This is a genomic window from Robinsoniella sp. KNHs210 (assembly GCF_000686105.1).
Taxonomy (GTDB): domain Bacteria; phylum Bacillota; class Clostridia; order Lachnospirales; family Lachnospiraceae; genus Robinsoniella; species Robinsoniella peoriensis.
The window spans coordinates 3,978,771-4,036,441 of sequence record NZ_JMLZ01000002.1 but is presented as its reverse complement, the minus strand read 5'-3'; the positions used below and the strand labels follow the sequence as shown (position 1 = coordinate 4,036,441).

The following is a 57,671-nucleotide window of genomic DNA, read 5'->3' as shown; positions in this document are numbered from 1 at the left end:
ACACTGTTCCGGCAAAAGTGATTCGCAGATATAGTCAAAATCAAGCAGTCCTTCTAACAGCCACTTGGTTAGATTTTGAAAATTTTCATCCATCTGGCTGCGTATCAGCTGCGTAGATTCATTGCTTCCCCAATGCAGCCAATAGCTTTCAATGGGATGAATCACTCCGATATGGCATACTGCTTTCCCACGGGTCATAGCCGTATTAACCCTGGCAAAATGATTTTCTACATAGGAATACTGATCGTACCAGGGTGCCTGGTAATTAAAAGTAGCCGGATAATCACGCTTAGCTTCTCCCTTCATGGACACCCAGGAAAGGTGGGGCACACGTACCGTCACTCCCAGAGCTGCCTGCCAGTCTCCCTGCAGTTTATGTCCCCTGAAATCAAAATCCCAGTTTGTTACACCATACAGTTCACTTGCAACGCCCGGACATCCAAATTGCCTGGCTGCTGACTGTGCCTGCTTCACTGTGGTAAACTCCCTGGAATCATCCAGTATATCCACTCCAGGCAGTTGAAAAGAACGGTAGGAGCGCATAGCTTCCCCCAGCGCAGCCGTCTGGCTTTTCAGGGTAGGTTCTTCCATCATATGTCCGGTCAGCATCAGGCCATGTTCCCTGCACCATTTCCCACATTGATCGGCAAACGCAGATGCAAACCGCTCCGCAATATGATCGTGATAATGGTAACGTATGACCGACACCTGTTCTCCCGGAAGCTCCCACAGCAGTTCTGGCAGGCAGTCCAGAATTTCCTCTCCCGGATAGGCTGTCTTATATGAATCCGGAAAATCTCCGGTCCAGGGCAGTATCACATCTTTATCGGTATGATTAAATTCTAAGGTGACTTTATGAGGAAACTGCGGTTCATCCGTAAATATAGCGGGGATGGTGCTGCCAAACTCTGCCCCCACAGCGTCATAATACCGCTCATATGTAATTCTGATAAACTCTGCAACAGCCTTGGGATTTAAAGTATCGATATAAGTCTGGTGGTTAAACCAGGGGGATTCAGCCGCGATTTCTTCATAGGCATATAGCTTTATGCCTTCTGCCTGTTCTTCCGCTCCCATCCGTCTGTACTGAAGTAACATTCCCTCCGCATTCAGTGCGATATCATAGCAGGCAATCAGACTTCCATTTCCCGTACGGCCAGAAGCTGCGCTTGAGACCGCCTCATTTACATTTTCCATCTCTCCATAGGGGTGTCTGGTCAGTAAGAGGTGCCTGGAACGGTATGACTCATTACGGGTCACATATCCTCCTGCTGCTCCGGATGGCCAGCGGTCCTCATCATACAGCCAGGTCAGCATCCCGCGTGACTGCATACGCTCCGCACATGATTTTACAAGATCGATAAACTCATCACTCAGATAAGTGGTTTCCATTCCCGTACGTACATGTATATGGGCGCCTCCAAATCCCATTTTTTCAAGCTGTTCTATCTGCCAAAGCAGTTCTTTTTTCTCCAGCCGGCAGTTCCATGCCCAAAAAGGCGTGCCCCGGTACTCACTGGTGGGATTTTCAAATAATGCTGCTGAAAAAGGCTGTTCATTTTTTTGATACAACATATTCTTACCTGCTATCCTTTCCTTCTATCCATATTTCCGGTAAACCCTGGTTTATCAGTACATAAGCACCACTTCACTTTGTTTCCTTCATGCGGACCTTGTATCTTCCATCCTGTAAGCCCGTTATAAGACTATCACCAATTCTTTGGTGCCAGCTATCCCTGTATACCATTTTGCACTGTCCTTTTGGATTCTCTGCTGTGTCTCATAGTCAACATGGACCAGTCCATACCTGGGTTCATATCCAGCACTCCACTCCCAGTTGTCCAGTAAGGACCAGACATAATATCCTCTGATATCGGCCCCCTCTTCCATGGCCTTAGAAATCCAATACAGAAATCCTTTCAGGTATTTTATACGCTGTTCATCATGTATCTGATTATCCGGCTGTATCTGTTCATTGCAGCCATAAGTACCATTTTCCGTGATAAAAATGGGAACTTCCACCTGATATTCTCTCTGCAGCATTTTTACCGCTTCATAGACAGCCCTGGGGTAATACTCCGTTCCATTATCCAGGTAATTGCCGCCGCCGTTTTTTTTCTTATCCGGCACAAGAAGAGGATCGGCACAGTCCAGCACCCGGTTATAACAATTCAGACCAAAAAAGTCCATAGGCTGAGCTATCTTTTCCATATCCCCGTCTTTTATCTCAGGCATACAGTTATTTTTTTCCATATATTCCATAAGTTCTTTTCGATAACATCCTTTAAATACAGGGCTTAAATAAGAATGAAATGTTTTCTCATTTTCCAGCTGCGCTTTCATACAGTCCTGTTCATGATCCGGACGCAGCGGATAATGCTGCCAGACATCTACCACAATTCCCACTTTGCTCTCTTTCAAATGTTCCTGGCGAAAACGTTTTACTCCTTCCCCGTGTGCCAGGAGTAAGTTATGATTTGCCTGTCTGCCTGATTTCTCTACTCGATATCCCGGGGCAAATCCACCTAATGCATACCCCACATAGACAGCAATCGGCTCATTGAATGTTGCCCACTGCGGCACCGAATTCCCGAATTCCCGAAAAAGCAAAGAAGCATATTCCCCATACCAATCCACAATATCCCGGTTTAGCCAGCCACCGTCCCGCTCCAGTTCGTATGGAAGATCCCAATGATATACGGTTGCACTGGGAATAATATTCCGCTTCCACATCGCATCAATAAAACGTTTATAATAATCCAGCCCCTTCTGGTTGATCCTCCCTTTTCCTTCCGGCAGAATCCTGGACCAGGAAAAAGAAAAACGAAAGGTATCCAAATTCATCTCACGAGCCAGGTCTAAATCTTTCTCATACCGGTGATACATATCACATGCTCTCTCCGGTCCCGATCCGTCTGTGATATTACCCGGGATCTTTGAAAAAGCATCCCAGATGGAAAGTCCTCTTCCATCTTCATGAGCTGCTCCTTCTACCTGTGCCGCACTGGTCGCCACTCCAAATAAAAAATTGTCAGGAAATTTTATTTTCATTTGTTTTCTCCTCCTGTGTTCTGTAAATATAATATGATGTCACCCGTTATCCCAATCGGGCGGTACTTTCCATTTTGATCATTCGTTAAAAACTGCTCGTCATCTGCCGCCGCCCGCTCTCTCTCTAAAGTAGTTGCCACTTCAATTCTGATTGTATTTTCTCCGGTAACAATCAAATCTGTAATATCAAACAGAAATGGCGGTACAATCTGTAGCCCAGCTCCTGTCCCATTAATAAATACCTCTACACCCTCATATGCATCTGTAATTTCTAATACAACACGTCCTGCCTTTTCAAAGAAAAATTGATTCTCATAACAGATAAATCCTGAAAATCCGGATTCTTCCCTGCTGATGTCATGAAGATGGAGAATATTATTTTTATCGCCAAATGCAGGATATTCTATGGCCTTACACAAGGAATACTGCCATACAGAGGAAAATTCAATCTCTGTCCCGCCTCTTTGTACCCGGTTATGATAAAGTTCCGGCTGGATTGTCTGATCAGATAACGCTATCAAGATGCAGGAATGACTGCTTTCTATATGCAGCTCCACTTTGTTTTCATCCTCTCCGACTTTCTCTCCGTCCCTCCCTTCGGCTGTGTAAATACAATTGTTCCACGCATCATACTCACAAAACCTGGTGTTGCCGGGCAGATATACCCATCCTTTGTAACATTCCGTACCCTCATTCACAAAATAATAAATTTCCCGATCCCCTGCGTAATGCAGGCATCGAATGGAAGAAGATAGCGGCTGTAATTGGATTTCCCTGAGCCCTTCCTTTTTAACAGCATCGGCCAGGCTATTCAGTGCCACTGCCGGGCAGTTTATAACATCTTCGGACAGGGATTTGTCACTGTCACACAATCCCTGGGGCAATTCCTCCAGAAAAACAACATGGCATCCCGACTCTTTTATTTTTTCTATCCCGGTCTGCAATGCCTCAGGAATGAACTGAGCATAAGGTATGATCAACATCCGGTAACAGTTTCCGTTTACATTAAGCCCTTTATCAAAACTAGTATGATACACGTTTATATCGGTAAACACATCAATGGGAATAAAGTGAAAGTCTATCTGATTCTCCGCCAGAATTCTGGCTGGTTTCTGCATGAGCATCCGTCGTCCGGTCCATTCCGCCTCCGCATGATAAAGAATTGCCGCATCAGTCCTGCTTTGTCCACCATCTATCAGACTGCAGATACGCTGCATATAATTCATCAGCGCTCCAAAATGCCTGAATAGCGGATCATGTCCTCCTGCATAAAAATGTGGCGGCGCATCACCGTCCGGATACTCTTTTGCAGAAAAAGCATGGGGTACAAACCGATTAATCCCACGAACCATAAAATGATCCGCCAGATATTTTTCAAGTCTCACTCCTTCTCTCCAACCATAAGCACCAAAGATCTCGCACATAGCTCTTCCTTTTTTTAAAGGGTCAATGGCACCGTGGGAAGCTCCTAATTTACCCAGCACAAAGTGATAAAATTCTCCATCTCTTGGAACCAGGGTATCTTCCCTTATCACATCCTCCCCCTGTGGGAACACCTGTCCTCCAATATCATCAATCCCCGCCATATCCTGTCCTGCCAGCCCACGAAAATAATGCCCCAGGCTGGAACCTGTTCTGGCATGCTGATTGTCATCCTCTATTACATGTCCAATATATTCTACTCCATGTGACCGGCACCAATCCCCTACCTGTCTGGAAAAATCTTTTTCAACCAGTCTTGTCACCTGGTCCATATAGGCATACCTTACTCTGGCTGTAAGCTCCTCATCGTCCTGTTCTTCCCAAAGGAGACGAACCCAGGAGAAATCCTCACCCAGTTTCTTTTTTATTGCCTTCTCCAGTTCCCGGCTCCATGGTAAATCCACGTCCTTGCCCAGTATATTTCCAAAACGAAGCACCCCGCCATTTCCAAGCTCCGGCTCATCTGAGAAAAAGCCTGCAATCGTACTGCCAAAGTACGCTGCATAATGTTCATAATGAGGCTCATAAACCGCATCAAGCAGCAGCCGGCAGGAAGCAGTGTCCATCATATTAATGTAATTTCTCCGGTACCCTGCATTCCTGGTCAAAATACTAATATAGATCCTCCAACTGCCTTGCGGCACTCTCCACTCAATTTTTTTCTCCAAATCATCATAAGGCACATCTATAATCTGGCTGACTCTGTCCCCTTTTATCCTTCTGGCTGCCTTTACAGATAAAATTCTGTCATCATCAAATACATATTCCGGTTCTTTCCATTTACCTGATTCTCTTAATATTTTTTCAAGGGGACTCATCGGTATCTCCATAATTTCTTTCCCCAGCCCGCAGGTAAACAGCTCTACATCACTGTCTAAATCGATTTGCTTACAATATACACTCTGGCGATATAACTGGACAGAAGCATTCTTCATGGCACCATTGGCATACCCGGTCGGAAAATGACTGTCATCTAATATCCATACCTTCATATCCCGCTGCCTTGCTTCTTCCAGAATAATATCCATGTCCCTCCACCAGCCCGGACCGCAAAAATCCGGATGGGGACGGCTCTCTATACAAAGAGAACGGATATTGGAGTCATAAACAGCCCGAATGTATTCCCTTAATACCTTTTCTTCCTCTCCATGAATCCATAGAAAAGGAAAAATATAATCGTTTCTGCTTTGATCTGATAAAACTTCAATGATATTTTTCATCCTATGCACTTACTCCTTTACAGCTCCCAGCATAATCCCCTTAACAAAATATTTTTGAAAAAACGGATACGCAATCATAATCGGCAATATACCTACAACGGCTATTGCCATACGAACAGTGGTGGATGGAAGCATTCCCACATTGGCTCCGGCAAGCTGGGATGCATTCTTGGTCAGATAATTAATGTTTTCACTAATCTGATTCAAAAGGAGCTGTATCGTATAGTATTTGCTCCCCTCCCGCAAGGTCAGATAATACAGGCCATTCGTCCAGTCATTCCAGTATGCCAGCGCCGTCATCATTCCGATTGTAGCAAGAATGGGGCGCGACAGAGGCAGCACTATCCCGGTGTAAATCTTAATCTCTCCGGCGCCGTCAATTCTGGCAGCCTCTTTTAGCGATTCCGGAATACTGAACATGAAATAATTTTTAACCAAGATTACGTTGAATCCGCTCATAAGTAAACCAGGTAAAATCAGGGCAAGAATGGTATCTCTCACCTGAAAAATCTGATTCCAGCAATAATAAGCTGATACAATTCCACCCCCGAACAACATGGTAAATACACATAAAAAGTTCAGTATTTTACCTCCCGGAAGTTCCTTATCCGCAAGAGCATAGGCGAACATAGAAGTCACCATAAGACTGATTGCTGTCCCGGTCACCGTTACCAGAATCGTCATAAAATATGCTCTTCCAATAGTCTGCCATGACGTAGCGATATATTCATAAGCAGCCAGACTCCACTCTTTGGGAAAAAATCCGAATCCCTGCACTGTCGCATACTGATTATCCGTAAACGAAGCTATGACCAGCAGAATAAACGGAAGCAGCGCTGCCATTGTAAATAAAATCATCACTATATTTGAAATTAACTGCCACATATACGTTTCTTTTGATTTCATTTGCTCCCCTCCTAAAACAGCGCACTTTCGCTGCTATATTTTCTAACAATCTTATTTGCTATAAGTACCAGTACGAATCCCACAACAGACTGGAATACACTGGCAGCCGATGACATTCCAAAATCACTGTTTTTCATCAGCGCATTGAAAACGTACACATCAATCGTCTGGCTTACTGAATATAATGCACCTGAGTTTTTAGGAATCTGATAAAACAGTCCAAAATCGGATGCGAAAATTCGGCCAATTGCCAGAATAAACATTATGATTACCGTTGGTTTCAGCAAAGGAAGGGTAATCTTTTTAATCTGCTGCCATTTTGAAGCCCCGTCTATTCTCGCTGCTTCATAATAATCCTGGCTGATTCCAACAATACTTGCCAAATAGATAATCATGGTATATCCGGTCCCTTTCCAGATATTACAAAGTGTTAATATGAGCGGCCAATACTTTTTCTCCTGATACCAGTTAATCGGATGCAATCCCAGATTTTTCAACATAGAATTTAACATTCCTGCATCGGAAGATAAAAGCGCATAAACCAGGTAACTTACTACCACCCAGCTGATCAGAAACGGCAGCAATATAATACTTTGATACAATCTGGAAGCCGCCTTATTTTTCACCTCATGTAATAGAATTGCAACTGCTACAGAGATTACTGTTCCTAATACAATAAATACCAGATTATATAATACTGTATTACGGATAATGGTAAATGCAGTATTAGATTGAAATAAAAATTTAAAGTTATCTAACCCGCACCAGCTGCTGCCAAATATTCCTTCTCTGACATTGAGTTTTTTGAATGCGATTACAATTCCAAACATTGGAATGTAATTATTACATAACATATACAGGATTCCTGGCAGAGCCAAGGCATACACTGGAAGAAATCTTTTGAAGCGCAGCTTTTTTGTTTTTCGCAAAGTCGTGTTCGCTTGCATAGACATATTACCTCCTCAATATGATAGAATGGGCTGCCGATAAGATTCTTTCTTATTGGCAACCCATCTAAAATTATTATTCTACTGTTCTGCCATCCAGGTATCCAATTGCGTTTGATTTTCCTTAACAATTTCCTCAATACCTGCATCCTTCAATGCCTGTCTGAACTCGGGTAGTATTTCCGCCGGATTCTGTGCACCGGTTGATATTATTCCTGTATACTGGGAAACTACGGCATCTACTGCTGCTTTTTGTGCCGATACATTGGCAGCATTAAATACATAGCCCAGCGTACAGGATTTCCGTTTATCAGAAACACTGGAATTAAATTCTTTTAATTCCTTATAATAGTCCAGAGTCAGGGGTTCAAATACACTGATTGTGGATTTATCCCCATATACATGCAGCGGCATATGATAAGGACTGTTAGACTCATTTACCCCATCTGCAAAGCGGATCACAGCCTGTCCGGGAACTTCCCCTTTTTCAACTACCTCATAACTAATCCCCTCCAGCCCATAAGTCAGAATATTGTCCAGTTCATTATCTGCATACAGCATATTAAGGAACTGAAAGGTCTTTTCAGGATTTTCACAATTATAAGGGATTGACCACATGGTTGATTGATATTTCTGTGTTGCACAGTATTTATCTACTAAGGTAATCGGAACCATCTCTGTACCGCAGTCCCGGCTCACATTCATTTTAGCGTCAATATCGGTACCTGCAAAGTATCCCAGATAAAAGCCTGACTGTATCTGCGTAGTTGCTGCATCTGTATTGGTAGACGCATCCGGCGAGAAATAGCCAGACTGTGCCCAGTCATACATAGTGTTTGCAAATTCCTCATATTCCGGTGTACCGAACAGGTCTGTCACCTTGGTGTCTCCATCAAATCCAGCTCCAATCAGAACTCCCGTATTCATCGAAGAACCCAGATAGTCTACTGCATGAAAGCTGCTGTAATAATTAGAGGTGGATCCTGTGCCGGCAATGCCGTAATAGCCTTCTCCATATTTGTCCTTAAATGCTTTAAATAATTTACTCAAATCATCCGCTGTATAGACCTTGTCCTCTTCAAACGTGAAGCCCAGTTCATCCAGCATATCCTTTCTGGCAAAATAACCATCTACCAGAACCATTTTTTCTTCTGATGGAACAGCGTACAGCTTTCCATCGTAATACCCTCCTGCCATTGCGATTCCTTCTGCATCTTTGATGTCCTGCCCATACTGATTGTATAGATCATCCAATGAAAGAAACGCATTCTTGCTCACATAGTCTGATAAACCTCCGATTACGCTTACCAGATCCAGTTTGTCACCGGATGCTATCATCAGATTTGTCTGTGATTTCAAATCAGACACGGAAATGGGATACAGGGTAACGTTTACACCTATTTCCGGTTCTACAATTTCGTTAATGGCGGCTTCTACTTCAGCCAGACCGGATGGTTCGCTTCCCAGAGTCGGAATTTCCATCACGATATTGTAAACATCACCTTCGCTCTCCTTTTTCTCTGTTTCTCCGCTCTCATTTTTGGATTCTGCAGAAACTGTTTCTTTGCCGGCTTTGGAATTTGTCTCTCCCTCATTGTTTCCACAAGCTGTTAAAGATAACCCCATCCCCAATGACAATAAAATGGCCAACATTTTTTTCGTGTTCATAACCATCCTCCTTTATCTTTCTTGATGAGATTATTATACTCTTTTCCCTACTGTTCTGTATTAAACTATTCCAACAGAAACTTATACTATTCCCTGGAAAATTAACACTTTCCCGACATTCTTTAACACTTTTACAACATCTCCTTATTTCGCATCTCCTGGATATATTCTCTGGGCGTTTTACCCGTACATTTTTTAAATATCTTCGTGAAATACGAATAATTATTGTATCCCGCCTTCACTGATGCGGCGCTGACCGTAATATTTCCATCCTGTAATAGCTTTTTCGCAAGACTGATCCTCTGCTCCGTAATATAATCCATGATTGACATATTATGTTTTTTACGGAAAATTCTTCCCAGATGGGCACTGCTCACATGCACATCTTTTGCAATTTCTTCGATATTTAAAGGTTCTGATATATGACTGTAAATATATTCTTCCACCTGTTCTACAATATCCGCTGCTATGGGCACCTTAACATCATCTTTCAGATTGTTCAGGTATATCTTCCCATAATTCTCATACATTTCAGCATCTCCTCTTTCTTTTACCTGCCGCTGTGCCTTTGCCAGATACTCTTCTACTTCCGACGAATCAGCCGGCTTCAGAATATAGCCCAGACACTGCATGGAAACTGCCTGTTTTGCAAAATCAAATTCACTGTGACAGGTCAAAAAAATGCACTCTGTATTTGGATAATGTTCTTTCACCCACTTTACCAGTTCAAGCCCGCTTCCAAAAGGCATTTCTATATCACACAGCAGAATATCAACTTTCTTTTGAAGAAAAATATTCACTGCCTGGGTATAACTATTCGCGGTCAGAATTTCGTCAAACTTAAAATTACCCCAGTTAATATCATCTAATAATCCCTGTATTGCCAAGATCTCATCATCTACAATCAAGACATTCATTGTTCCTGCTCCTTTTCTTCCCTCCATGGTATTTTGATAAATATCTGTGTTCCTTCTCCCAGACAACTGGTAATATTAATGTATGCACTTTCCTGATACAGCATTTTCAACCTCCGCTTACAGTTCCAAATGCCAATGTGCTTACCAGTCTCATTTTCCGGAATTTCACCTTTTCTCAAAATCCCAAGCATTTCCTCCGTCATGCCATTTCCGGTATCACAGACACTGATGAACAGACTGTCTTCTTCTTTCCGGATGCTGACAATAATCTCTATTTCGCTGCCCATCCTCACAGCATATTTTACTGCATTCTCAACAAAATTTAATATCAGCAAGGACGGAATTTGTATTTCCATAACCTCAGCTTCAAAATTCCCAATATAGCTGAATGTTCCGGGAAAGCGAATCTTCTGAATCTCAAGATAATTTTCCACACATTTCATCTCATCTGACAAACGAATCATTCCATTGGTGTGCCACAAAGAAAATCTCAGATAATCCGCCAAATATTTGGTGAATTCCTTTATCTCCCTGTTCTTCCCGGATCTTGCCAGACTAAAAATTATATTCAGGCAGTTGACAATAAAGTGCGGATTCACCTGCAGCCTTAAATTGGTTGCTTCAATGTCCCTCTTCTCCAGTTCTGATTCATAAATCTGTATCTTAAGACTCTTTAGCTGACCTGCCATAGAATTAAACCTGCGGTTTAATTCATTAGCCTCCCGGTTCTCTCCAACTTCCGTAATCCTATATTCTGAATTTCCAGATTCTAATTCCGCCATTGCATGGTTTACCTTTTGAATTGGCCGGATCACAATTCTCTTTAAAACGATAATGATAATTGGGATAAATATCAAATAAATAGTCGGTATCAAAAACCAAATTTGCTCAGCCAGCGGTATCTGCGCCTCCAGGACTTTTTGAGAAAGAGAAATGTGCATGTAAATATCTGCTTTCGCTGATTTCACTACAATTAGTTCCCTGCCTTTCTCCTTATTATCCTGCATTTTGTTATCAAAAAAGACTTCTGATTCTTCCATAGACAGGCTGTCGGAAAATTTTTTCTCAAGGTCATTGAGATTAATGAGGGCCCCATAATAGAACCCGTCCAGAGCAAATTTACGTACCATCCACTTCTTCCCCATGATCTCCCGGCATTCCCACACAAACGGTGTATTTTCCCCGCACAAATTGAGAAGGTATTCCTTCACATCCTTCTTGTCGGCATTGTAATTACTCCGCAAAGCAATATTTAAGTAATTCTCATTTTCAACGAAGAAAAAATATCCATCAGCATCCAGCGCGTATCTTACCCGGCTGTTTAATTGCTGCCAGTAAAAATCAGCCTCTCTTATAAACGACTCTCCCTGCTTATGTTTCCTTAACTCTAAAACATGCTGATTTTCATCTATCTCAGTAATATTGTAAGTGTCTGACGAATAGATCCTGCGGTCCAATTCATACATATATATTTCAGCCGCCCTGGAAACTGATTCCACACTTTTGCTTAGAAACGCATGGTGTACCTGTGAGGAAAAAACGACTGCAATAATATTAATTGGTAAAATCAGAACTGTCATTAAAATAATCACCTGCAATGTAACTGATAACTTTCCAATTTTTGTAAATATTCTCATTTTTTATTTTCCTCCAGCTAATTTTCATTCAGAATCCCATTTTAAAGCGAGTAACATAATTATATCAGATATATTTACTATTTATCAACACTTAGCAGGAAGAAATGAAATCTATCAGAACAAACTTTGGGGGGAAATAATAAAAATCAGGGTAGAAATCCATATAGTAAGATTTCTACCCTGATTCTTTTAGCATACATTTTTATAATTCCACACGCCCTTCCAGGGCTCTTAGCAAAGTCACTTCATCGATATATTCCAGGTCACCGCCTACCGGCACTCCACTGGCAATTCTGCTGACCTTAACTCCGGTTGGTTTAATCAGCTTACTGATGTACATTGCTGTTGTCTCACCTTCCAGACTTGAATTCGTCGCAATTATAACTTCTTTTATATCCTGCTGCAAACGCTGCATTAATTCCTTTAACTTAATATCATTTGGACCTATCCCCAGCATAGGTGATATTGCACCGTGAAGTACGTGATAGACGCCCTCAAATTTACCGGTTTTTTCATATGCCGCCAGATCCCTTGTGTTTTCCACAACCATTATGGTAGTCTGGTCCCTTTTTGGATTTCTGCAAATCGGACAGAGCTCACTGTCTGTCAAAGTATAGCACTGTTTGCAGTAACGTACATTTTCCTTCGCCTCGATAATGGCATCGGAAAGCCGCTTCACCTCATCCAGGGGCCTGTTAATAATGTGAAAAGCCAAGCGCTGGGCCGATTTGGCCCCCACACCCGGCAGCTTTGACAATTCTTCAATTAATTTACTGATCTGACTGCTGTAATAATCCATTAGAACGGAAATCCTCCACCCATTCCACCAAGACCACCTGTCAGCTTCGCCATTGCAGCACCTGCTTCTTCTTCCATCTTACGAAGTGCTTCATTTGTAGCTGCCATAATCAGGTCTTCTAACATTTCAATATCATCGGGATCAACCACTTCTTCTTTTAAAGAAACCTTGGTTATTTCTTTTTTACCGGATACGGTAACTTCTACAGCACCGCCCCCTGCACTTGCAGTATATTCTTTTTCTTCTAATGCTTTCTGGTTTTCTTCCATCTGTTTCTGCATTTTCTGAGCCTGTTTCATCAGATTATTCATGTTGCCGGGCATTCCGCCTCCCGGAAATCCTCCACGTTTTGCCATTTTAATAAATCCTCCTATTTCTTATCAGTCTTCAATTACTACATCTGTGTGTATAAATTCTTTGATTGCATCTTCAACACTGATGCTGACAATATTGCCTTTATTCAGATGGCTGTCAACTTCCAGCATCATCTTCACTTCTACTTTTTTTCCAATCTTGCTGGCAATAATCCTCTCCAGCTCTTCCTTACGTTCCTCGCTTGCCACATAACGCTCACCCTGGAAATCCGGAAAACAAACAAACAGTCTGTCGTCTTCCCCCTGGGCATTGTATTTGGGTTCAGCCATGGATAAGACAATCTTAAACCGTCCTTCCGTCTCAGCAACGATACTTTTCCAGATCTTCTTTACCTCCTGAAGATCCTGCGGTGCTGCTTTTTCCAGATTACGGCCTTGTGCCGGCATTTGGGATCTTGTCACAGAACCGGCTTCCGGTGCGGTGCCCATATTTCCTGTACCTGCCGGAGGTACTTCTGCATTACCGGCATGATAAGCTCCGCCCAAAACAGCTTCTCCCGCCACTGCAGTTCCAGATGGTACAGACTGAACTGACTGGACGGCTATTCCGCTTTCCAGCTTCTTTTCCAAAAGGCGTATCCGCTCAACCAGTGAAATTTCATCATTTTCCATTTCCGGCTTACACAGCTTAATCAGGGCAATCTCCAATAATATTCTTTTCGATGACGCATACTTGATCTGATTGGATAACTCAGAAAAAATACGGATAAACCGCATAAGGGTATCTTCCCTGACCATCCCGGCCTCTTCCTGAAGTTTTTTCATATTTTCTGTAGATACATCCAGAACATCTTCCATATTATCAGATGTTTTCAGAAGAAGCAAGTTTCTCATGTACCATGTGAAATCTACTACGAACTGCGTCAGTTCTCTTCCCTGCATGATCAGCTCTTCAAGCTTTGCCATAGCCCCAGCCACATCATGGCTGAGCACCATTCGCAGCAGATCGCTGAACACATCCGTATCCACAGCACCAAGCACTTCCAGCACATTATCATAGGTAAGTTTCTCACCCAGATAAAAAGCGATACACTGATCCAAGAGACTCAGGGCATCTCGCATGGAACCGTCTGCTTTTTTTGCAATGTAGTTTGTTGCCTTTGTTTCTACTTCCACCTGTTCTTCTTCCATAAGTTTATTCAGATGGGAACTAATCGTTGTCAGGGCAATTCGCTTAAAGTCATACCTCTGACACCTGGACAGAATCGTAATCGGAATCTTATGTGCCTCTGTAGTTGCCAGGATAAAGATTACATACGAAGGCGGCTCTTCCAGAGTCTTAAGAAGCGCATTAAACGCACCTATAGACAGCATATGAACCTCGTCGATAATGTATACCTTGAATCTGCCCTCGGTAGGTGAATAAGCTACCTCATCACGAATTTCACGAATATTGTCCACACCATTATTCGAAGCCGCATCGATTTCGATTACATTCATGGAACTTCCTGTTGAAATTGCCTTACAGGTTTCACATTCGTTGCAGGGATTGCCATCAATCGGATGTTCACAATTTACTGCCTTTGCCAGAATCTTGGCAATGGTTGTCTTACCTGTTCCACGGGTTCCGCAAAACAGGTAAGCATGCCCGATTCTATCTGCCTTAATTTGATTTTTCAGCGTTGTAACTATATGGTCCTGACCTTTTACATCCGCAAAAGTATCCGGACGGAATTTACGGTATAAAGCAGTATAACTCATGCTTTACTCTCCAATCTATTAATCTCCAAAACTAATGCCGATTAATTTTGCTTCCTTAATCAGCTGGTCATCCGGCGATACCATTTTTAACTTACCTGCTACATCTTCCAGTGGAATCTTCTTCGCTTTTCCATTTACGATTCCAACCATACAGCCATATTCCTTATCCAGAATACACTGTGCTGCTTCTGCGCCCAGTCTGGTAGACAGAACCCTGTCATAAGGACATGGACTTCCGCCTCTCTGAGTATGTCCCGGAACTGTGATTCGAATCTCCATACCTGTTTCAGCCTGGATCTTCTCTGCAATTTCATATGATACAGACGGATGCCTCTTGTTCTTTAATTTTTCTTTTAATTCTTTCTTGGACAGTTTGGCATCTTCTTTTGAAATAGCACCTTCTGCAACTGCCAGAATTGTAAATCCCTTACCATCTCTGGAACGTTTGTCTATAGCTTCGATCACCTTAGAAATATCGTATGGGATCTCAGGCAGCAAAATAATATCTGCTCCGCCGGCAATACCCGCATGCAGCGTGAGCCATCCAACCTTATGCCCCATAACTTCTACGATAAATACACGGTTGTGCGATGCCGCAGTGGTATGAATGCAGTCAATGGCATCTGTTGCAATATTTGTAGCACTTTGAAAGCCAAAAGTCATGTCTGTTCCCCAGATATCATTATCAATCGTCTTGGGGAGATGTATGATATTCAAACCTTCTTCACGGAGAAGATTTGCTGTCTTTTGTGTACCATTTCCTCCCAGAATCACCAGGCAGTCCAGACGAAGTTTATAGTAGGTCTGTTTCATCGCCTCTACCTTGTCCAGTCCATTTTCATCCGGGACGCGCATAAGCTTGAATGGCTGTCTGGATGTTCCTAATATAGTCCCGCCTTTCGTCAGAATCCCGGAAAAATCCTTGCTGGTCAGCATTCTGTAGTCCCCATAAATAAGCCCTTTATATCCATTTGCGAACCCATATACTTCCAGCTCGTCCGCATTGGTACTCAGCCCCTTTACGACACCGCGCATTGTTGCATTTAAAGCCTGACAGTCGCCACCGCTTGTTAACATTCCAATTCTAATCATATGACACTACACCTTTCCTGTTATAATCAAAGTGTTACGAACCACTTTGTTAAGTTATTTTCCTCTTCAAACAGGCAGATAAACACGCCTCTTTGTTCATTATATATTATTTTTACTTTTATCACAATAACTTGAATAAAGTTTTTGCATTTTTCAAAAAATGTGATATACTATTTAAGTGCATGGAGACGTATCGAAGTGGCCATAACGAGCTTGACTCGAAATCAAGTTGTCGGGCAACCGGCACGTGGGTTCGAATCCCACCGTCTCCGCTATTAATAAATCGAGTGTTTACGCGTTTTGCCTATATTTAAAGGAACTGTTAAGAATTAAATGTACTGTAGAAGTATAAATTTTGTCACACGTGTTGCATTTTTACTTAGGAATGCAACACGAAATGCAACACGGAAAATGATATAATATGCTTAAAAAGTCCCTAGGAAACTGGGGACTTTTTATTCCATTTATTCTCATTGTATTTGTTCCTGTAAAAAAGTATATTTAAGATAAGTAAATTACTTTATGGAGAAAATATTATGAGACAAGTCCTAAATATAGAATTAGAATGCCGCACGCTCCTAAGCGGTGCACAGGAACCTGTGTTGGTTAGAACGCTACCCGATACCGCAGATAGCCATTATTATAAAATATTAGACATAAAGAACGGGAAAAAAAGTGGCACCGGGGCAAGTACATAACTATAGTAGCATGTGTTATAGCGGTGCATGGTAATCATAGGAACGTTCTGTTGCTGCATTTCCCGGAAAAATCTATGTGGAAACTCGTTATGTAACCCCGGTTAATCCGGGGTTTTCTTATTCTTCTACTTCTTCCGGGTACACATCCAACCGCATCCCCTTAAACACAGGCTGTCGCATAGCACCTTTAGTATTAGGAATGTATTCCACGGTGCAAACCTGATGCGCTACCCATATAGCATTCTCATTTCCTTTGGGCAGTATAGAAAATGGGTTCCTGCCGGTTGGAACCAGTGTCTTTATAACTCCGGCGGATACTCCCAGGGTTATGTGTCCTTTATATAGAAGTCTTCCGTTCCGGTATCTTCCAAGTACCAAGCTGTATATATTCTTGACCTTGTATATATAACCGGTAACAATATACTCTTCATTCGCCATGCGCTTGAACTTAATCTCCTTGTTTGCGTAACTTCCTGTTTGTATGCGTCTTACCTTTTTACATAAACAAGACTATACCCTTTTTATCTGTTAAAAAAAGATACCGTATTATCCAGCCAACTGCCCTACGTGGTTCTGCTGAATAAACTGTTTAATTTGGTTGTATCCCCAGCCACAATTTATTAGGCTACTCACAAGCATTTCTGCGCCTTCAACCTCTTTTACTGCTCTGAGGTCAAGTAATCCCGTAAACTTTCTTTTGGTTTTACGCCATATTCCTGCATCAGCTCTTTAAATGGCTTTCCAAACAACGTTTTATAGATCAACTTCGTGTAGTTTGGGTACATGAAGTTTTTATGGGGGCTTGCTGTTCGAACTTCTATGGCAGCCGGCAGGGCGTTGTGCCATCCGTTCTGAGTCTTGTCGGAAATGAGGTGGTGCCGATGTACGTTACATACAGTGATTTATTTACCTTCGTAATCATGCTTACATCTGTTATAACTTTAGTTGTAACTATCAAAAATAAGCATAAAAAATAACGCCCCCACTCTGGTAAAGTAAAGCGTTATTTTTAAATACTTATTCTGCCAGAACGGATAGTCATGACCTATCCTCCGGCTGTCTTGTTAAGTATATTATAGTCAATGTTCAGATATTTGTCAATAAATTATCTAACACGAAAAATAAACTTCAATAGAAGACCTGTCTTTTTATTTATTCCTGATGAGATAATGCCCATTGTGGTATACGAAGCACTTCACGAAACAGTTACTTATTTATTAAATGAAAAACTTCCCATGAACCAAATAGATAATTTGGTTTTTCCTAATTTTGATAATAGAATTACATTTAATGGATTAATCAATATTGTGAACTCTCAACTTGTTATTGGTAGCTATCATCCTGTACATACTGTCATAATAGAAATCAGCAAATCTAAATCAGCAAATTATAAACTTGCAATTAGTATAGATCCAAAAAAATAAATACATGAATCGGTACTATTTATCTTGTACTCCAATATAAGCTTTGATATAATACTATATACAATACACCGACAAGAGCAACTTATGGCTTTGGAAAATAAATTGGGCATTACGGACGCAGCAGAGCTTGCCCGTGATGAAGAAAAAACAAGCAAGAAAAAGGCTCTCGAATTGTTTGAAATACACAAATACCCGTTCAGAGAGGGTAACGGCAGGGGGACCAGAATTTGGCTTGACTCTATCCTCAAAAAGGAACTGCACCAAGTAATTGACTGGAGCAAAGTTGATAAAGGCGATTATCTGCTCGCTATGGAGCGTAGCCCAATTAAGGATGTTGAGATAAAAAAACTTCTTCGTACTGCTTTGACTGATAAAATTGACGACAGTGAAGTCTATATGAAAGGCATTGACGCAAGCTACCACTATGAGGGATACAACGTCTTTAAAACGGAAGATTTGGACAATGCGAATTAATCGACCTATTCGTGCGAATTGAAGATAAAAAGTAAAGCTATGACTAAGTACAACCAGATTGAGAGGAAAATACAATGGCTGTTAGTTATAAAAAGCTCTGGAAGCTGCTTATTGATAAAGATATGAAGAAGAAAGACTTGCGTGAGGCCGCGAATCTAAGTCCCTCCCTCGTTGCCAAAATGGGCAGGAATGAAAACGTCACAACCGAGGTGCTGTCAAGGATTTGTGCAGCACTTAAATGTGACATCGGTGATATTATGGAAATGGTGCCAGAGGAAGAATAAGAGCCAAACGACTTATTAAAGTGTGTCAAATCATACGAGATTATGCGGCAGATAATCCACTAAAAATGCATTAGTGATATGCCAGAAATATAAGCTGTGAATGGTAAACTTTATGTATCAGCTATATTTGATTGCTTTGATGCATAGGTCAACTTAGGGATATCTGATTCAAACTAATCAATCTATAAAATACATCCCCGGGAGGTATTATTCATCATGCAAAAACTAAAGTATATGTTCATCCATCTAATCAGCATAGCTGCATTTTTCACCCTTTGCATCATTACTCCATCCCTTGTAGCCTATTTTTTCCTGCTGCTGCTTCTTGTTCGGATCGTCATTTTCCTGATCCCTTCCAACGGGGAACGAATCCGTTTCCGGACGGAGTCGAAACGAGCGCTTCTGGTAATTGATCTGCAGGAAGGATTATGCGGGCAGCGAGGCTCCTACTCCAATAAAGAACCTTTTTTGAAAGCGGTAAATGACACCATTGAAAAAGCCAGAGCAGATGGGGATATGGTCATCTATGTAAGACAGGTATTTTCATCCCTGGACAACATTTTTGGCTGCCTGGCAATGGGTGGAAGGCTATCAGGCTGGGATCATGGCAGTGATTTTGTAGCAGGATTAAATATCATCAGTGACAATCAGTTTATTAAGCACCAGCAGGATGCGTTTTCCTGTAAAGCACTTTCCCGGCTTCTCGCGGACAGTGAAATAAACACCTTGACCATTGTAGGACTGGATGCTTCTTCCTGCGTATATAAGACAGCAATCAGCGCTCTGAGACGGGGTTACATTGTAAATTTAAATTCAAAAGCCCTCCTGTCAAAAAGTAAGAGCGTGATGAATAAAATGCTGGATACTTTTCGCCAGAAAGGCATGTATGTTTACTAATTATTTATAGGAATCTTCTAAAATTTTAACTACATCTGCATCACTCAGTTGAACCGGATCACCTGCATAGAGTCCCCCCATGGTGGCTCTTGCATTATCCGCATATTTTTTCAGTTCTTCTTTCTTCATACCATGACTGCTCATTTTTATATCGTCAACTCCGCAGATCTTTTGCAGTTCTGTCAGGGCATCCACAAAATCCATTGCCGTCTTTGCATCTGATTTTCCAAGGGCTTTTGCCATCTGAACCATACGTTCCTCACACTGGTTTGTATTTGCAAAATGTGAATAATATGCTTTACTAATTGCAATTAAGGCTTCGCCGTGTACAAAATCCGGATGATATGCGCTGATGGCATGGGCTATGCTGTGTTCTGACGTACAGGAAGAAGTGGATTCTACCATTCCTGCAAGGGTATTGGCAAGTGCCACATCTGCTCTGGCGTCCATGTTATCGCCTTCGGCTACTGCCTTGTGAAGGCTTTTGCCAATCAGCTCAATCGCTTTTAATGCAAACATATCACTCATTACATAAGCACTATTATTTAAATACCCCTCTGTACTGTGAAACAGAGCATCAAATCCCTGATATGCCGTCAGGCGTGACGGAACCGTTGTCATCAGTTCCGGGTCTACAATGGCTAACATGGGGAATGTCTTATCATATCCGAAACCGATTTTTTCATTTGTCTCTGTCTTCGTAGTAACCGTCCATGGGTCTGCCTCTGTTCCCGTTCCGGCAGTTGTGGTAATTGCAATGATCGGAAGCGGATTATTCGGTACCGGCAGTCCCTTTCCACTGCCGCCCGATACATAATCCCAGTAATCCCCATCATTTGCAGCCATTACTGCTATCGCCTTAGCCGCATCAATACTGCTGCCGCCGCCAAGTCCCACTACAAAATCAATCCCGTTCTCTTTGCAGACAGCAGCTCCTTCCATAACATGGTCTTTTATTGGGTTAGGCAGAATCTTGTCAAACAGGAGATGGGATACCCCTGCTTTCTCCAATTGTTTCTGTACTTTTTCAAGATAACCGTATTTTTTTACGGAGGTTCCTCCTGTTGTAACGATAAGTGCTTTCTTTCCCGGCATTTCCTGCTTGTGCAGATCGTTTAATGATCCTTTGCCAAATAAGATTCTGGTTGGAATGTAATAATTAAAATCCATATTGTATCCCCTTTCTATTTTACGTACAGCAGTACATCAGACTTTTGTCCGTTTGGCATCCTCACCTGTATGTACCAGCCTGTTCGTCGATAAAGAAAGTATAAGTCTTAAAGCTAACTTGAAGTCAAGCACTTTTTTCGGATCCTTCTGATCCTTCCTTTCTGTTCCTTCTGGGAAGGTCAGTACTGCCGGCTACACCTTTGACCGAACCTCATCCAGTGTCTTAGACACACCATGGTGAATCGGCTTCCATTCCACCTTTTTAAACAATGCTACGATGGAAATTGGTATATATGTAATCATAAACAGCGGAAATGTAAATACATATCCGATTTTCTTATAAGCAGGTGCATGAATCTGCCTCCATTCTGTGACAACCGTAAGTGCTCCCATTGCCAGCATCATAAGATACCCATTTACCAGAAACTCTCCTACGGACTGCAGTAATACCAGAATATCTGCATCTTTGTAAACGAGACTGACAATGAAACCAGCCGTATTCAATATGCAGCTGAGCACTGTTAAAATAATTGCCGGCATGATTGACATAACCATGTCGTAACAGGAAAAGCTTCCTTTTTCGAAAATATTTCGGATCAGCCTGCCGCCGTAATTAGCAAATACCTGCATATTTCCCTTTGCCCAGCGCAGCCGCTGATTCCATGACTGGCGAAAGGAAACCGGCTGCTCATCATACAGAACAGCATCCGGACAATAAGCGATGCGCTCACCCTGTAAAATACTATCCACTGTAAATTCAATATCTTCTGTCAGAAGGAAATGATTCCAACCCTGATTTTTTCTGACTATGTCGCTGTGAATCAAAAAACCGGTGCCTGAAACTGCACAGCTGCTTCCCATTGCCATCCTTGCCTGATTTAAATACCTGGACTCTCTTAAAAACCACAGGGAGTAACCTGCCGAAATCCAGTTATCCCCAAAGTTTTTGGAATTGCGGTAACTTGTTATAATGCGGTGCCCATCAGAAAATGTACGGTTCATATTCTCTATGTAATATTCATCCAGCAGATTATCTGCATCAAAGATGAAATAACCGTCATATTTCTTATCAAGACCGGCTGCCTTGATATTCTGAAACAAAAAGCGCAGCGCATATCCTTTTCCTACCTGTCTCGTATTAAAACGTTCCCATACACAGGCATGATTGGCTCTTGCAATTTCAGCAGTCCTGTCCGAACAATTATCTGCTACTACATAAATATCTACATACTTAGTCGGATAACTCTGATTCCGTATGCTTTTTATCAGCTGTGCTATTACAGACTCTTCATTTCTGGCGGATATCAGTACTGCATACATATGGTAATTCACTTTACCGGATGTCTTCGGTTTTTTAATCAGTGCTGCTGCCACATAGAAAAGCTGGTAAGAATAGCAGCAGATAAACACCATAGCAATCAGATAATTTACATATTTAATCATTTCCATAACTTTTTCCTCCTTCTTTTGCAGCACCACGTACCGTTATAACCCGATATACCAGTAAGCCAATTATGCTGACAATGATTGTGACAGCAAATACAAGAATAGCAAATTGGTAATTCTGTACTCCCAATGCATCTCCTCCCACCGTAGATGTTATGATTGATGGAATTCTCGCTATCCCTGTTATTAAAATCCAGGTTGATAATCTCATTGTTGTAAGCCCGATAACATAGGTCATAAGGTCTTTTGGTGTCCCCGGAATCAAAAACAGTATAAAGGTCAGTGTATTCAGTTTCTTTTGATTCTGCATAATTTTAAGTGACTGGATCTTTTCTCTGGGGTAAAATACTTCTACCGCTTTCACTCCAAAATACCTGACAAAATAGAATACAACAATGCTCCCGATTAATGCCCCAATCAGGCAAAGCGCTGTCCCTTCAAATATCCCGAAGGCATAACCCGCCCCGATTTCAAGGGGTTCTCCGGGTATGATAGCTATTATAATCTGCATTGCCATCATTGCACTGAATGCAACTCGCCCCCAAATACCATGCCCGTCAACCCACGCACGAAACTTTTCCGGCTGTGAAACAAATTCCAGCATTGGCCTCCCCACAAACCAAAAAACGGCTGCACTCATGAGTATAAAAATAGTAACGCATGCGATACTAATTATCTTTTTCCGTTTTAATGTCATAAAAAACTCTCCTTATCCGCCCCGGAAGTTTTCCTTCCTTAACTTTTAAGAAGAGTATAAATTACAATATTCAACAAATTATCAACTGCAACCGATAATTTTCTATAGAATTTCTTACATTATTCTTAACACACTCAAGTGCTTCGCTTTACAGCAACATTTTAAAATTAGCCTGCACAAGCCCGCCTCCATTGTGGCCATTAGCGCAAAATATGGAACCTCCATGTTTTTCACTGAGAATCTTACAGATATTCAGCCCCAAACCAAAATGAGAATCGTAGACATTTTCTTTTTCTTTATAAAAGGGCTTCACTGCCTGTTCTAAGGCCTCTCTGGTAAATCCTTTTCCATCATCACCGACCGCTACGGAAAAATACTCACCATATGCAAATAGCTGCACATCCAATTCTCTTTTCGCGTATCGTACACCATTAGAAATGAGATTTTCAAAAACCTGCAGTACTAATTCCCGGTCCACTGATATTTTAGAACATTTAAAATGCGTGGTAAATTTCAGCTGCATGCCTTTTTCCCTGCAAAGTATATCGGCACAGTCTCTGATCTGCTCTGCAAATTCCTCACAATTTATTACACTAGTCTTAATATCAACATCCTCCAGCTTTTGCAGTGCATGCATACTGGAAACATAATTCTCAAGCCTGGTCACATGTGCAGACATGGTCTGTACGGTTCCAATCAGCTTTTCCTTGGAAACTTTATCATCTGGCAGATATTTGGAAAGCATGTCCACATATCCACGCAATACCGTGAGCGGCGTCCGCAAATCATGGGAAAATGCTGCATTCAGCCGCTTTCTCTCTTCCATCGCCCGCCACATCTCGCGGTTATTTTGGTCTAGGGAAGATCTCATTTGCTCAAAATTACGGCACAGCCTCCCCATTTCATTGTTGCAGTTATAATAAATGTGAAAATCCAGATCCTGCTGCCCGATTTTACTTGCCGCCTCCTCCAGCAGCGTAATTGGTGTCTTTAGTTTATTACGGTAAAACAGCAAACCGGCCATTATAACGATAACTAAAAAGCTCAGTATCAAAGAGACACCGCCTCCAATATTACAGATACGTATCATTCTGGCTTCCCGGGTAGTATACTCATAATATTTTCCTTCCTTTGTATGCACCCCATAGCTCGTGGAATATTCTAACTGTTCCTTATCCGGTATTTTCCGATAGATGATGTTTTTTTCCGTATTGGTAAATACCGCCTGAATTGATATGCTGCAAAACAATGCAATCAGGGTAAAAACAACCATATAAAGCATGAAGGATTGTTTCAGGGACAGGTCTCTCAAGGAAATTCTTTTTTTCTCTACCTGCTCCATTTATAACCAACCCCCCAGACCGTTTCAATGAAAGGTTTACAGCCTATGGCTGCCATCTTAGATCGTATCCGCCTCACATGTTCTGCCACTACACTGCTGTCTCCCTGCCCGTCAAATCCCCATATTTTCTCATAAATGCGTTCTTTATCAAATATTTGCCCGGAATTCTGGGATAAAAATTCGATAATCTCAAATTCTTTTTTTACAAATCCCATTGCCTCCCCTTTATAATAAGCACACTTTTCGGTATAATCGATTGTAAAATCCTGATCGAATTTAACTCTTGAAGAACATCCATGGCGCTGCTCCCTTCTCAGATGTGCCTCAACTCTCGCCCCCAGTTCATCAATGCTAAAAGGCTTTACTATATAATCATCGCCCCCGGCACGAAAGCCTTTGATTTTATCTCCATCTTCTATTTTCGCCGTCAGAAATAAAATGGGGCAGGATACAAAATCCCGGATGCTTCTGCAGACGGTAAGTCCGTCCATATCCGGCATATTTACATCCAGCAAGATCAAATCCGGTCCCCTCTCTGCTTTCTGCAGCGCTTCCATTCCGCTGAACGCAGTCATTACCTGGTAACCGTTAAATTCAAAATAATCACCCAGCATATTCACAATATCTATTTCATCATCCACAATTAAGATTGTATGTTCCATATCTGCATTACCTCCTTATCAGGTATAGTGTAATGCATGTTTATCAAAATTTCATCAACTATTTGATCAAAACAGTCATTTTCCAGACATGCCCAATATCTATATGCCAACAAAAACAGCTGGTACACAAAGTGATTCATGTACCAGCTAACGTTTAAATTTTATCTTAATCTTCTTTTTCTTGTATATGCTAAGCGTATATTTTGGTTTATATGCTGAGCGTATATCTTTGTTTAAATGATATGCGCATATCTTTGTTTAAATGCTATACGTATAACTTTGTTTAAATGATATGCGCATATCTTCTTTTATATGCTGAGCGTATATCTTCGTTCAATTATTCCCTTAGCCGTAACTGTACCATCCTGGCTTACGGTAATCGTAGTGTAATGATCACTATTTTCATAATCTTTGCCATATCCATCATCATCGTAAAGCTCATAGACTGCCTTATCCTCTACATATCCAAGCAGCTCCAGACTGCCAAAATCAACTTCCGCAACGCTCTGTCCTCCTGATGACATTGGGATCACGTGGTTTGGACGGATAAAGATAACAGTCTCATCCAGATCTATGTCAACATAGTGGTGTCCCTGATCCAGAAGCTCTACTGATCTCTCGGTAAGGCTCTTCATCTTCACCATTTTCATCTTCTCCGGCAGATATACATATCGTCCTTTTGCATTCTGTTCGTAAACCGGAGCAGTCATTACTCCGTCTCCAATTAAAAGCTGGTCTTCTACTCTAGCTGCAAAATCATCTTCCGGATAATCAAATGCCAACGGTCTGAAATACATTTCATCCTTTAACGCCGCTTTCATATACTCACTGTAAATGTATGGCAGCAGACCATAGCGGATGCCGATAATATTCTTGAATGCATCAATATTTTCAAACCGGTATACTTCCTGGCGTCTTGTACCCATAGCAGAATGATTGCGGAACAATGGCGTAAAGATACCAAATTCCAGCCATCTCATCATTAAATCTTCTGTTGTATCAGCTCCAAATCCTCCGATATCTGCACCGGTATAAAGTATACCAACCATATTTAGAGACGGCATCATCCGGATATTCAATAAGAGATGGGACCACCAGGAAAGGTTATCTCCAGTCCATATACCGCCGTAGCGGTGCATTCCCACATAAGAAGATCTGGAAAACATCAGAATTCGCTTGTCCGGCTCCATTTCCTCAAATGCTTCTCCCGCTGCTCTGGTCATATTGTATCCAAACAGGTTATGCACTTTGTCATGACGGACTGCCTCTCCATGGAACTTGTGATAAAATCGTTTGTAATCATCCGGATTATTGGAAATGCCTCCTACCAGACTGTTAAACTTATAATACAGATCCAGATCTATATTCTTCCCTTTGAAATCTTCTAGCTGCTCAAAGACTTCATCCAGATGTTTTTCCGAATAGAATATAGCCGGTTCGTTCATATCATTCCAGAAACCTTCAATTCCCTGATCTAAGAGTACTTTGTATTTCTGTCCAAACCATTTTCTGGCATCCGGATTCAGCATATCCGGAAAATGCACTTTTCCGGGCCATACAGCAGCCACAAAATCGGTACCGTCTTCTTCTTTACAGAAATATCCCTTTTCTACGCCTTCTTCATAGACATCATAGCCTTCTTCAATTTTCACCCCTGCATCGATAATCGGCACAAGATGAATATTCTGCTCTTTCAGTTCTTCCACGAATTTAGGAAACTCTGGAAATGCCTTTTCATTAATTGTGAAATCCTTGTACCGTTCCATATAATCTATATCCATATAGACGCTGTCCAGAGGAATTCCGGCATCACGGTGCTCTTTTACAACCTCCCGGATTTCATCCTCATCCATATAACTCCACCGGCTCTGTCCATAGCCAAATGCCCATTTAGGAGCTATATAGCTCCTGCCAATCATGCGGCGGAATTGTTTCACAATATCCTTGATACTTTCCCCTTCAATTATATACAGATCCAGTCCATCTTCTGCCGGAATAATGCTCACATCATTACTGCTTGTATATCCCAGATCGAAAGTCAGCATGCCGGGATAATCAAAAAATAGTCCGAATCTCTCTTTTCCTTCTATAATGATAAAGTTATGTGCTGCGTACAGGGAATTCTTTTCTTCTCTGTGGTTTGGATCATCGCTGCAATTACTGATATAACGCCATCCTCTTTTATTAATTCCCCTTACATTTTCACCCAGTCCATAAATTCTTGTATTATCGTCCATCTTATAGGTAAAGGCTAACTGGTCAGCGCCAACGCCCATAAAGGGTACCTCACCGGTTTCCTTTTCAATTTTATGTACTACTGCATCTGTCTCCATCGGATTTCCGAAGGTGTATTTACGAATCATATGCTTCTCCTTTCAAACTTTCCTGCCCTATACATGCATTATTTATTTACTTTCATGCTGAAATCTTTTATGTTATTATAGTATGGAGGCTATATTAAAACAAACATAATACCACCATCTTCTAACACAATCCTGCTAAATTAAGAATATTTAAATAGGAACGGAGTTTATATGGACAATTACTTATATCTTCATGAATGCACCCGCCATGGAACCTATTTTATGCCCTTTGCCTTCTACCGATGCAGCATACCGGACACTTTCACCGTATTGGCAACCCACTGGCATGAAGAAATGGAAATCGCAATGATCCGGGAAGGCACATGCTTCTATAATATTGATTTAAATACCTATGAAGTACATAAAGGCGACCTGATTCTGATACCACCACAGGTTCTACACGGTGTGTCACAGACAGAACGCGCGGATTCTATGGTTTCTGACAGCATCGTATTCAGTTTTTATATGCTGGGATGTCAGTATCCTGATTTTTGCACCACAAAATATCTGCAGCCCCTTGCCGGCCAGAAATGGACCCACCCCTTAATTATAAGCCCCCGGGACAGTAATTACCGGGAGTTGGCTGAATCCTTTTGGAAAATACAAAACTGCTATTTACAAAAAGAGCAGGCTTACGAACTGAATCTTAAGTCCCTGCTGTTTCACTTTTTTTATCTTCTCTTCCAGGATTCCGCCGTATCCTGCGATTTTACACCGGATAATACCGAAATTACTGAGAAAATAAAAATAGTACTCCTATATATGCAGGAGCACTATCAAAATCATATCTCGGTATCTGAGCTTGCTGGTTTATGCCATTTCAGTGATTACCATTTTATGCGTTTTTTTAAAAAGCACGTAAATATGACCTGTGTGGAATATTTAAATTATTATCGGCTTACCAGAACCCTGGGGCAGTTGGCTGGTTCAGAAATGCCGGTCACGGACATTGCTTTCGGAAATGGATTTAATAATATTTCTTATTTTAACCGGCAGTTTCGAAAGTATTTTGGAATGACTCCCAAAGAATACCGGGCTTTGCAAAAAAAATAGTGCAAGTATTCTTTGATTTCTCAAAAGAATTGCTTACACTTCCTCTCCTTTGCAGGAGTATCTATCTTTTATTTCAATCCGTGCACCGCACTTTGAATTCCTACCACGAACGTTACCTCTACAGTTAACTCAATTCAGGCTGCCTCACGGCACACAGAAGGTTCTACTTAGTGCTGCTCCATTCCTGACCTGACACGATTCATAGATTCCTGTTGCGCGAGACCCAAACGTCAACGCCACTTATAGAGGGCAGCTTCGCAATAAAAAACCCTCGGATTGGTATCACCCCTACTGTAGCGGATTGTAGGTACAGGGCACCGCTAACTCCCCGGCTGCACGGAAATTTTATGACAATTTAAATGCGTGTTACATACGCAGTATTTACTATAACTTGTTTTTGCCAATTTGTCAATTAGAACCGCACGCTTTATTGCGATATTTTTCAATTTAATTTTCTTTATTTTTCTTTTTCATTGTTGCTTTTTTGTTTTTCAAGCTTTTTCTTTTCCCTTAATTCACGGAAAAAGCTGCTTAGCATCAGGCTGCACTCCTCATCCAGGATTCCCCTGGTAACTGCTGCCTGGTGATTAAATTCTTCCATTTCCAGCAGGTTTAATACAGAACCGGCACACCCTGCTTTTCCATTCATGCTTCCAATCACAACTTCGGATACTCTTGCCTGGATAATCGCCCCGGAACACATCTGACAGGGTTCCAGGGTAATATACATCGTACATCCTTCCAGCCTCCAGTCCCCCAGTTTTTTACTTGCTTTCCTGATCGCAATCAATTCTGCATGGGAAAGGGTATTCTTATCCGTATTTCTCCGGTTATAACCCCTTGCAATGATTCTGCCTTCATATACGATCACACATCCGATCGGCACCTCATCGATAGCATACGCCTTTTTCGCCTGACGGATAGCTTCCCGCATATACTTCTCATGTATCTTTGTATTTTCTTCCATTATCTTACTCTCTTCTTTAATATAATTATAATAATGCACACTTCATGTAGTGGTATTTCCTGGGTTTATTATAGCCTTTTAAGGATTAGAACGCAAGTAGCAGGTATTTCTAAATACCATTAGGTGAACTTCCACCCCCTTTTCTTTCCGCGCACTACATCTATCTACAAAGCGTCCCTTTCTCAGCAAAACCCAAATTTATATGCATTTTATATGGAATCTGCTATAATAATACCAGTACAAATAACCTTAAAGCAAACCAAACGATTACGATAACACAAAAATAGGAGGCTCTACATGAAAATACATGGCTTTAACAAATTAACTCTTTTAGACTATCCCGGACATCTGGGCGCTACACTTTTTCTTGGTGGCTGTAATTTCCGCTGCCCTTTCTGCCAAAATGCAGGCCTCGTTCTTAATCCGGAGGCAGAGCCTTTTATCGAGGATACGGAAGTACTCGCCTACCTGAAGAAACGCCAGGGAATTCTGGAGGGCGTCTGCGTAACCGGCGGAGAACCTACACTTTTTAAAGATCTCCCCCTATTCATAGAAAATTTAAAAGCACTGGGATATCTCGTGAAATTAGATACCAACGGCAGCCATCCGGAGATGATACGCAGCCTGTTTGAATCCGGATTGATTGATTACGTGGCTATGGATATCAAATCTTCCCCTGAAAATTACGATAAGGTGATTGGATGCCGCAATTTTTCCATGGATGCGATTATGGAATCTGCGACTTATTTAATGAACTGCGGCGTGGATTATGAATTTCGCACCACGGTAGTTAAGGAACTGCATTCAGAAAGTGATTTCTACCGGATTGGGGAATGGCTTCACGGATGCCGACAATATTTTTTACAAGCCTACAAAGATTCTGAAAATGTAATACAGGCAGGATTTCACAGTTATAGCTATGAGGAGCTGGAAGTGTTTGTTCAGATTTTAAAAGAACAGGGCATTGATGCAGGTATCCGTGGCATTGATGTCTGACACCTTTTTATATGGGGCTATCGACAGTTAAAATAAAGACGTTTCTTTACCCACAAAAAAGAGGAAGTGCTTCTAAAAAAGCACCTCCTCATAAATACACCTTTATCGCACAGGTCTCAGCCAATATCCAAAGTTTTCCTGCTTGCCTGGCCTTGCTTCTTTAAAATTCATGAAGCCGAACATATTCGCCATAAACCGTTCCTGATTTTCATAAAGCCCCGGAACCCCCAGGACATATCCGCCTTCCCGAAGCCTTCCCAGCAGCAGATGCTGATAATTGTAATAGCTCTGCAAGAGGAAATTATTGCGGGCAAATCTCTGGTCATCCCTTCTAAGGAACATGATATCCTTTGGTGCGATCTGTATACACTCCACAATTTCATCATCGGTAAATGGTTCCATAGCAGGGTAATGACACTGGAAATGCTCCCATTTCCGATCCAGACCGCTGTTGCCACAATTCATATTACATCTTCCATTCGCCGGCTGACGCCCGCGTGTCTGTGTCATATGTACCTGGCTACCGGTATTTGGCTGTCCATTATTTCTGACATTGTTTCTGGCATAGGCTGTAGAATTATTCCGGGAACCTGCACCGGTTGCGGCTCCGCCTGTATGAGTGCTGCTATTGTTTTGACCATTATTGTCTTCTGTATCAACTGCTTTGAGTTCACTCACATTTTTTACCGAATCATCTGGCCCAACTGCTTCAACAGATTCACTAAAAACTTCCTCCGATGCAGACTGCAATGACTCACCATCCAAATCTCCGCCGCTTAATTTATCTTTCTCTGCATCTATGGATGCTTCACGAACTTCCTGTGCCTGTGCCGCTTCTATGGATGCTTCATGAACTTCCTGCGCAGCTCCTATGGATGCTTCACGAACTTCTGACTCCGCTCCTATCGATGCTTCACGAACTTCTCCCTCCGCTGCTATCGATGCTTCACGAACTACTGCCCCTGCTGCTATCGATGCTTCACGAACTTCTGCTCCTGCTGCTATCGATGCTTCAGCCTGACGAGAATCTTCCGCTTCTTTTACTTCCCTGGCATCGGCAGTTTCCTGCAGCTGTTCCTGCACCGGCTCCACTGCAGCGGGGACGGCCGCCTCAGAATTCTCTTCCATTGGAAAGCCTGCATCAGCACTTACTTCCTCATTTTCTTCCAAAACAGCACTATTTTCAGCCTTACCAGCCTGCTTTTCCATGCTGTCCTTAAACTCCAGAACCTTCTCGCCCCTGGCAGCTTTTCCCGCCTCCGGTGTTTGTTTATTTCCCTCTGATGCCTTTTGCTTCATATGAACATTTTTGGCAAATCTCTTTAATTCATCTACATCTACAGGCTCATTATCCCATGCCGTTGCAAAAACACTGCCATTTTCCCCTTCCAGAAACATACCTGCGATCTGGTCCAGGGTATAATCTGAATTTCCAAAATTACGATGGGGGGTATTTCCTTTGAATTCTGCTATATTTCCGTTCACCCTGCATATACCCAGGGGGATTACCCCCACATGGTTCTGGGTTCTTACAAAACCATCCACCTGAAGACTCGTCTCTTCTTTTGGTACTGACTGCAAATGCAATTGTATACGACAGATACCGTTTCTGGACTCTACCTTCACAAATCCCGCATTTTCTCCTTTTATACCATTGACATACTCATATATATAAGCTACAAAACGTCGATACTCAGCCAATTACTTCTCCCCTAAAATTTTCTTTAGAGTAATATATGCCTGACTGTCATTTTTCATGCCACAGGAAATGCAAAAAATGGAGAATCTGTTAATTATACTGTAATTCTCTGGTTATCCCGGCCTTTAAAGAGATTGTCTTCCTGCTGTCACCATACTGGATCGAAATCCGCCTGTTGTTTTTTGATCTGAGATATACTTTACAGCTGCTTTGATCCCAGCTTATATCCACCGTAACACCGCCTCTGGCGCAAAGTCCTTTTACTTCTCCTTTATACCACTGCTCCGGCAGGCAGGGAAGAATCCGGATAACACCATTATGGCTCTGCATCAGCATCTCTGCGATACAGGAGGTCAGTCCAGTATTTCCATCCAGTTCATATACATTGTCAAAGGACCCCGCCCCTCTTGTAGGTGGGTGGATAATAAATCCGTTTGGCTCCAGCAGATTGGAAAGCATACTTTCTATATGACCATAGGCCTTCTTTGGATCCCGCAGCCTGGCCTCGTACAGCATCAGCATGGATCTTGCCCAACCGGTATCTTCCCAGTTTTCCTCCGGTGTAAGCTTTGCAGTAATAACTGCCTTCGCAGCTTTTGCCAGGTCTTCTTTTTCCGGTGTAATCTGGGCAAACGGAAACAGACCCAATAAATGGCTGGTATGCCTGTGCTGGAGGTCCGCCGCTGGGAAATCGTGGTTCCACTCTGCAATCTGCCCGTCCGCCTTAATCCGATAGGGAAGTAAACGACCTGTTTTTTCAGCTATTTCCTTTGTTCGTTTTTTCTTTCGTCCAAGTACGCGGCAAGCTTTTAGGTAAATGTCGAATAACTCCCGGATCATAATTATCTCATACGTGCATCCATTGCTCATCTGGTAAACCTTGCCGTCCACCAGAAAGCTATTCTCCGGGGAAATAGACGGGCCGCAGGTGAGGCATCCACTCTTTTCGTCTTCAAACAGATACTCACAGAAAAATGCTGCTGCTTCCTCAATCACCGGAAAAGCTTCCTTTTTCAGGAAGTCCTTATCCTGGCTGGTCAGAAAATGCTCCCACATCTGTGTAATTGTCCAAACACCGCCTGTTGGGCATGGAGAGAGCGGGGATGCCCAGTAAGGCGCAGCATATCCCCAGGAATTAGATACCAGCTCTCCTACCCAACCATTTAAGCCATAACTCTCTTTGGCTGCTATTCTTCCTGCAGGTATGAGATCCTCTCTGATCCAGCGAAACAGTGGAACTGCTGTTTCCGGCAGATTTGTTACTTCTGAGGGCCAGTAGTTCATCTGAGTATTGATATCCAGATGCATATCACAGGTCCATCCGATACGGCATGCCACATTATCATTCCATATCCCCTGTAAATGTGCAGGCAGCAGGGAGTCCTCTCTGGAACTGGAATAAAGCAGATACCTTCCCATCTGGAACATGCGGTTTACCAGTGGCTGACCTTCGATTTCCAGACTAACTCTGGAATATAATTCTTCCATGTCTTTTTTATGAGATTCCAGAATTTCTTCAACCGCCAGTTCATCTACTTTGACAAAGGTACGGTTCATCTTCATTTGCAGCTGAAGAATTTGTCTTTCTTTCTCCAATGCTTCTTCTTTAAAATCCGTAATTGCGGTAATATAAACGGATGCCCTGGATGCCCTCTTTATTAAGACTCCATTTTCCTTCACCTCCGGAAAACCATCTGTATGAATGGATACTTTTCCGCATAATAATGTGCCGGTTGTTCCGTCGCTATGCATCGTTTCAAGCGCCTCGCAAACAAAAAAGATTCCGCCTATATGATATTTTATATATTCCCCTTCCCGCATGGACTGAAAAGAAAATAAAAGATTCATATCATTTTTATCACTGACCGCTTCATATACTATGACATTATGTACATGAGATGCAAAAGCCTGCCGGGATACCTGCTCTCCATTTTGCGTATACTTTGAAGTCACAATACCGTTCTCCAAATCCAGGCTTCGCTCATAACCGGCGGCCTCTCCCATCTCATCCGCACGTTCAATCAATAACTGTCCTACCGGAAGATTTGTTCCATAATTTCCACGTTTTCCGTAAAACTCACGGGAAGTCTCTAAAGCCGCCGCATAATCTCCTGCCGCGATCTGCTCACGCATCTTATAAAATGCCGCATTTGCTCCGGTCTGATTATCTTCCACGCATTTATTGCCACTGAAAAACGTATTTTCTGACAAATCCAGCCGGTCCGTTTTGATACCTCCGTATACCATGGCTCCCATGTGTCCATTTCCGATAGCAAATGCTTCTCCGAACCTGGAAGCTTCCTTATTCAATGTGATCTTCATAAATTGACTCCTTTATCCAGTGCGTGTCCGAATCCATATTCTCCAAACAGGCTCTGATACTCTGCTTATTTTTTGTGTTTCTATCATAACGTAAATTTCATCTGATTTCCATAGTTTTATGGACAAATGGACATTTACAGCGAAAAGCTCTCACTTTACGGTGCAAATGTCCACGTATGATAATTTTTGTTTACAAACTACTCTTTTACTGCGCCGGATGTCATTCCGCCTACGATGTATTTCTGTCCAATCAGGTAAACAATTACAACCGGAAGGCAGGTCAATACAATATCTGCAAATATATAGTTCCAATAGTTCTTATTTTTTCCAAAGAACTGGTATACTGCAATGTTCATTGGGAACATGGAACTTTTGTTAGATAAATATAACGGTGTCAGGAAATCACTCCAAACTCCCATGAACTGCAGGATAAAACAGGTAACCAGCGTTGGTTTTAACATGGGTACAATAATTTTGAAAAACATGGAGATGGGTCCCGCTCCATCGATAACAGCTGCTTCATCCAATTCTACCGGAAGTGACAGCACGAAGTTTCGTATGGTGAAGATACAAAACGGTATCATCGCACTGGTAAATGCAATAATAATTCCAAATTTCGTATTTGCAAGTCCGGCAACAGTCAGCACTTTAACCAGAGTTACATAGTTCACCGGGAAGAATAATCCACATAATACGAAATAATACAGGAAATTATTCACCTTTGTACGTTTTCTGCACATTACGAATGCCGCCATGGCACAGCTGATTACTCCAATGAGGGTTGCCACTACTGCATAGGTTACACTGTTGGCAAAACCCTGGACTAATTTACCTTTTTCAATTACTTCGGTATAATTGTTAAAAAACCATTTTGTAGGAAGGGCAAGACTCATTCTTGCTGCTTCATTCTTGCTTTTAAAAGAGTTGATGACTACCATATAAAAAGGAGCGACTACAATGATACTCATAATGATACAGACGATTTGTTTGGCAATATTGCGCACGTTCTTTTTCATTATTGCTGCACCTCCTGTTTACTCATGACTTTTACGACTACCACACCGATAATTGCGGTTATCACAAGGAGAATCGTATTAAGTGCCGTAGACATTCCATATTGTCCATTGGAATAGAGCTGATAGGAATATGTGGTAATAACTTCTGTTGCATGTCCCGGACCGCCGTTTGTCAGCACATAGACAATATCAAATACCTTCAGTCCGTATGTAAGGCCAAATACCAGATTAATCATAATTGCACCGCGCAGCATGGGCAGGGTAATGTTTTTCACTCTCTGCCAGAAATTCGCACCGTCAATCTGAGCCGCTTCATAGTAGGATTTTGGTATGGTATTAAGCCCTGCCAGGAAGATGGTCATTACATATCCGATACCTCTCCAGGCATCCACACCATAGATGGATTTCCACACAACACCCAGGTCAGAGAGCCATTTCTGCTTCAGGAACCCCAAATGTACCATGTCCAGGAAGCTGTTTAAAAGTCCTGTATTATAGTTTAAAATCGATTTAAATGTTAAGCCTATGATCAAGAATGGTAAAACGGATGGCAGGTATAAAAGTGTACGGTAAACATTTTTGCCTTTCAGACCTTCCTGCAGCATAATTGCGATTAAGAGTGCAGGAATCAGTTTTAAAACATTCGATATTATCGTAAATTTAAGAGTGTTGAAAATGCCGGATGCATAATCTTTGTTAGATGTAAAAATCTCGATATAATTTTGTAAACCAACAAACTTAGTATCTCCCAGACTCCTTGAATTCCAGTCGGTAAATGAATAAAATATACCGAGTATACTGGGAGTCAGGAAAAATAAAATATATAATGCCAATGGGACAAACAGGAACCATTGCGGATAGATTTTCTTTTTATTCATTTTACTTCACCACTTTCTTTTGATAGAGAGTGCCGGGAGGTTTCTTTCTGCTCCCGGCACCAAAAGTTCAGCCTATAATCAATTGTCCCTTATTTCCATGCAGGATCATTTGCAACTTTCGCTGCTTCTGCTCTGTTGTTATCCATATTTTTCAATACATCGTTTGCTTCCATCTGTCCGGTGCAGTATGCAACCATATCCTGTCCAAACTGCATCCAGTAATCATTTGTATACTTTGTACCGTTCTGAAGTACCGGTGTTTTCATCTGCTCATCCGTAAGAGTCTTCATAAATTCTTCTTCTTCCGGTAACCAGTGCTGCTGTAGCTTATCATCGTTTACATCCAGGTTGGTGTAAGAAGGTGAATTATCAAGTATTTCCTGTAAGCTTTCTGTTGTCGTTACAAAGCTAAAGAATTCTTTTACCAGCTCCGGATGAGTGGTTCCTTTATAGCCGAACATGGTAGGGCCTGCAGGACTTGTAGGGAAGTAAGTGTTATCTCCCAATGGTTCTAAGAATAACCCAAATTCATCTGTGGTCTCTGTTTCATCCTGGATCTGTTTGATGAAGGAAGAATTGGCAATTGCCATAGCACAATTTCTGTCTGCGAACTCATTTACCATATTGGTACTGTCTGTTCCGATCCAGTCTTCCCCAAGATATCCTTTATCAGCCAGTTCTTTGTATTGCTCTAATACTTTTATCATCAACTGGTTATCTGCAAATGTTGCTTCGTTATTATTCAGCTTGTCATATAATCCAGGCTGATCTGCTTCGTATGCTCCGCCGATCTGGAAAAATGCCAGTGGATGCTGCCATCCGTCTGCTCCCGGCTCAAACCATGGTGTGATGCCTTCTGCTGAAAGCTTCTCACAGACTTTTAACATTTCATCATAGGTCTTCGGTGCTTCTAATCCTAATTCGCCAAATAACGTTTTATTATAAACCATTACATATTCCGGTGAGTTATGCCAGATCTGTAAGCCATACAGTTTGCCGTCGTATTCACATGCGGAAAGTCTGTTTTCCGGCATTACACTCTTCCAGGATGCATCTGAAAAGTCAATACAGTATTTTTCAGGATCTACAATCTGAGATGCAATCGCAAATGGATTTGACTGAATCCAGAATATATCTGCACAGGAATCTGTAGTTAATTTGGACTGCAGCAAATCGCCGTACTGGTCTGCCGGAATTGTCTGTAAATCAACCGTTACTCCATAAGTCTCTTCGAAACGGGCAATGGTTTCATCATAACGGTTATCCATCCAGCCTGCGGATACCAGAATACTGAGCTCTTCTCCTGCAAAGTCTGTATTCGCTGCTGTAGTTTCCCCTTCTGCCTTCGTTTCTGCTGCTTCCTCTGTATCTGCAGCACTTCCTGCTTCGCTTCCTTCTGTCTTAGCTGCTTGTGTTTCTTTTGTTGTACTGGTTGCTGCTGTGGTTTCTGTCTTGTCGCCTGATCCGCATCCGGCTGCCATTGTTATTACCATTGCTGCACAAAGTAAAGCGCTAATTACTTTTTTCTTCATGTTTTGTTACCTCCCTTTTTTTCATACCGATTGTTCCGCGTTTTGTTTATCTGATGAACTAATTGTACTTTTTTTCTGACGAAAAGTCCATGCACTATTCCCAACAGAATTTGGACTTTTTTCACACTTTGCCCACAAATAGTAAAATTCCTTCTTTCTTTTTGGTGATTTTTGTTATAATATAAAAAGACAAGTAAATGGGGGATTAAAAATATGAAGAAAAACCACCAAATAAAACTGCAGACAAAGTTCTTTTTAGCGTATCTTGGTCTTGCACTATTAGTTGTAATTGCCTTTTCCATCTTCTTTTACCGTTACACTTCTAACATTTTAATTGAAAGAGAAACGAAGGCTGCAACTGATATGAATTTATCCTTTTTACAGCAGACAGAACAGATCCTGCAGGATATGGATTCTGTTTCCATTAATATTGGTTACAGTAACCTGGTAAAAGACCGTCTGGCAGAAGCCAACGACCTGCGGGTCTCCTCAGATGATTTCATGGCTCTGGCAGATCTGTTTGTAACCATTAACGGCGCAGACCTGAAAGTGGACCAGATTAACCTCTATGATTTTTCCGGCTCCGTTGTACAGGTTGGAATTAAAAATAATAGTAAAAAAATGGATATGGACACACTTCCCTGGCTGACGCAGACGAAGGAGTTAGGAGGAAAGAAGCTTCTAAGCCTTCCATATGCCACCACTGAGATTACCAGCAACTCCAATACCAGCCGCACACCGGTCTGGTATATGTCTTTATACCGTGTATTCCACAACCGATACAAGAAGCAGGTGGGTGCTATTGAAACTGTAAAAAAATGCAGTACTATTTTTAAATATATAACCTCCTACCAGCAGAAAAATGCAGATGCCCCCAGTGTTTACATCTATGATAAAAACGGAACCCTTGTATTCCCTTACAAATTGGAAGAATCCGAACAAAAATCCCTGCCGGATTATTTCAGTTCCATAGATTCCACGCTGGGACACGCTTCCTTTTTTAATGATGATTCCCGTACCACGGAAATACTGGTTTCCACTTCCTCCTCCTATACGGGCTGGACCTACGTAACCGTTCAGCCCCAGAATCACATTTTACAGCCTGTCAGAAACCTGATCCACGTTCTGGGACTTGGGGTTGCCGCTATGCTGGCATGCTCCGTATTTATCTCCTGGTACCTGTCAAGGAGCCTGACAAAGCCTATCAAGCAGCTTCGCAATATCATTAAAAAAACGGCATTGGATACCCTGGGCCAGCAAAAGCAAGAGCCCCTGGATGCTTCCTTTGATGAACTGGAAGAGTTAAACCAGGCATTTTTAAGCATGAGCAGTAACTTAAAGACCTCCATGGATGAATTGATTGATACCAGACAGCAGGAAATAAAATCCCGCAGCCTGGCGCTCCAGTCCCAGATTAACCCGCATTTTTACTATAATACCCTCTCAGGCATAATTGTACTGGCGGAAAACAACCAATCTGATGAGGTGGTAAAAATGTGCCGTAACCTCACTAAAATCATGCGTTATATTACAAAAGGGGATTCTTCTTCAGTCACCCTGGGAGAAGAAACCGAATATATACAGGAATACCTTTACTGTATGAAAGTCCGTTACCAGTCCAGCCTGAATTATGAGATTCACGTAGATGAATCGCTGCTTTCCCTTAAGATACCCAAACTGTCCATCCAGCCCTTAGTGGAAAATGCACTGAAATATGGCACCAATTGTGAACCTCCCTGGAGTCTCACAATCCAAAGCAGGATCACAGAAGATAGCTGGCAGATTGATATCATCGATTCCGGTACCGGATTCACCGAAGAATCCATACAGCTGATTCATTCCAGGATTGAAGCTGCAGCCGCCAAGCCAGGTATGCCGGAAATAGAAATAAATGGTATGGGGATGTTAAATGTCTATTTACGATGGAAACTTTTCTGCGGAGATGATATAATCTTTAAATATGGTAATACAAAGGACGGACATGGGATTGTATCCATTGGAAGAAAAACGAGCCGGGAGCACGTTTAAATTTTTATTCCAGTGACACAAATCCGAACCTGTTTATCACACATTGCGGAGGATAATAAGTTTAAAAGTTCCTTTCAAACTACTTATGAATGCAATATCGCAGGCGGAACCTGCGATATGCGGGAGGTATAATCATGGCAATTTCCAACTATACAGTCGTCGTTGCGGAAGACGAAGAATTGTTATTAGAGAATTTGATTCGTAAGATCGAGAATACCGGTTTGGGTTTTAAAGTAACCGGTAAAGCACAGACAGGAACACAGGCTTATGAGCTTATAAAAGAACTGGAACCGGATCTGGTAATTACAGATATTAAAATGCCGCTGATGAACGGAATACAGCTTCTTGAAAAAGTACATGCACGCCTGCCTTTAACCAGATTCATTATTACCAGCGGATTTTCTGACTTTGAATACGCCAAGCGTGCAATACAGCTTCAGGTATCGGAATATCTGCTAAAACCAATAGATCCGGAGGAATTATATGCCGCTCTCCAGGGCATACGAAATGATTTTGAAATACAGCGCAATGAATATGCCGATATCTTTAATCCGGAAATGACCCGGAACACACCGGAGCAGATCGCAAAGGTCCTCAAAGAATATATAATTCATAACTATAATGTAGATATCAATCTAAACATCATTGCCAGCAATATGAACTACAGTTCCAGTTATCTGACGAAAATCTTCTGCCAGAAATATGATATGACTCCCTCTAAGTACATAACCTCTCTGCGTATTACGCAGGCAAAGCAATATCTTCTGCACAAACCTGAGCTGTCCATCAGGCAGATTGGGGAAATAGTAGGGTATCACGACCAGGCATATTTCAGCAGGATTTTTAAGAAACAGACCGGGATGAGTCCGTTTGATTATCGGGAGAAGCCGGTGGAGTAATTTTTTTAATAGAATAACCGGGAATCGATAGGGCGACATGTCTTCCACCTACTTTAAGAATAAAGGTGGTGATTTTTTGAGTACATATGAAGAGTTCATGATCATTATATCAATGGTTAACTTAGTCATATCAATACTTAATTTTCAAGAAAGACGTAAAAAATAGTCGCTCTCACCTTGACCAGTGAACGACTATTTTTAGTAACTAATTGGCAACCGGGGTGGCTAGGATATGTCTAGCTCCACCCTAACGCCTGCATACGGACCACCTAAGCCTCTAAAGCAGCCTCCCACCCTTCCCGGACTGCCTCTAACGCCTGTCTTGCTCCTTTTGCATCACCGATGCAGATTACCTTTTCAAAGGAATCCTTTACTTCTTCATACAGTTTATTCTCAGCCCTGGAGCCACAGGCATATATGATGTGGGTAAATCCGGTCATCGTTTCTATGCCTGCCGGCGATTCCACTTCTGCCTCGTTTCCATTTACCGATAATAATTTAGTACCTGTCATCATCCGTATCCCCAGATGGTGAAGGCGGTTCATGGTGGGAAGTTGATTATTTGGTACCATTCCGGCTCCAATTGCATCTGCCATTTCAATCATGGTGACATTTAGTGAGCCTCTCTTTTGATGCATCAGGTGTTCGCACACTTCACAGCCTACCATACCGCCGCCTACTACCAGCACATTACCTCCAATAACCGGAACTTCATTATTCAGCACTTTTTGTGCCGTGATTGCAGAATCTTTTTCAATCCCGGAAATTGGCGGGATAATTTCCTTTGCTCCGGTTGCTATTATTACAATATCAGGTTTGTATTCCTCTAATGTTTCTTTCATTACATGGACTCCGCATTTAACCGGAATCCCAAGCCGGGCTATTTCATTTTGAAGATATACAATCCATCTGCTGAGTTCCTGTTTGTGGGGAGGGATACAGGCTGCATTCATCTGTCCGCCCAGCCTGTCGCTTTCTTCAAACAAGGTTACCTGATGTCCGCATAATGCAAATGCCCTGGCACTAGCCATACCTCCGATGCCGCCTCCAACAACCGCCACTTTTTTTGATTCTTTTGCGGGTAGCAGCTCCATCTCGGCTTCCCTGCCCAATGCCGGATTAATGACGCAGGATGCCGGACGTCTCTTCGTCTGCTCGCCAATGCATCCGATTCCGCAGGATGCACAAGGTGCAATTTCATCCATCCTACCTGCCTGTGCCTTATTTACAAATTCCGGATCCGAAAGCAGTGCCCTTCCGATAACAACGCCGTCCACCAGTTCACTGTCCGTAAGATACATTGCATAAGCCGGATCATTAATCTTTCCCACAACAATTACTGGTACCGTTGCTATTTTTTTAAGCTCCTGCGCCTCAGGTACATTGACCCCCATCCTTTCTCCATGGCATGGAATAATCTTATTGCAGCGTTCATACTGGGTTCCCCCGCTCACCTCAAATGCATCGATTCCGTGAGCAATTAATTTGGGAACCAGATACTTCATGTCCTCTATAGTATTTCCCTGTTCATCTCGCTCACTGCCGCTGATTCTAAGAACAATCGGAAAATCCGGTCCGCACTTTGCTTTGATTGCATCTATTACTTCCAACAGCAGTCTTGCTCTGTTGTCCAGTGAGCCGCCATAGGCGTCTGTACGCTTATTTCTCATGGGTGAAAGGAATGATCCAAGGAGCATATATGCATGGGCACAGTGCAGCTCAATACCATCGAATCCCGCCTGCTTTGCCTGATAGGAGGTCTGTGCATATTGTGCAATTATTTCGGGAATTTCTTCTATTGCAAGTGCCCTTGTCTTCTGCCCCATCGAGTTGATATACACACTGCTTGCCTTAGGCGGCGCACCAAAAAATGCGCTTACACTTTCCGGTCCCGGATGTGTGATCTGCGGAATAATCTTTGTTCCATAGGCATGAATTTTATCTGTAAACTCCTTATAAGATGCAATACTTTCCTCATTTCGAAAGCACAGCGTATTCCCCAGATACGGAACGCCCGTGTCCACAGACAAAGCATCCAGGATAATACATCCGGTACCTCCTTTTGCCCTGGCCAGCCAGTAATCCTGCATTCTCTCATTTACAGTTCCATCCTGGCTTTCATATCCCAGAGACATAGGTGCCATAAATGTTCTGTTCTTCATCTTCATGGATCCAATTTGTAATTCTTCAAATAATTTTGATTTCATCCTAAAAATGCCCCTTTCCATTACATATCTGCCACATGATTATACATTTGCGTTAATTCAAAGATTTCGGGCTGTTTCGTACCCTTCCGCAATTGCATCCAGTGCACGCCTTGCCCTTTTTGCATCCCCAATTACATAATACGGTATCTCTAATTCATCACAGACTGCTGTAAGTGCCGTACTGTCATTCGCCCTGGAGCCTGCTGCAACTACAACACTGTCACAGGTTACTATCGATTCCCTGTCCTTCTGATACGTTACCACACCCTGAGCACAGACCTCTTTACACACTGCTTTTGTTATAATCTCAACACCCAGACTTTGCATTTTCTGCATTACCGCAATTTTTCTCAGGCTGCCCAAATCCTCACCGGCTGTTTCTTTCATTTCCACTACCTTAACCTTGTGTCCTGCCGAAGCTAATGCATCTGCCGTTTCCAGTCCCACCAGCCCTCCGCCAATCACACAGATATCACCTTTTGGATCTGCCCTGCCATCCAGGACCTCATGTGCTTCATAGACAGGCAGACTCTCTATGCCTTCCAGGTTCAGAACAATCGGTGATGACCCAATTGCCAGAATTACAGCATCCGGTAATTCCTCCCGAATAAGAGCAGGCGTTACTTCGGCATCGTAATGTACCGGGATACCGGCCCTTTCTACCTGTTCTGCAAAAGATATTGCTGCATTTTTCATTTCTGCCTTACCGGGTGCTTCTCCTGCTGTAATAAACTGACCGCCTAAATGATCACCGGATTCAAAAATTACAGGTAAATGTCCCCGTTCTTTTAGTACCACTGCAGCTTCCATTCCTCCCATACCTCCGCCGGCTATCAAAACTTTCCTGGGGCTTGCCGCTTTTTCTAACCGGTGCTCCTTCTCGTGTCCCAATGCCGGATTTCTCATGCAGGTAATGAACGGACGGTTTACAATATCACAGAATCCATCATAGCATCCCTGGTCACAGCCAACACAATGAATAATGTCCCTGACTCTTCCTTCCTTTGCCTTATTTGCAAATTCGGGATCTGCCAGCTGCGCCCTCCCCATAACAATCATATCTGCTTTCTCCTGCTCCAGGATATCTTCAGCCAGCTGGGCAGTGTTTATTCTTCCTACCGCAATTGTGACCATACCGGTTTCACGCCGTATACGATTGGCATTTTCCACATTAAATCCATTTGGCACATCAATGGGCGGTACCTCATACAGAGACGCTGCCGTTATGATATTTCCTCTGGAAACATCCAGGACGTCTACCCCCGCATCCTGAGCCAGCCTGCTAAACCGAATTACTTCTTCGATTGTCAGACCCTGGGGAAGAAAATCGTCGTGGGCATCAATCCTCATGAACAGCGGCATATCCTCCGGTATGTTTTCCCGGATTGCCCGGATACATTCCAGCGGGAACCGGGCACGGTTTTCAAAACTTCCCCCATATTCATCCGTCCTGTGGTTCAGTCCTCCGCTTAAGAAGGAATGAGGGAGATAATTATGGGCACAATGAAACTCAATGCAGTCGTAACCTGCTGTTACACATCTGCCGGCTGCTTTTCCATAACATCCTATTATTTCCGCAATCTCTTCTTTTTCAATTGCCGGAAGTGTATAGTTTCCAAAATTCATGTCATTCACCACCAGCATTTTTGCCTTCGGATCCATTACCGTAGCAATTGACCCCTGCCACAACTGGATCCCTGCCTTCCCTCCTGCTCTGTGAATGGCATCTGTCAGCCTCAGATGACCCTCAATATAAGAATCTTCGCTGATCGAAACAAAATGAGCTGGTGCACTCGGCGTATGCACTGCAGCCACCTCTACAATATTAAGCCCGCAGCCGCCTTTTGCCCTTGCCTCATGATAATCGATCAGTCTCTGGGTAACCTCGCTTTTCTCGCTTGCCATTCTTGTGCCCATTGCCGGCATAACAATACGATTTTGCAGTTCCATGCCCCTGATTTTAATTGGGCTGAATAATTTTTTAAACATAAAAAACCGCCTCCTGTCCGAAAGTAGCAGATATAGATTGCTCTTTTCTTACATTATAGCGATTTTATATAAATTAATATATTCAAAAACATTAGTTTTCTTCTCATTTATTCCCCTTGGAATAACTTGCGGAATTGGGAAGCAGACTGATTCATCCACTCCTGAAATGTTCTTTGAAACGTAGACAGGGATTCAAATCCACAGCGCACAGAAATTTCCAATACACTTAACTTTGTGCTCCTCAGAAATGCCGCTGCATAGCAAACCCTGATTTCATTTAACAGACTCCGGAAATCCGTTCCAAATACATTTTTAAATATCTGTTTCACCGTATACGGTTTCAGGTAAAATTCCTCACTCATCTTTTCGATATTTATTTCCTTCATGAAATTAAGATGAAGATACTGCAGGAACTGCATGCCGATACCATCACCTTCCATTTCCATTTTTCCATTTCCGATGAATTCTCTCTGATATTCCCGTGGTGTCATATTACAATGTTGTTCAAATACCCTGTAAAATGCGGGTACCGATGGAAATCCCAGTAATCCGCTTACGTATTCCATTGTCAGTTCCGTAAAATGCAGCAATGCGCAGGCGTTGATAATCCTTCCATATTGCTGTAGCTGAAAATAAGTATAACCACATGCATTTTTGATTCTCTGATTCAGCACTTTGGGCGAACAGTACATTTCCTGTGCCATATCATTTAAACTCAGATGTTCTCCGCCTGCCAGAGACACTTTTTGTATTACATTCCAGACTTCATGGTTTTCCTTTTTATTTTTTCCAATATTTTCATAGGCATAGCGGCAAAAATAATTATGAAGCTCCAATGTTTTATACAGTATCATATTCTTACTGCCAAATCGTTGCTCCTTCTTTTCCTGCAGAAGGTCAAGCACCAGTGCCTCTACCCTGGATTTCTGCCCGCCCTGTAATTCTGCCATCGGGCAGGTATCATAAACCAGCTTGGCATTGGCATTCCTGGGATGTTTTTCCCAGCACATATACATAAATAATCCAATATAAAATTTGACAACTACCGCTTCTATTTCTCTTTTAATCGTATGTATCTCATAGAAATGATGGGAATAAAGACAAAAGAAAGATCCTTCTTTCGCCGGATAATCACATCCATTTACCCGGATGATCCCATCCCCGGACAGCACATATATGATCTCAACCTGTTCATGCATATGCTGCTCCAATGGCACTGCGATTTTTTTCTTCTCAATCTGAATCTCTTTTTCCTTATAATTATCATAATAATTAATACCGGTATACCAGTCATTCTGCCGTTTCATGAATTCTCTTCCTTTACAACAGCCAGTGGCTTTTCCTGTATTGTATTATGATGGATCCTCAAAGTCAACCGGATTCATCTTACTTCATCCGCCCACAGCCATACTGCAGGACCGGTACAGCATTTTGTACTCATCTTCTCCCACTACAGGATCCTGCTTTTTCTCTTCTACGACAAATCCCTCGTCTTTATAGAATTCAATAGCCCGTTCGTTTTTGCGATAAACATGCAGGGTCAGTACCGGATATTTGTTTTTCGCTACCGTAAGAAGGCTATGTCCGATTCCCTTTGACTGCACCCTTGCATCTACAAATAATCCTGCAATATATCCGTTCACAATCCCGATAAATCCAAGGACGTTCCCATTTATTTCGTATACGTAAATCTCCGCTCCGGGCAGGCTCTCCAGAACCATATCAAAATGATCTTCCCAATAATCCCTGGAAATAAATTTATGTGCCGTCAGATTGGTATCCAGCCAGATCTGCATTACCCGTTCCAAATCGTTTTCTACAAATTCTCTGATCATATCTAACCTCCATATTCCCTGAACGTGTTTAAAATCGTTGTCTGCAAGAAGAACCGGACGGATGCATCACGTACGGCGCTCATATGCTTATCCGATTCTCAGACTTCCATCATCCGCCTCATCCATTTCCACCAGTTCGCAGCGGATATTATCCATGTTTAGATTATATTCGGCTGTAATCCGGTCTATGTACTTTTGTATTCTTCTTTCGTCCCCTTGAAATTCCGCTTCTAAAACTCCGGTACTCATGTTGATAATCCATCCTGACAGCCCCATTTTACCTGCCATAAAAAATAATCTCGGTTTTAACCTCTTTTCACTGCCTGTACCTAAAATAATAAGTCTCTTTCTTACCTTCATAGGTATCCCCCCTACTTCTTCTCAAGATATTCTTCTAATGTCAAATTGTGATCCATAATATATCGTGCTGCTTCGACTCCCACGTACCTGAAATGCCAGGATTCATAATCTATATCTGTGATATCTTCTTTCCCCTTGGGATATCTGAGAATAAATCCATACCTGGCACAATTTTCCTGCAGCCATTTATTTTCCGGTGTTTCCTCCTGCGTGTCATCCAGTTTCTGGTTGCTTAAAGCTGCAATATCTACTGCCAGTCCGGATTCATGTTCACTATAACCCGGCGGCATGACAACTCTTGTTTTTTCCTCATATGCCTCTTCGTATGTCAGCCCCTGCTGCATCAGAGCACTGATATCATGATCCAGAATTTTCTGCTGACTTTCTACACTGCGGTAGCCGGAAGCCACACAGAATTCCAACCCTTCTTCACTTCCATCTGTAAGCATTTCCTTCAATTGCTCATAAATGGAAGCAGCCACGCTGGTCAGTCCATTTTGCAGGGTCTTTAACTCCACCTGGTAATCATCCGGCAGCGGATGGTCCTTGTTAACCAGAATTAACAGATTCGATTCCGAATCCGTTGTATTCTGCCGGTTAACTGTTAATTCGTTTCCGCCGGTATTGATTTTATCATTTTGGACAACTTTTGCTGCCGGTTTATTTTCCATTGACTTAAATGCATTTGCCGCCAGCATAAATATGCCTACCATACTAAAGCATAAAACCCCTCCCACCAAAAAACGCAGGCAATGAGCCCTTAACCTTCGTATTCTCTTTTTTCGTCTTTTGTTCACAATTGTCCCTCCTTATAACAGATATCCCCTTATATTCCGTATCGTTATACATAGGATAGAACCCAACTGCATCAAAATCGTGTGAAATTTGTATCATAGTTGTATCATTTACTCATTTTTATCTGCATTCTCCACCCAGTCCGCCATTGTTTCAATGCCAACAGCAAATGCCGGCATATAATTTGCTCCAACATTTTTCCCATACCAGCTCTTTCTGACATTGGCTGAAGTATTCTTAAACTGGTATTTAATGATAGAATATAAATAATCAAAACCTATAATTTCAGAAAAATCTGCACCATAATACTGCTGGAAGCCTTCCATCAGTATTGAATTCTGAGAATTCACATAATAGTAAAACTCTTCACTGCTTTCCTTCATTGAAGGATCTTCCGTTTCAGCCTCCACGCTTGATGCAATATCTTCCGTTGCACTTTCCGTAACACTTACATCATTTTGGCTATTTTTTATCCATATTTCATTCATTGCCATCTGCGACTGAAGAATATCATACTCTTTATGAAGGATGTCACATGAAATACCTGCACTATAAATCTTGTAATCATATGCATCTACACAAAATTCAAAGTCAAAAGTCGTAAAGTCACTAAATCTCATATACCAGAACAGCACATTGTCATTTGGATTCAGTGTAGAGGATTCGTTTTTCACACTGTAAAGGGAAGCATCCACAAAGTAATCCACATAGGGGTACTGCTCCACCATCCAGAAAACACCTGCTTTCTGCAGCCCAATTACCTCTTTTGCCAGACCCTCAATTAATTTTTTGTCACTCACCACATTGTCTTTCGTCTGACGGACCGGCCTGAATTTTGTGTTTTCTCTGACCGGCTGCATCAAAACCTCCAGTTTACTCTCTAAGGATGTATTATAATCGTAAGACAGGGAAACCTTCTCTCTATCCACAATGGTAACATTATTCAGATATTTATTGTCATGTATCTTGCTGTAATACTGGGGGAAAAAGACAGCCATTGCAATTAATCCACCTACAAAGACTGAACTCAGGGTATACATTCCTATTTTTTTCCAATTCATCTGCCCGCTCCCCCTTCCGGGAAGGAAATCCAGATCGTCGTTCCCTCTCCTTCTTTACTTCGGATACGCCATTTGGCATCATGGATCTCCACAATTTTACTGCAAAGTGTCATTCCAAGACCCGCCCCTCCTTCTTTTCTGGCTCTGGACTTGTCCACCATATAAAATGCCTCTGTGATTTTACTGAGCTCTTCCTCTGGTATACCACAGCCATTGTCCTTTACCATAATTTCATAATCATCCTGGTTTCTCTTTCCCGTAATCCAGATGTCACCCTGTTCGTAAGACGCCTTTCTGGCATTATCGATCAGGTTCACCAGCAGGGACACCAATAGATCCTTTTCTCCAATAATAACGCCTTCTTCCGCCTTCATATGCAGCGTAATCTGTTTCACTTCCAGAGATGCACTTACTGTCTGTACCACATTTTTCATAAACGCCTCTGCCTGAATCGGCGTCAGTTCATATTCATGCTTCTTCGTTACAATTAATTCCAGCAGCTTTAGGGAAAGGCTTTCCAGACGCTTTCCCTGGGAATAGATGTAGTTGGATGCTTCCATTATCTCTTCTTTATCCAGATCCATTGTCCGCAGCATATCTGCATATCCTATGATGGATGTAAGCGGCGTCTTCAGTTCATGGGCAAAGGAGGCCGTAAAATCTTCCTGCCGCCTGGCTGCCTGCGCCAGCTCTCCCATTTTCTGACACAGATTTTCCGCCATATCATTAAAGTCCTGGGACAGCTCTCCGATCTCATCCTCGCTCACGCGTTTTGCCCTTATCTGATAATCTCCCCTGGAAAACTTCCTGGTTACCTTCGAAAGGGTAACTACTGACCGGGTCAGATAATTGGAAAGCATCAGGGTTACAAAACCGGTCCCCACTAAAAGCACGACAATCCCAATCTGGTAACGTTGAAACAGCTGTTCACGCTCTGAATATATGTAGGAAATATCCATGATATTCTCCAGATAAAATATGCTCTCCTTACTTTCGCTTTTACACATTACGATCAGATAATAGCCTTCATTTTCATTTACTATTTCATATCCGTAATTATTATCCTGAAGTCTTGAGATAAAGTCAGTATCTGTCTTTATGTTTGCGTCACTGAACAGCACTTTTCTCTGCTTGTCATAGACTCTGATATAGCTGTTGCTTCCTCCTACACTTTTCTTCAGTGAATTGGCGATATCCTTAATCACTTTATCATCTATAACCAGATATTCTTCTCCTAATGAATTTACGGACATTTCAAATGCAAACTGGAACATTTTATTTTCGGAATTCCCACGTTCAATCTCCCGGTCCAGGGATGACTGAAATGTGGCGGTCACTATCCAAATGCCAAAAATGCTGAATACGACTGCAATCAATGCCGTAAAAATAAAGAAAATCTTCCAGCGAAATTTCATTTAAACCTCCAGTCTGTATCCCACTTTATATACGGCAACTATATAGGTCTCCCAGTTCAGCTTCTTTCGCAGCCTTTGTACATGCAAATCCACAGTCCTGCTGTCTCCCAGATAACTGCTTCCCCATACATTTTCATAGATCGTCTCCCGGTAAAGGGCTATATTCTTATTGCGTACAAATAGAAGCAGCAATTCAAATTCTTTCAAAGTCAGCAGCACTTGCTCACCTTTTTGTCTGACAATCCTGGAAGAAACATCTATCTCAATGTCTAGAATACGGATTACCTTTTCCGCTTTATTATATCGTCTCAGGGCACTTTCCACCCTGGCAAGCAGCTCTATAATTTCAAATGGCTTGGTGATATAGTCATCTGCTCCCTGGCGAAGCCCCTTCACTTTATTATCCAGAGATCCCATAGCCGTTATAAAAATAACGGGAAGATTCAGGGTCTTGGCATACTCCAGTAATTCATATCCATTAATCTTTGGCAGCATGATATCCAGAAGTACCAGATCATAATTTCCTTCTGCCATCTTATCCGCAGCATCTAAACCATCAAATGAGCACTCACACTGATATCCTGCTTTCACAAGATTCATGCGGATTAAATTAGAAATCGGCTCTTCATCTTCAACAACCAGTATTTTTATCATTTTTTCTCCCCCGTTTGTAATTGCTTCATTGTTCTTTTTCTATTTTGCGCCAAAGTTGCATCATTTTTGTATCATGTATGATGCATTTCTTCTATTTTTCGTATTTTTTAACTGTCAGTTCCAGTATATATGAAAAAAGTCGAAAAAACAAACTGATAATTATGGCAGCCCTATCCATAAAAGCCGGAAAGAACAAGATTCTTAAACCTGGCATTTTAGGATGGACTTATTTTTTATCCTATGCTACACTAGAGTATATCTTATATTTGCTTTCTGGCACCTGTGCGTCACAGTTTGTGGGAAATTTGTTCCGGATGAAGGGCGCGTAGCGGGCTACGTAACCTGAATTCGGGGCAAATATGCCGCAAAGTGTGGTGTGCAGATGGCAGGAATGAATTTTCAAACACGCTCTAGAGCGTGTTTTAAAATTGCTACACATTGGTCATTTTAACCAAATTAATATTGAAGCGATACACAAAAATCCCAGATAGGTGAATGCAAGTTTGTCATAGCGGGTGGCAATTCTACGAAATGCCTTTAGCTTTAAAAAGAGTTTTTCTATCAGATGCCGCTCTTTATATAGCCACCAATCGCAATGACGTTCAAACTTTGCTCCCTTTCTTGATGGAATTGTTGGTTCACCACCTTGCTCATAGATATAGTCAATCAGTTTATCACTGTCATATCCACGATCAGCAAGTATGTTACTTCCTTTTAAATTTACATGTTTCAATAAGGGAATCGCGAAATTAATATCGTTGCGTTGTCCTTCACTGATCATGAAATACACTGGATTTCCATAAGCATCCACAATGGCGTGTATTTTTGTACTGGCTCCGCCCCGGCTGTGTCCTATTTCGCTAGAAGGCCCCCTTTTTTTGCACCTGCACTATGTTGGTGCGCCTGAACGATAGATGCATCTAACGAAAGTTCTTCCAATGCGGCTTCAAGGCTTAGAACGCGAAAAATATTATCCAGTACGCCAGCATCAATCCACTTACGAAAACGGCTGTATACACTTTCCCATGGCCCATAACGCTCAGGAAGATCACGCCATGGGGCTCCGCTTCGCGCCAGCCAAATCATTGCATTAAGCATGGTACGGTTTTCTTTTGAGGGACGACCTGGTTTTCCTGTGTTTTCAGGAGGAAGTAAAGTTACTATATGATTCCATTCATCATCTGTTAATTCATATCGTCTCAACATATAAAACACCCCTTTTTCTTTATTTTACCATAAAACGGGGATGCAAAACATTTGTTTTGTGCAACTTTTAATTTTCAAACACGCTCTAGGATTATCATTTCATATAAAGGGGGTTTTCTTATGGGAAGCATAGGAGGAAAAGCCGGAAACGGCATATACTATTTATTTATAGGTCAGATATTGGGATTACTGGGCTTTATCCCGATTTTGGGAATCGTAGCGGTACTGGCAAGCTTTATCATCTGCCTGTACGCAATTTATATCCTGTCCGGGGTCAGCGAGGACTATAAGACAGCCTTTTTTATCACAATTATAAATCTTGCTGTTAATATTATTGGTATGTTTTTCAATCATGGCATTATTTCAGGCATGTTGAGCATGGCGAACACCATCTTATCATTCCTATCCGTATTTTATATCTGTAAAGCCACCGCCGGTATTTTGTGGGGCGTAGACCAGACACTGGTAAGCCGTGCAGGGCTGATCTGGAAATTATATGGATTATGTATGGTCGTTATGCTGATCTGCGAGCTGCTGATGTATATTCCAATTATTAATATTTTAGCATCTATTGTAACATTTATAATTGCAATTATTCAGTTGGTTGCCGGTATTTTGTATCTGATGTTCCTCTGGCAGAGTCAGAAAGTCTTGAGACGATAAAAACAGGTCGGATTTCTTCATAGAAATCCGACCTGTTTTACTTTGTTTTATTTAGTTTTTTAGCTCTCTTTTCGTCTGCCTTTTTCCAGCCTTCGTCATAGAACACGGTATATTCTTCCCAGGCATCGTCCCAGCTCTTGTATTCTTCGTCACCACGTTTATCCTTAAAATCATAATTTTCTGCAAGATACTTCCCCAGGTAAGCAGTCAGTTTTCTGGCTCCTTTGGAATTCAGATGATTTGTATCACAAAAATCTGAGGTAAAATCAATACCCAACTCCCGGTACATCTCTTCCGTATTGAAATTGATGCCTGGAAAACCATTCTCTTCTGCAATCTGAAATGCCCGGTTAATGTGTTCCTGGTCTCCACTCCCAATACGTGTGGGAACAGCTGTAAATAAAAGCTGAATATCATTTTCTTTGGCATAATTCATAATGTCAGTCAGAATCTTTAACTGTGTCTCACTCAGTTCCCCTATACTATTCGTAATAGTCGGTCCTTCTTTATCCCTGATCTTAAAAGCGGTCTGTTCATATACACCTTTCATCTTGGTAACCGGCTTTACAAAGTCTGTTTCACTCAATTCTTCCCACCTGGAATGATATTTCAAAAACGGAATATAATGGGATATTTTATCATCTAAATCCGTTTCATCCTTTCGGTAATTCTCTGCAAATTCAAATGCATTATTGATGGCATCAAATCTATTTTCGGAAAATTGCATACTATCTGTCAGACGCCTCACTTTATAGTCCCGCTCAATTAATTTACTCTCTCTAATTCCTCTAAGATCTATGATCGCAAGTTTTACATTCTGCTTTTTTTTTACTTCTTTTAAAACATTAACAGTCAAATTCATAGGCTGAAGATCAGTCGACATGGAATAAACCGCAATCCCATATTCATGCCAGGCAAGAGGTGCCACCCATGCTCGTTCAACAACACTGTTGCCTATGTAAACCGCATCCCATGTATTTTCTTTTTCTTCCTTATAAAATGCACGGTAACGTGCGGTAGTCCCATCAGCAGCCGGGTGTACAAAAAGGCTGTTTAATCCCCATAAAATTCCGACCAGAAGCACAAAAAACACTGCTGTACGAAATGCTTGTTTCTTCGTCATACTTATGTTCTCCAATTCATAAAAGCAAATATCATCCACAACTCATTCCCTGTTATAAAGTAGATCAAATAATGGTAATACTTTTAAGAGAATATCATAATTTACGTTACTTTGCAATATTTTCCGTCAAAAATGGCAGTTGCAAGCATTTCAGCTTACAACTGCCATTATAATATTTCACCTAATTATTTACTATGCTGCTATAGCACCCGGAACCAATGTTTCCGCTACTGCCAGATCACTGTAACAGATTATTTCCACCGTCTTTTCAATTCCCAGACTTACCAGACCCATAATTGACTTGCCATCAACCAGTACATGATCGTATTTTACATCAATATTATAATCGCATTTCTCAGCGCGGTCTACAAATGCAAGTATGTCCTCCACGGAGGAGAATGTACAGGTGAACCGTTTCATAGAAATTCCTCCTTTCTAATCCTTATTTCTAAACTTTTTGTTTGTCTGCCTCTTTATTTTGATAGCTTTAGTATAATACTCTTTGGATCAAAAAAGAATAGAAAAATCTTCTGAAAACGTGTAATTTTTTACGATCTTTTCCTCTACAGTTTGAATTTCGAATTTAACTTGATAAAAAATACATAGCAATTACAACAACTGCTGTAATAAAGCCCGAACCGATTACATTGAAAATAGTTTGGTAAGTTCTTTTACCTGACTTCCAGTTTTTTTCAATTTCATCCAGTTTTCTGCCTTCTGCAAAAGCTGCAATTTCTTTATAAGTTTGAATATTTACACCACTTTAAATATTTATACGCATCTAAGTAAAACAAAAAAAAATTAGCTCAAAGTATTAATGGTATCTTTAATTAAAATTCATTTTAAATTAGCTTACAATTTTACTTAAACTTGTAGAGTTATACATTCATATAAACACTTAATTAATATTAGTGATTAAGTGTTGTACACACAGATGCTATACTGGCTAAATTATCAAAAATAATCAAGCTGTGTAAGATTGCTATAATATTCAGGTCTCCATCCACTTATATTATCAAAAATATTTGTTTATCCCACAAGACTGATAATGAAATCAGTCTTTTAGAAGAATTGTTTTGATTTCATATGGACCCAAGCTAATTTCGATGAATTGAGTGTTTACCCCTATGCATTCTTTGGCTGCTTCTAAACAATTACATTCCCAGATTTCATTATATATTTGAGCAAATTGCAACTTTTCACTTCTTTTTTCCCCACCAATGTCAATAAATCTCAGTATGGTACCTTTCTCTTTTTCTGCCTTCTTCATCGTTAGAACATGTATATCCTCACCCTTTATCAAAAATTCATTCCGAACTGGAAAATCGCCCGCAACTTTTCCTCCCTCAGAATATTCCATTATCATTGGACTCGTAAATGTATATGCACTTCTAAACTTTTCCGCAGAAGTCTTTTTCCCAAATACCAGCCTATAATTGTACCGTAAAGTGCCTCCCATCCATTGTGGAAAATTAGTGCCCCACATGTTGTTAAATAGATTATTATAAACCACCGGTTTAGCGTTTTGGTATTCTCGATGAAATTGATAGATTCCGTTTTCTCCCACAGAGTTCAGCGGAGATTCTTTGCAGATCAATGTAACACAATCTTCTTTCTCTTCCACATTTATCCAGTTTTCACAACAATACATTGCGTGATTTGCATCCTTAACAATTTCTTTCTCTATATCAACCACTTGTCCCATCTTATTCATAGTAACTCTTGCATCCTTTGCCGCAAATGGGAATAGAATACTTCCTGACTCGGCAAATGGTGTTGCCTGTTTGTCGGGAAGTGATACTGTTATGTCAATCATATCTTCACTGCCATAAAGTGATACTTCCATAATAACCTGATAACTATTTCCATATTTCTGGTAGCTATCCATCTGGTTTTGGCAGGTAATAACTACTTTTCTACCATTTCCCAAGTTCTCTTCACTAAAGGATGCCTCTTTTATCAGATATTTTTCGTGTTTCTGTTCTGGATATTCCATCTTCCCAAGGTCATTCACAAGCCAGTCATAAAACCGGTACGTATATGACCGGATATACTCTGTAATATCTTCGCTTCCAAAAACATCATATTGAAACTGACACAGGCCATCACTTTTTGGGTCTACCCATTCTTTACCGGTTTTTTTGTTAATGAGCGACTGGATTGTGCCCAGACTCTTATCAAAAATAATTTTATAGAACTGGTTTTCAAAAACTCCTGTTGCTTCATCAAATGTTACCTCTTTGTCCCTTGTTCTATCCGTGATATCTTCTGCCTCCTGCCTGGCTACAAACAGAGTCATATACCCTAATGCAGGAATGTTCGTAATCCAGGCTTTCCTTATTCCATCAACTACTTTTACTGCGAAACTCTTTTTCGTAATCGGTTCTATAAGAGTGATATTCCCTTCTATATCCTTCATTTCCGGAAGCTCTACCCATTCATTTCTTATAAATCCAAGCCCATTGAAGATCGTAATATGAGGCTGTTCTGTTGCGATACTATCAGCCAAACGCTTTGCCTGCTCCCCTGCAAATCTCTGTATTATTTGTGTACATAACTCTTCCCTGTCTCTCTGTTCTTGCCATGACTCTTCCATTTTCCTGCAAGCCTCATCCAGCAGATGTAACTGAAATTCATTTTTATGATACCAGCGGTCGTGTCCCAACGTACTTTTCACATCCAATCCCCAGGTGTGTTCACCGAATAAAAGGCTGTTTTCATAACATTGCTCCAAAATTTCTTTGGAACATATCGTATCATCTCTGCACAACGACGTCAACTTCTGAGTCTCATCAATCAGATGTCTTGCATACCTGATGCGGCCAACTTCCAAAGGGTATGAACCAATTCCATGGATCCAGGAATCAGACATATCTTCATTAATTGTTGGAATTTGATCCGTTGGATATTTCATTAGCTCCACATAAAAATCATCCAAAGTCCCGATCTTTACTTCAACATTTGGATATACTTCCTTTGCTTCCCGAATAAATGCAGCAATTGCCTCAACTCTATGCGGCCCCAGATTGTCATTGGTCTGCATTACCGCAAGCCATATTGGGAATTCCCAATCCTCAGGTGGGAGAATGCTAGAACCGTAACCACCCTTGTTATAAAATGTCAAGACCCTGCTTTCATCAGGAGCCTGCCAATAGAATAATCTAGGAACATCCGGCGGCATAGAGCCAGGATTACACCCCAAATGTAGAAATTTAATATCAGCTTTGTTAAGAATTCCTGAGAGAGCCCGCGTATGCCCCGGAACATCAGTCATCTTGGCACTGATAAATTTTTTACCATACTTATCACACAACCTTTTTCCATAATACATTCCACGAATATATTCTTCCACTCCACAAAACTCTGTGTGGGTAGTATAGGGTAACATATGCCATACAAGTTCATCTCTCTGAATTAATTTTTCAGCATTCTGAAGGGTTTCCTTCTTTGTTAATTCTGACTCCAAAATTTTTTTTAATGGCCATGAGGACATCGTCCATACATAAGGGAGATCTGGCTCTTTCTCTCTTGCAGTTTTACACGCATCGACCACTGTCGGCATCAGTTCCTGCGAATAATACTTCAGCACATTCTGTGCCAGGTCTGTAAACCCAATATCGAAATGTGTTTTAAATACAATTATAATTTTTTTGCATTCCATAATATTTTCCTCTTATTTTCTTTTTTAAGAAAGTCCCTCACCCTGCGGTGAAGGACTTTCT

General features: G+C 41.6%; 48 protein-coding genes, 1 tRNA gene, 1 other RNA gene and 3 pseudogenes (1 of these 53 only partly in view). 12 read left to right on the top strand and 41 right to left on the bottom strand.

The window, feature by feature from the left end:
* The 12 genes from CD03_RS0124000 to CD03_RS0123945 all read right to left on the bottom strand — a co-directional run.
* Positions 1 to 1,575: the 5' portion of a glycosyl hydrolase gene (locus CD03_RS0124000; RefSeq protein WP_027295798.1), read on the bottom strand. Its footprint begins 1,551 nt before the window's first position; the window shows 1,575 of its 3,126 coding nt (coding positions 1–1,575); it begins with the start codon at positions 1,573 to 1,575; the stop codon falls past the left edge of the window.
* A 123-nt stretch (positions 1,576 to 1,698) separates the two neighbouring features.
* Positions 1,699 to 3,051, bottom strand: a complete 1,353-nt coding sequence (locus tag CD03_RS0123995; RefSeq protein WP_044289625.1) for a GH1 family beta-glucosidase — start codon at positions 3,049 to 3,051, stop codon at positions 1,699 to 1,701.
* Positions 3,048 to 5,753, bottom strand: coding sequence for a hypothetical protein (locus tag CD03_RS0123990; protein ID WP_027295796.1), 2,706 nt, complete (start codon positions 5,751 to 5,753; stop codon positions 3,048 to 3,050). The genes CD03_RS0123995 and CD03_RS0123990 overlap by 4 nt, the downstream gene beginning before the upstream one ends.
* A gap of 9 nt (positions 5,754 to 5,762) precedes the next feature.
* Positions 5,763 to 6,659 carry a carbohydrate ABC transporter permease gene (locus CD03_RS0123985; protein WP_027295795.1) on the bottom strand — a complete coding sequence of 299 codons (897 nt, stop codon included), beginning with the start codon at positions 6,657 to 6,659 and terminating at the stop codon, positions 5,763 to 5,765.
* A gap of 11 nt (positions 6,660 to 6,670) precedes the next feature.
* Positions 6,671 to 7,606: an ABC transporter permease gene (locus CD03_RS0123980; RefSeq protein ID WP_044289624.1), complete on the bottom strand. Its 936-nt coding sequence runs from the start codon at positions 7,604 to 7,606 to the stop codon at positions 6,671 to 6,673.
* 81 nt (positions 7,607 to 7,687) lie between these two features.
* Complete coding sequence (locus CD03_RS0123975) at positions 7,688 to 9,274, bottom strand: extracellular solute-binding protein (RefSeq protein WP_027295793.1); 1,587 nt, start codon at positions 9,272 to 9,274, stop codon at positions 7,688 to 7,690.
* Positions 9,275 to 9,405: 131 nt separating this feature from the next.
* Positions 9,406 to 10,218: a response regulator transcription factor gene (locus CD03_RS0123970; RefSeq protein ID WP_081820360.1), complete on the bottom strand. Its 813-nt coding sequence runs from the start codon at positions 10,216 to 10,218 to the stop codon at positions 9,406 to 9,408.
* A complete protein-coding gene (locus CD03_RS0123965; protein WP_027295791.1) occupies positions 10,188 to 11,828 on the bottom strand; it encodes a sensor histidine kinase in 1,641 nt (546 codons plus the stop codon). Before CD03_RS0123965 ends, CD03_RS0123970 begins: the two co-directional genes overlap by 31 nt.
* A gap of 202 nt (positions 11,829 to 12,030) precedes the next feature.
* Complete coding sequence (gene recR, locus CD03_RS0123960; protein WP_027295790.1) at positions 12,031 to 12,627, bottom strand: recombination mediator RecR; 597 nt, start codon at positions 12,625 to 12,627, stop codon at positions 12,031 to 12,033.
* Positions 12,627 to 12,983 carry a YbaB/EbfC family nucleoid-associated protein gene (locus CD03_RS0123955; RefSeq protein WP_027295789.1) on the bottom strand — a complete coding sequence of 119 codons (357 nt, stop codon included), beginning with the start codon at positions 12,981 to 12,983 and terminating at the stop codon, positions 12,627 to 12,629. Before CD03_RS0123955 ends, recR begins: the two co-directional genes overlap by 1 nt.
* 24 nt (positions 12,984 to 13,007) lie before the next feature.
* Positions 13,008 to 14,702 (bottom strand): DNA polymerase III subunit gamma/tau, encoded by a 1,695-nt coding sequence (gene dnaX / locus CD03_RS0123950; protein WP_027295788.1) that lies wholly within the window; start codon positions 14,700 to 14,702, stop codon positions 13,008 to 13,010.
* Positions 14,703 to 14,720: 18 nt separating this feature from the next.
* Positions 14,721 to 15,794: a 6-phosphofructokinase gene (locus tag CD03_RS0123945; protein ID WP_027295787.1), complete on the bottom strand. Its 1,074-nt coding sequence runs from the start codon at positions 15,792 to 15,794 to the stop codon at positions 14,721 to 14,723.
* A 184-nt stretch (positions 15,795 to 15,978) separates the two neighbouring features.
* On the opposite strand from CD03_RS0123945, the gene CD03_RS0123940 reads away from it, so the two are divergent.
* Positions 15,979 to 16,066, top strand: a tRNA-Ser gene (locus CD03_RS0123940).
* A gap of 543 nt (positions 16,067 to 16,609) precedes the next feature.
* Here CD03_RS0123940 and CD03_RS34625 read toward each other — a convergent pair.
* Entirely contained in the window at positions 16,610 to 16,930 is a 321-nt protein-coding gene (locus CD03_RS34625) for an ATP dependent DNA ligase (RefSeq protein ID WP_052377952.1), read from the bottom strand.
* 221 nt (positions 16,931 to 17,151) lie between these two features.
* Complete coding sequence (locus CD03_RS39030) at positions 17,152 to 17,277, bottom strand: hypothetical protein (RefSeq protein ID WP_255348114.1); 126 nt, start codon at positions 17,275 to 17,277, stop codon at positions 17,152 to 17,154.
* A 384-nt stretch (positions 17,278 to 17,661) separates the two neighbouring features.
* On the opposite strand from CD03_RS39030, the gene CD03_RS0123925 reads away from it, so the two are divergent.
* The 4 genes from CD03_RS0123925 to CD03_RS0123910 all read left to right on the top strand — a co-directional run bounded on the left by CD03_RS0123925 (position 17,662) and on the right by CD03_RS0123910 (position 19,571).
* A complete protein-coding gene (locus CD03_RS0123925; RefSeq protein WP_027295786.1) occupies positions 17,662 to 17,916 on the top strand; it encodes a hypothetical protein in 255 nt (84 codons plus the stop codon).
* An 84-nt stretch (positions 17,917 to 18,000) separates the two neighbouring features.
* Positions 18,001 to 18,390 (top strand): hypothetical protein, encoded by a 390-nt coding sequence (locus tag CD03_RS0123920; protein WP_027295785.1) that lies wholly within the window; start codon positions 18,001 to 18,003, stop codon positions 18,388 to 18,390.
* Positions 18,391 to 18,464: 74 nt separating this feature from the next.
* The gene (locus tag CD03_RS0123915; RefSeq protein WP_027295784.1) at positions 18,465 to 18,674 is read left to right on the top strand and encodes a helix-turn-helix domain-containing protein; all 210 of its coding nucleotides are present in this window, start codon (positions 18,465 to 18,467) and stop codon (positions 18,672 to 18,674) included.
* Between the two features lie 216 nt (positions 18,675 to 18,890).
* Positions 18,891 to 19,571 (top strand): isochorismatase family cysteine hydrolase, encoded by a 681-nt coding sequence (locus tag CD03_RS0123910; RefSeq protein WP_027295783.1) that lies wholly within the window; start codon positions 18,891 to 18,893, stop codon positions 19,569 to 19,571.
* Here CD03_RS0123910 and CD03_RS0123905 read toward each other — a convergent pair whose 3' ends face one another.
* From CD03_RS0123905 to CD03_RS0123880, 6 genes are all read right to left on the bottom strand, one after another.
* A complete protein-coding gene (locus CD03_RS0123905) occupies positions 19,572 to 20,741 on the bottom strand; it encodes an iron-containing alcohol dehydrogenase (RefSeq protein WP_027295782.1) in 1,170 nt (389 codons plus the stop codon).
* 192 nt (positions 20,742 to 20,933) lie between these two features.
* Positions 20,934 to 22,190 carry a glycosyltransferase family 2 protein gene (locus CD03_RS0123900; RefSeq protein ID WP_027295781.1) on the bottom strand — a complete coding sequence of 419 codons (1,257 nt, stop codon included), beginning with the start codon at positions 22,188 to 22,190 and terminating at the stop codon, positions 20,934 to 20,936.
* Complete coding sequence (locus CD03_RS34620; RefSeq protein ID WP_044289623.1) at positions 22,177 to 22,884, bottom strand: TVP38/TMEM64 family protein; 708 nt, start codon at positions 22,882 to 22,884, stop codon at positions 22,177 to 22,179. Before CD03_RS34620 ends, CD03_RS0123900 begins: the two co-directional genes overlap by 14 nt.
* A 148-nt stretch (positions 22,885 to 23,032) precedes the next feature.
* Positions 23,033 to 24,226 (bottom strand): HAMP domain-containing sensor histidine kinase, encoded by a 1,194-nt coding sequence (locus tag CD03_RS34615; protein ID WP_052377951.1) that lies wholly within the window; start codon positions 24,224 to 24,226, stop codon positions 23,033 to 23,035.
* Positions 24,214 to 24,888, bottom strand: a complete 675-nt coding sequence (locus tag CD03_RS0123885; protein ID WP_027295780.1) for a response regulator transcription factor — start codon at positions 24,886 to 24,888, stop codon at positions 24,214 to 24,216. The genes CD03_RS34615 and CD03_RS0123885 overlap by 13 nt, the downstream gene beginning before the upstream one ends.
* Before the next feature lie 308 nt (positions 24,889 to 25,196).
* Positions 25,197 to 27,251 carry a TIM-barrel domain-containing protein gene (locus CD03_RS0123880; protein ID WP_027295779.1) on the bottom strand — a complete coding sequence of 685 codons (2,055 nt, stop codon included), beginning with the start codon at positions 27,249 to 27,251 and terminating at the stop codon, positions 25,197 to 25,199.
* Between the two features lie 171 nt (positions 27,252 to 27,422).
* Here CD03_RS0123880 and CD03_RS0123875 point away from each other — a divergent pair, with 171 nt between their 5' ends.
* Positions 27,423 to 28,304 carry an AraC family transcriptional regulator gene (locus tag CD03_RS0123875; RefSeq protein ID WP_052377950.1) on the top strand — a complete coding sequence of 294 codons (882 nt, stop codon included), beginning with the start codon at positions 27,423 to 27,425 and terminating at the stop codon, positions 28,302 to 28,304.
* A gap of 78 nt (positions 28,305 to 28,382) precedes the next feature.
* Here the strand turns inward: CD03_RS0123875 and ffs are convergent.
* Both ffs and tadA read right to left on the bottom strand, forming a co-directional pair.
* An RNA gene (ffs, locus tag CD03_RS36815) (signal recognition particle sRNA large type) lies at positions 28,383 to 28,644 on the bottom strand.
* A gap of 117 nt (positions 28,645 to 28,761) precedes the next feature.
* On the bottom strand, positions 28,762 to 29,271 hold the full coding sequence (tadA, locus tag CD03_RS0123870; RefSeq protein ID WP_027295777.1) for a tRNA adenosine(34) deaminase TadA: 510 nt from the start codon (positions 29,269 to 29,271) through the stop codon (positions 28,762 to 28,764).
* A gap of 297 nt (positions 29,272 to 29,568) precedes the next feature.
* Here tadA and CD03_RS0123865 point away from each other — a divergent pair, with 297 nt between their 5' ends.
* Positions 29,569 to 30,267, top strand: a complete 699-nt coding sequence (locus CD03_RS0123865; RefSeq protein WP_027295776.1) for an anaerobic ribonucleoside-triphosphate reductase activating protein — start codon at positions 29,569 to 29,571, stop codon at positions 30,265 to 30,267.
* Positions 30,268 to 30,369: 102 nt separating this feature from the next.
* Here CD03_RS0123865 and CD03_RS0123860 read toward each other — a convergent pair whose 3' ends face one another.
* The 5 genes from CD03_RS0123860 to CD03_RS0123840 all read right to left on the bottom strand — a co-directional run bounded on the left by CD03_RS0123860 (position 30,370) and on the right by CD03_RS0123840 (position 37,714).
* The gene (locus tag CD03_RS0123860) at positions 30,370 to 31,968 is read right to left on the bottom strand and encodes a DUF6128 domain-containing protein (protein WP_027295775.1); all 1,599 of its coding nucleotides are present in this window, start codon (positions 31,966 to 31,968) and stop codon (positions 30,370 to 30,372) included.
* An 88-nt stretch (positions 31,969 to 32,056) separates the two neighbouring features.
* Positions 32,057 to 34,288 (bottom strand): glycosyl hydrolase family 95 catalytic domain-containing protein, encoded by a 2,232-nt coding sequence (locus CD03_RS0123855; RefSeq protein WP_027295774.1) that lies wholly within the window; start codon positions 34,286 to 34,288, stop codon positions 32,057 to 32,059.
* Positions 34,289 to 34,485: 197 nt separating this feature from the next.
* Positions 34,486 to 35,304: a carbohydrate ABC transporter permease gene (locus CD03_RS0123850; RefSeq protein WP_044289622.1), complete on the bottom strand. Its 819-nt coding sequence runs from the start codon at positions 35,302 to 35,304 to the stop codon at positions 34,486 to 34,488.
* A complete protein-coding gene (locus CD03_RS0123845; protein ID WP_027295772.1) occupies positions 35,304 to 36,182 on the bottom strand; it encodes a carbohydrate ABC transporter permease in 879 nt (292 codons plus the stop codon). Before CD03_RS0123845 ends, CD03_RS0123850 begins: the two co-directional genes overlap by 1 nt.
* An 89-nt stretch (positions 36,183 to 36,271) precedes the next feature.
* Positions 36,272 to 37,714, bottom strand: coding sequence for an ABC transporter substrate-binding protein (locus CD03_RS0123840; RefSeq protein WP_027295771.1), 1,443 nt, complete (start codon positions 37,712 to 37,714; stop codon positions 36,272 to 36,274).
* A gap of 213 nt (positions 37,715 to 37,927) precedes the next feature.
* Between CD03_RS0123840 and CD03_RS0123835 the strand changes: the two genes are divergently transcribed.
* On the top strand, positions 37,928 to 39,742 hold the full coding sequence (locus tag CD03_RS0123835; protein ID WP_027295770.1) for a sensor histidine kinase: 1,815 nt from the start codon (positions 37,928 to 37,930) through the stop codon (positions 39,740 to 39,742).
* Between the two features lie 134 nt (positions 39,743 to 39,876).
* Complete coding sequence (locus CD03_RS0123830; RefSeq protein WP_027295769.1) at positions 39,877 to 40,641, top strand: response regulator transcription factor; 765 nt, start codon at positions 39,877 to 39,879, stop codon at positions 40,639 to 40,641.
* Positions 40,642 to 40,910: 269 nt separating this feature from the next.
* Here the strand turns inward: CD03_RS0123830 and CD03_RS0123825 are convergent, their stop codons facing one another.
* From CD03_RS0123825 to CD03_RS0123785, 9 genes are all read right to left on the bottom strand, one after another.
* Complete coding sequence (locus CD03_RS0123825) at positions 40,911 to 42,848, bottom strand: oxidoreductase (RefSeq protein WP_027295768.1); 1,938 nt, start codon at positions 42,846 to 42,848, stop codon at positions 40,911 to 40,913.
* 57 nt (positions 42,849 to 42,905) lie between these two features.
* The gene (gene baiCD, locus CD03_RS0123820; protein WP_027295767.1) at positions 42,906 to 44,837 is read right to left on the bottom strand and encodes a bile acid Fe-S flavoenzyme BaiCD; all 1,932 of its coding nucleotides are present in this window, start codon (positions 44,835 to 44,837) and stop codon (positions 42,906 to 42,908) included.
* A gap of 107 nt (positions 44,838 to 44,944) precedes the next feature.
* Positions 44,945 to 46,144: an AraC family transcriptional regulator gene (locus tag CD03_RS0123815; RefSeq protein WP_027295766.1), complete on the bottom strand. Its 1,200-nt coding sequence runs from the start codon at positions 46,142 to 46,144 to the stop codon at positions 44,945 to 44,947.
* An 84-nt stretch (positions 46,145 to 46,228) separates the two neighbouring features.
* Positions 46,229 to 46,672, bottom strand: a complete 444-nt coding sequence (locus CD03_RS0123810; protein WP_027295765.1) for a GNAT family N-acetyltransferase — start codon at positions 46,670 to 46,672, stop codon at positions 46,229 to 46,231.
* Positions 46,673 to 46,759: 87 nt separating this feature from the next.
* Positions 46,760 to 47,032 carry an acylphosphatase gene (locus tag CD03_RS0123805; protein WP_027295764.1) on the bottom strand — a complete coding sequence of 91 codons (273 nt, stop codon included), beginning with the start codon at positions 47,030 to 47,032 and terminating at the stop codon, positions 46,760 to 46,762.
* Between the two features lie 11 nt (positions 47,033 to 47,043).
* Positions 47,044 to 47,829, bottom strand: coding sequence for a M15 family metallopeptidase (locus CD03_RS0123800; protein ID WP_156043017.1), 786 nt, complete (start codon positions 47,827 to 47,829; stop codon positions 47,044 to 47,046).
* Positions 47,830 to 47,937: 108 nt separating this feature from the next.
* On the bottom strand, positions 47,938 to 48,888 hold the full coding sequence (locus CD03_RS0123795) for a hypothetical protein (protein WP_027295762.1): 951 nt from the start codon (positions 48,886 to 48,888) through the stop codon (positions 47,938 to 47,940).
* Complete coding sequence (locus CD03_RS0123790) at positions 48,885 to 50,303, bottom strand: sensor histidine kinase (RefSeq protein WP_027295761.1); 1,419 nt, start codon at positions 50,301 to 50,303, stop codon at positions 48,885 to 48,887. The genes CD03_RS0123795 and CD03_RS0123790 overlap by 4 nt, the downstream gene beginning before the upstream one ends.
* Positions 50,304 to 50,957, bottom strand: coding sequence for a response regulator transcription factor (locus CD03_RS0123785; RefSeq protein WP_027295760.1), 654 nt, complete (start codon positions 50,955 to 50,957; stop codon positions 50,304 to 50,306).
* A 220-nt stretch (positions 50,958 to 51,177) separates the two neighbouring features.
* Here CD03_RS0123785 and CD03_RS40185 point away from each other — a divergent pair.
* Positions 51,178 to 51,288, top strand: a pseudogene (locus CD03_RS40185) (hypothetical protein); the annotation flags it as partial.
* On the opposite strand, the pseudogene CD03_RS40180 reads toward CD03_RS40185, so the two are convergent.
* A pseudogene (locus CD03_RS40180) lies at positions 51,265 to 51,318 on the bottom strand (hypothetical protein); the annotation flags it as partial. The pseudogenes CD03_RS40185 and CD03_RS40180 sit on opposite strands and share 24 nt — an antisense overlap.
* Here CD03_RS40180 and CD03_RS40175 point away from each other — a divergent pair.
* The gene (locus CD03_RS40175; RefSeq protein WP_442969747.1) at positions 51,304 to 51,408 is read left to right on the top strand and encodes a DUF6783 domain-containing protein; all 105 of its coding nucleotides are present in this window, start codon (positions 51,304 to 51,306) and stop codon (positions 51,406 to 51,408) included. The pseudogene CD03_RS40180 and the gene CD03_RS40175 overlap by 15 nt on opposite strands.
* On the opposite strand, the pseudogene CD03_RS37410 reads toward CD03_RS40175, so the two are convergent.
* Positions 51,400 to 52,163 (bottom strand): annotated as a pseudogene (locus CD03_RS37410) (IS5 family transposase). The gene CD03_RS40175 and the pseudogene CD03_RS37410 sit on opposite strands and share 9 nt — an antisense overlap.
* A gap of 120 nt (positions 52,164 to 52,283) precedes the next feature.
* Between CD03_RS37410 and CD03_RS0123770 the strand changes: the two are divergent.
* Entirely contained in the window at positions 52,284 to 52,826 is a 543-nt protein-coding gene (locus CD03_RS0123770) for a hypothetical protein (RefSeq protein WP_027295759.1), read from the top strand.
* A gap of 37 nt (positions 52,827 to 52,863) precedes the next feature.
* Here CD03_RS0123770 and CD03_RS0123765 read toward each other — a convergent pair whose 3' ends face one another.
* The 3 genes from CD03_RS0123765 to CD03_RS0123755 all read right to left on the bottom strand — a co-directional run bounded on the left by CD03_RS0123765 (position 52,864) and on the right by CD03_RS0123755 (position 57,610).
* Positions 52,864 to 53,949 carry a hypothetical protein gene (locus CD03_RS0123765; protein WP_027295758.1) on the bottom strand — a complete coding sequence of 362 codons (1,086 nt, stop codon included), beginning with the start codon at positions 53,947 to 53,949 and terminating at the stop codon, positions 52,864 to 52,866.
* 192 nt (positions 53,950 to 54,141) lie between these two features.
* Positions 54,142 to 54,369: an HPr family phosphocarrier protein gene (locus CD03_RS0123760; RefSeq protein ID WP_027295757.1), complete on the bottom strand. Its 228-nt coding sequence runs from the start codon at positions 54,367 to 54,369 to the stop codon at positions 54,142 to 54,144.
* A 634-nt stretch (positions 54,370 to 55,003) separates the two neighbouring features.
* Positions 55,004 to 57,610: a glycosyl hydrolase-related protein gene (locus CD03_RS0123755; RefSeq protein WP_027295756.1), complete on the bottom strand. Its 2,607-nt coding sequence runs from the start codon at positions 57,608 to 57,610 to the stop codon at positions 55,004 to 55,006.
* Positions 57,611 to 57,671: the final 61 nt, after the last annotated feature.

What these genes read in the sequence shown, in the direction of transcription:
- CD03_RS0123995 (WP_044289625.1), bottom strand. Translation starts at nt 3,051, where the DNA reads ATGAAAATAAAATTTCCTGACAATTTTTTATTTGGAGTGGCGACCAGT.
- CD03_RS0123990 (WP_027295796.1), bottom strand. Translation starts at nt 5,753, where the DNA reads ATGAAAAATATCATTGAAGTTTTATCAGATCAAAGCAGAAACGATTAT.
- CD03_RS0123985 (WP_027295795.1), bottom strand. Translation starts at nt 6,659, where the DNA reads ATGAAATCAAAAGAAACGTATATGTGGCAGTTAATTTCAAATATAGTG.
- CD03_RS0123980 (WP_044289624.1), bottom strand. Translation starts at nt 7,606, where the DNA reads ATGCAAGCGAACACGACTTTGCGAAAAACAAAAAAGCTGCGCTTCAAA.
- CD03_RS0123975 (WP_027295793.1), bottom strand. Translation starts at nt 9,274, where the DNA reads ATGAACACGAAAAAAATGTTGGCCATTTTATTGTCATTGGGGATGGGG.
- CD03_RS0123970 (WP_081820360.1), bottom strand. Translation starts at nt 10,218, where the DNA reads ATGGAGGGAAGAAAAGGAGCAGGAACAATGAATGTCTTGATTGTAGAT.
- CD03_RS0123965 (WP_027295791.1), bottom strand. Translation starts at nt 11,828, where the DNA reads ATGAGAATATTTACAAAAATTGGAAAGTTATCAGTTACATTGCAGGTG.
- recR (WP_027295790.1), bottom strand. Translation starts at nt 12,627, where the DNA reads ATGGATTATTACAGCAGTCAGATCAGTAAATTAATTGAAGAATTGTCA.
- CD03_RS0123955 (WP_027295789.1), bottom strand. Translation starts at nt 12,983, where the DNA reads ATGGCAAAACGTGGAGGATTTCCGGGAGGCGGAATGCCCGGCAACATG.
- dnaX (WP_027295788.1), bottom strand. Translation starts at nt 14,702, where the DNA reads ATGAGTTATACTGCTTTATACCGTAAATTCCGTCCGGATACTTTTGCG.
- CD03_RS0123945 (WP_027295787.1), bottom strand. Translation starts at nt 15,794, where the DNA reads ATGATTAGAATTGGAATGTTAACAAGCGGTGGCGACTGTCAGGCTTTA.
- CD03_RS34625 (WP_052377952.1), bottom strand. Translation starts at nt 16,930, where the DNA reads ATGGCGAATGAAGAGTATATTGTTACCGGTTATATATACAAGGTCAAG.
- CD03_RS39030 (WP_255348114.1), bottom strand. Translation starts at nt 17,277, where the DNA reads ATGTACCCAAACTACACGAAGTTGATCTATAAAACGTTGTTTGGAAAG.
- CD03_RS0123925 (WP_027295786.1), top strand. Translation starts at nt 17,662, where the DNA reads ATGCCCATTGTGGTATACGAAGCACTTCACGAAACAGTTACTTATTTA.
- CD03_RS0123920 (WP_027295785.1), top strand. Translation starts at nt 18,001, where the DNA reads ATGGCTTTGGAAAATAAATTGGGCATTACGGACGCAGCAGAGCTTGCC.
- CD03_RS0123915 (WP_027295784.1), top strand. Translation starts at nt 18,465, where the DNA reads ATGGCTGTTAGTTATAAAAAGCTCTGGAAGCTGCTTATTGATAAAGAT.
- CD03_RS0123910 (WP_027295783.1), top strand. Translation starts at nt 18,891, where the DNA reads ATGCAAAAACTAAAGTATATGTTCATCCATCTAATCAGCATAGCTGCA.
- CD03_RS0123905 (WP_027295782.1), bottom strand. Translation starts at nt 20,741, where the DNA reads ATGGATTTTAATTATTACATTCCAACCAGAATCTTATTTGGCAAAGGA.
- CD03_RS0123900 (WP_027295781.1), bottom strand. Translation starts at nt 22,190, where the DNA reads ATGGAAATGATTAAATATGTAAATTATCTGATTGCTATGGTGTTTATC.
- CD03_RS34620 (WP_044289623.1), bottom strand. Translation starts at nt 22,884, where the DNA reads ATGACATTAAAACGGAAAAAGATAATTAGTATCGCATGCGTTACTATT.
- CD03_RS34615 (WP_052377951.1), bottom strand. Translation starts at nt 24,226, where the DNA reads ATGGAGCAGGTAGAGAAAAAAAGAATTTCCTTGAGAGACCTGTCCCTG.
- CD03_RS0123885 (WP_027295780.1), bottom strand. Translation starts at nt 24,888, where the DNA reads ATGGAACATACAATCTTAATTGTGGATGATGAAATAGATATTGTGAAT.
- CD03_RS0123880 (WP_027295779.1), bottom strand. Translation starts at nt 27,251, where the DNA reads ATGATTCGTAAATACACCTTCGGAAATCCGATGGAGACAGATGCAGTA.
- CD03_RS0123875 (WP_052377950.1), top strand. Translation starts at nt 27,423, where the DNA reads ATGGACAATTACTTATATCTTCATGAATGCACCCGCCATGGAACCTAT.
- tadA (WP_027295777.1), bottom strand. Translation starts at nt 29,271, where the DNA reads ATGGAAGAAAATACAAAGATACATGAGAAGTATATGCGGGAAGCTATC.
- CD03_RS0123865 (WP_027295776.1), top strand. Translation starts at nt 29,569, where the DNA reads ATGAAAATACATGGCTTTAACAAATTAACTCTTTTAGACTATCCCGGA.
- CD03_RS0123855 (WP_027295774.1), bottom strand. Translation starts at nt 34,288, where the DNA reads ATGAAGATCACATTGAATAAGGAAGCTTCCAGGTTCGGAGAAGCATTT.
- CD03_RS0123850 (WP_044289622.1), bottom strand. Translation starts at nt 35,304, where the DNA reads ATGAAAAAGAACGTGCGCAATATTGCCAAACAAATCGTCTGTATCATT.
- CD03_RS0123845 (WP_027295772.1), bottom strand. Translation starts at nt 36,182, where the DNA reads ATGAATAAAAAGAAAATCTATCCGCAATGGTTCCTGTTTGTCCCATTG.
- CD03_RS0123840 (WP_027295771.1), bottom strand. Translation starts at nt 37,714, where the DNA reads ATGAAGAAAAAAGTAATTAGCGCTTTACTTTGTGCAGCAATGGTAATA.
- CD03_RS0123835 (WP_027295770.1), top strand. Translation starts at nt 37,928, where the DNA reads ATGAAGAAAAACCACCAAATAAAACTGCAGACAAAGTTCTTTTTAGCG.
- CD03_RS0123830 (WP_027295769.1), top strand. Translation starts at nt 39,877, where the DNA reads ATGGCAATTTCCAACTATACAGTCGTCGTTGCGGAAGACGAAGAATTG.
- CD03_RS0123825 (WP_027295768.1), bottom strand. Translation starts at nt 42,848, where the DNA reads ATGAAATCAAAATTATTTGAAGAATTACAAATTGGATCCATGAAGATG.
- baiCD (WP_027295767.1), bottom strand. Translation starts at nt 44,837, where the DNA reads ATGTTTAAAAAATTATTCAGCCCAATTAAAATCAGGGGCATGGAACTG.
- CD03_RS0123815 (WP_027295766.1), bottom strand. Translation starts at nt 46,144, where the DNA reads ATGAAACGGCAGAATGACTGGTATACCGGTATTAATTATTATGATAAT.
- CD03_RS0123810 (WP_027295765.1), bottom strand. Translation starts at nt 46,672, where the DNA reads ATGATCAGAGAATTTGTAGAAAACGATTTGGAACGGGTAATGCAGATC.
- CD03_RS0123805 (WP_027295764.1), bottom strand. Translation starts at nt 47,032, where the DNA reads ATGAAGGTAAGAAAGAGACTTATTATTTTAGGTACAGGCAGTGAAAAG.
- CD03_RS0123795 (WP_027295762.1), bottom strand. Translation starts at nt 48,888, where the DNA reads ATGAATTGGAAAAAAATAGGAATGTATACCCTGAGTTCAGTCTTTGTA.
- CD03_RS0123790 (WP_027295761.1), bottom strand. Translation starts at nt 50,303, where the DNA reads ATGAAATTTCGCTGGAAGATTTTCTTTATTTTTACGGCATTGATTGCA.
- CD03_RS0123785 (WP_027295760.1), bottom strand. Translation starts at nt 50,957, where the DNA reads ATGATAAAAATACTGGTTGTTGAAGATGAAGAGCCGATTTCTAATTTA.
- CD03_RS0123770 (WP_027295759.1), top strand. Translation starts at nt 52,284, where the DNA reads ATGGGAAGCATAGGAGGAAAAGCCGGAAACGGCATATACTATTTATTT.
- CD03_RS0123765 (WP_027295758.1), bottom strand. Translation starts at nt 53,949, where the DNA reads ATGACGAAGAAACAAGCATTTCGTACAGCAGTGTTTTTTGTGCTTCTG.
- CD03_RS0123760 (WP_027295757.1), bottom strand. Translation starts at nt 54,369, where the DNA reads ATGAAACGGTTCACCTGTACATTCTCCTCCGTGGAGGACATACTTGCA.
- CD03_RS0123755 (WP_027295756.1), bottom strand. Translation starts at nt 57,610, where the DNA reads ATGGAATGCAAAAAAATTATAATTGTATTTAAAACACATTTCGATATT.